The sequence below is a fragment of the Klebsiella michiganensis genome (assembly GCF_002925905.1).
In the GTDB taxonomy this organism is placed as follows: Bacteria; Pseudomonadota; Gammaproteobacteria; order Enterobacterales; family Enterobacteriaceae; genus Klebsiella; species Klebsiella michiganensis.
In genome coordinates this window covers 173,015-229,919 of the sequence record NZ_PRDB01000010.1, presented here as the reverse complement: position 1 = coordinate 229,919, position 56,905 = coordinate 173,015, and the positions used below count along the sequence as shown (strand labels likewise).

The following is a 56,905-nucleotide window of genomic DNA, read 5'->3' as shown; positions in this document are numbered from 1 at the left end:
AAGCTCCACCGTCCGCGCCATTACCGGGCTGGAACCCTTTCGCGGCGAAATTCTGTTTAACGGCAAGCCGATCCGCAAACGTCGGGCCGAATCCCTGTTGCGCGAAGGTCTCGTGATGGTGCCGGAAGGACGCGGCATCTTTGCGCGCATGACGGTGCTGGAAAACCTGCAAATGGGCGCCTGGCTCCGACGCGACGCGGCGGCGGTAAAGCAGGAGATGGGCGCCATCTTCGCTAATTTCCCGCGCCTCGCCGAACGCCAGCATCAGCTGGCGGGGCTGCTCTCCGGCGGTGAACAGCAGCTGCTGGCGCTCAACCGCGCCCTGCTCAGCCAGCCGCGCCTGCTGATCCTCGACGAGCCGTCAATGGGTCTGGCGCCGCTGATGGTCGAGAACATTTTTCGCGTTATCGCCACCCTGCGCCAGCGCGGCGTCGCGCTGCTGCTGATCGAGCAGAACGCACGTCTGGCGCTGGAGGCGACCGACAGCGCCTGGGTGATGGATAGCGGCAGCATCGTCGAGCGAGGTCCGTCGCAGACGCTGCTGGCCGACGATCGTATTGCACAGATTTATTTGGGCGAAATGCCCGTTTAACACACCAACCAGCATCAGGGAAAAACAATGAAAACCGTAAAAATCAGCGCGCTCAGCGCCGCTATTCTGCTCAGTGGTTTTGCCTCATCCGCCGCGTGGTCCGCGGCCAGCGAAACCGTTATTATCGGCCTGGCTGGCCCGCTCACCGGCCCTTCCGCGCGTATCGGCAAGGATCTGGAAAACGGCGCGCAGCTGGCGATTGACGATATCAACAAGCAGCACCCGACCATCGGCGGCAAGGCGGTAACCTTCAAGCTGCAATCGGAAGACGATCAGTCCGACCCACGCACCGCCGTTGCCGTCGCCCAGCGTCTGGTGGATAGCGGCGTCGCGGGCGTCGTCGGCCACTGGAACACCGGCACCAGCATTCCCGCTGCGCGGGTTTATCACGATGCGGGCATCGCCCAGGTCGCGCCGGTCGCCACCGGGCACGCCTACACCAAACAGGGCTTCGACACCAGCTTCCGCGTGATGGGCCACGACGATGACGGCGGGCAGTTTGCCGGACAGTACGCGGTACAAACCCTGAAGGCCAAACGCATCGCGGTTATCGATGACCGTACCGCCTTCGGCCAGGGGCTGGCGGATGAGTTTATTAAGTCGCTGGAAGCGCAGGGAATCAACATCGTCGACCGCCAGTACGTCGATGACAAAACCGTCGACTTCAGCGCCGTGCTGACCGCGATCCGCAGCAAAAACGCCGACCTGATTTTCTTTGGCGGCGTCGATAGCCAGGCCGCCCCGCTGGCGCGCCGCATCAAACAGCTGGGTATGAACGCCACCCTGATGGGCGCAGGCGGCTTCGTTAGCCAGACCTTCCTCCAGCTGGCGCAAAAAGAGGGCGACGGCGTGGTGGCGCTGGAGCCGGGGCTGCCGGTCGAGCAGATGCCGGGCGGTAAAGCCTTCGAGCAGGCCTACCAGTCGCGCTATCACACCCATATCGAACTGCACGCGCCGTTCGCCTATGACGCTACCCGCGTGCTGGTCGCGGCGATGGAAAAAGCCGACTCCGTCGACCCTGCCGACTATCTGCCCGCCCTGCGCGCCATTAACTACGCCGGCGTGACCGGACAAATCGCCTTTGATAAAGAGGGCAACCTGAAATCGCCAACCTTTACCGTTTATAAAGTCGTCGACGGAAAATGGCAGCCGCAAACCGTACTCGGCGGCGCAACAACGAAGTAACGCAGTGAGGCAATGTGATGAGTGATAATAACGAGCTGGGCATTCTCGCCCGCCGCAAAATTGAAGCAGAAATAATCAAGCCGATTTACGCCATCCTGGTGCGCGAGATAGGGAAAGCTCGCGCCCAGGCGGTCATCGGCGAAGCGATTGAAAACGCCGCCATTGAGGCGGGAAAAGCGTTTGCCCGCCAGGAGCCGAACGGTGCGGATATCCAGAGCTTTGTCGCGCTGCAGTATCTGTGGGAGAAAGATAACGCCCTGGAAGTCACGGTGCTGGACGCCGACGACCAGCAGTATAACTACAACGTGAACCGCTGCCGCTACGCCGAGATGTACCACGAAATGGGCCTCGGCGAGATTGGCCACCTGCTATCCTGCGCCCGCGACGATAAATTTATCGTCGGCTACGCCCCGGACGTGGAGCTGACCCGCACCACCACCATCATGCAGGGCGGTAAATGCTGCGACTTCCGCTATCGCGTGCAAAAGGACAAGTCATGATAACCGTCAACGGCGCACGTCTGTGGTCGATGCTCAACGAGATGGCGCTGCTCGGCGCCACGCCGGCGGGCGGCGTGACCAGGCTGGCGCTCAGCGAAGAGGATCGTCAGGCGCGCGACCTGCTGCGCCAGTGGGCTCAGGAGGCCGGCTTTCCCTGCGAAGTCGACAGCATGGGCAATATGTTTATTCGCCGCGCCGGTAAAAATTCGCAGTTAGCCCCGGTGCTGACCGGTTCCCACGTCGACTCCCAGCCGCTCGGCGGCCGCTATGACGGCATTTACGGCGTCCTCGCCGGGCTGGAGGCGCTGCGCACGCTGAACGATCGCGGCATTGAGACCGAACGCGATATTGTGCTGGTGAACTGGACCAACGAAGAAGGCGCGCGCTTTGCCCCGGCGATGCTGGCGTCCGGCGTGTGGGCCGGGCAGTTTAGCGAAGCTTTCGCCCTCGCCCGCGAAGATCGCGACGGCATCAGCGTTGGCGCGGCGCTGGAGGCTATCGGCTATCGCGGGGAGCGTCCTGCCGCCGCCTTCCCGCTCCACGCCTGCTACGAAGTGCATATCGAACAAGGGCCGATTCTGGAAGAAGAAGGCGTTGATATCGGCCTCGTTCACGCGGCAATGGGCCAGCGCTGGTTCAACGTCACTCTGGAGGGCTTTTCCGCCCACGCAGGAACCACGCCGATGGGCAGCCGCCGCGACGCGCTGACCGCCTTCGCCGAGCTGGCGCTGGCGGTGGAGCAAATCGGTATCGCCCATAATCCAGACGGGCGTGCGACTATCGGCATGGCGCAGGTCATTCCGGGATCGCGCAACGTGGTGCCGGGAGGCGTGGCGTGCAGCGTCGAGTTTCGTCATCCGCAATCCCCGGCGCTGGAAGCGATGGAACTCGCCCTGCATCGCGCCGCTGAAGCGTTGGCGGCGCGCGGCGTGACGGCAAACGTCGAGCGTATTTTTGATTACGCGCCCATTGCCTTTGATGCCGGATGTCTGGCGCGCAGCCAGCGGGCGGCGGACGAACTGGGCTATAGCGCGCGAACCATGGTTTCCGGCGCCGGGCACGATACCTGCTATATCAGCAAGGTCGCGCCCGCCAGCATGATTTTCATTCCCTGCGAGAAGGGAATTAGCCATAACGAAGCGGAGAACATTCTGCCGGAATGGGCGGAGAAAGGGGCGAACGTGCTGCTCAACAGTTTACGTCTTGCCGCGGATGAGCCCGCTTGCGGCGCGACGTAAAACGCGATACAGCCCACGCCAGCCAAGGCCGTGGGCTATTGCCGATCAATGCTTTTTGCGGTTGCGGCGCATATCGATAGTCACCGCCGCGACGATAATGATGCCTTTGATAATATCCTGCACGTAGGCGTCGACGCCGACAAAGGTAAACCCGCTTTTAATCAGGCCAAGGATCATCGCGCCGATTAAGGTCCCGGTGATGCGCCCCACCCCGCCCATCAGGCTGCTGCCGCCGATAACCGCCGCGGCGATAGCATCCAGTTCGTAGGACATGCCCATGCTCGACTGCCCGCTGCTGACGCGCGCCGCCAGCACCACGCCCGCGAGGCCGGAGAGCGCCCCGGCGATGGCATAGACGATCACCAGGTATTTATTCACGTTTATACCGGAGACCTTGGCCGACGTCATATTACCGCCGATAGCGTAAACGTATTTACCGTAGCGGGTATGCTTCAGGGCGATATGGAAGACCGCGGCGACGACGAAGAAAATAATCACCGGCATCGCCCCCTGGCCGATGGCGGTAAAGCTGTCGGATAAGAAGCTGATTGGGTTGCCCTGGGTGTAGTACTGCGCCAGACCGCGCGCCGACACCATCATTCCAAGCGTCGCGATAAACGGCGGGATGCCGGTGCGGGTCACCAGAAAGCCGTTGGTTAAGCCGCACAGAAGACCGACGCCGATGCCGGCGCCAATCGGGATAATCGCCGGCATATTGACCAGCGACGGGAACATCGGCGACAGGCTATCGGAGGTTTGCGCGAGGCTTGCCGCCACCACGGCGGCGAGAGCGATCACCGAGCCGGAGGAGAGGTCAATGCCGGTGGTAATAATGACCTGGGTGACCCCGACGGCGATAATACCGATAATCGCTACCTGCAAAACAATTAATATCAGGCGATTGGTGTTTAATAAAAAGGACTGGTCGCGGACGTACCAGCCGGCAATTTCAAACGTCAGGGCAATCACCAGCATGACGATAAATATCCCGGTATCTTTCGGCAGCCGGTGGCGTAATTGCCCAAAGAAAGAGGGTTTCTCAGTGATCGGGGTCGCCGTTATTTTCATATTGCTCATTCTCTGTGCCTCAATGGGATGCCAACGACAAAATGGTTTCCTGGTCGGCGTCCTCTTTATTGAGGATGCCGGTAATACGCCCTTCATGCATGACCATCACCCGATCGCTCATCCCGAGAATCTCAGGTAATTCTGAAGAGACCATAATCACCGCCACGCCGCGGTTGGCCAGCTCGCTGATCAGATGGTAAATTTCCGCTTTCGCCCCGACGTCGATTCCGCGCGTCGGCTCATCGAGAATCAGTATTTTCGGCTGGGCCAGCAGCCAGCGGGCAATCAGTACCTTCTGCTGATTACCGCCGCTGAGGTTATTAATAATCTGATCCATGGTGGGGGTTTTAATATTCAGGCGGCGGATCTGCTCCATGCAGTCTTCGGCCATTTTGAGGTGCTGAACAAAGCCGGTTTTACCGATATATTCCGGCATTTTGACGATGCTCATATTCTCCAGCACCGACAGCACGAGAAACAGTCCGGACTTTTTGCGGTCTTCCGTCAGCAGCGCCATCCCTTTTTCAATCGCCGTCGAAGGCGAGTCAATCGTGACCGGCACTCCCTCAATCAGCACTTCGCCGCTATCGGCTTTATCCATGCCGAACAGGCTCTCCATCACTTCGCTGCGCCCGGCCCCCACCAGCCCGGCCACGCCGAGGATTTCGCCGCGGCGTACGCTAAAGTTGATATCGTGAAAGACCCCCTTGCGCGACAGATTGCGAACGGTCAGCACCTCTTCGCCAATGGCGTTATTGAACTTGGGAAAGAGCTGGGTGAGCTCCCGGCCGACCATCTGGGTGATCAGCGACTGACGGGTAAACTCGGTGGTATGTTTACTGCCGACCCAGGTGCCATCGCGAAATACGCTGATCTCATCGGTAATCGCGAAAATCTCATCCATTTTATGGCTGATATAAATAATGGCTTTTCCCTGCTGGCGTAAATCGCGAATAATGGTAAACAGATGCGCCACTTCGCTTTCGGTTAACGCCGAGGTCGGCTCATCCATAATCACAATATCCGCGTTCCACGAAACCGCTTTGGCAATTTCCACCATCTGCTGGGAGGCGATACTTAACTCTCCCACCAGCCGGTCGGCGGATAGCCGGATATTGAGTTTATCCAGCAGATCCTGCGTCTGGCGGGCAAGCTGGCGATGATCGACAAAACCGTATTTCATCGGCTCGCGGCCGAGCCAGATATTTTCCGCCACCGTCATATGCGGCACCAGATTCAGCTCCTGGTGGATCATCGAGATCCCGGCGCGCAGCGCGTCCATCGTATCCTGAAACTGGACCGGCTCCCCTTTAACGCGAATCGCGCCCTTATCGGGACGGTAGATCCCGATCAGGCATTTCATCAGCGTGGATTTTCCGGCGCCGTTTTCGCCCATCAGCGCGTGCACCGTCCCCGGGCGCACGCGTAATGAGACGTTGTCGAGCGCCTTCACGCCGGGGAAGAATTTACTGATCCCTTCGGCTTCAAGTGCAAAAGCGTTCATACTTCACCTCCGTACCCTGAGCGACTATTTCTGGTTGCGATTAACGAACTCAGCCATGTTGTCTTTGGTGATCAGCTGGTAAGGGACGTCGATGATCTTTTCCACTTTCTCGCCGTTGGCCAGCTTAATGGCGGCATCCACCGCGCCTTCGCCCTGCCCTTTGGCATCCTGGAAAATCGTGGCGATCATCTTGCCGTTTTTGAGCATTTGCAGGGCATCGGGCGTCCCGTCCACCCCGGCTATCAGGATATGGTTCGGGTTTTTACCCAGCGCCTGCAGCGCGCCGATGGCCATTTCATCGTTGTTGGAGGCGATGGCCTGAATGTCTTCGCCGCTGGTCATCCAGTTGCTGACCACGTCAACGGCATCGTTGCGGGTAAATTTCGCGGTCTGCTTCTGCACGATTTTGATATCCGGGTACTTCGCCACCACCTCTTCGACGCCTTTGGTGCGGTCACGGGTCGATTCATTCGCCAGGTCGCCGAGCAGAATGGCGACGTTCCCTTTGCCGTTCATCGCTTTGGCTAACGCTTCCATCTGTAAGCGCCCCGCCAGCACCGAGTCGGAGCCAACGTAGGCCATTTTGTCGGTCAGCTGCGCCTGCGGGCGGCGGTTAACAAAGATCAGCGGAATGCCCGCTTTGGTCGCCTGGTCCATAATCGGTTTGACCGCGTTGGTGTCGACCGGGTTGACGATAATCGCGTCGACGCCCTGGCCAATAAAGTTCTGCACCTGCTGTAGCTGCTGGGAGACGTCGCCTTTGGCATCTTCCACCTGCGCCTTAACGCCATCTTTTTGCATCTCTTTTTGCATTGCGGTGCGCAGAATCGTCAGGAAGTTGTCATCGAATAGCGCCATGGAAACACCGACCGAAATATCTTTCGCCATCACGACCGCTGGCAGCATGCAGGCTATCAAAGAGGCAACAACCGTTTTCTTAATATTCATCGTTGATCCTTTATTTTCAGGTACATCGGTTAGGTAAGGTAAAATGAAAAAATAGTTTCATTAATTGTGCGTTAAGCGCCTGCTTTTCCAGCTTTTTGAAAAAACAGCCCGCGCGCTGATGCATTTTTTGTTGTTGATCGAAATCACAAAATTCAGTTGTTTTAAAATGGTTTTTTGAAACATTAGTCCATTTATAGCGGAAGAAAAATTCCAGACCATTTATTTCATTAACAACACATATGAAACTTTTATAAGTAAATAACTGAAATGAAAATTTTAAAACTGCGTGTTAACAGAACTTTGACACACATCTAACATTGACGCATAAATGCGCAAAAAATGAGAGGCAGGCGACGGTTTGCCGCGCGGCGCGGCGATAGCGGCAGCGGTTTAAAACGAGACAGGAGATAGGGTGTAAAAGGGGATGTCGCCCCGCGGGCCGCGGGCGCTCAGTCGACGTTTTCAGCGCTGTAAAGGATAAATTCGACCTTGCCGTCGCTGAACAGATACGGCTGATAGCCGGTTTCCAGATGGCGCAGGGCCAGCTCCACCGCCAGACGGGCATGCTGGCGCGGGTTTTGATCGATCGTCAGCGCCATTCCCCCCTGGGCCAGCTGTTCACGGGTGGTGCTGTAGCGTTCATGGGTCATCCAGCAGCACTCGCCGTAGCGGCGATGGCGAGCCAGCGCCTGCGCCACCTGCGTGTTGCCCAGCCCGGTATTGTAGATGCCCACCACGTCGCGGTTGCGGCGCAGGGCCTCTTCCAGCAGGCGGTCGATTCGCTGTCGGTTGTCCTCCCCCGCCAAAACCTCGCCCAGCAGCAGATGCGGAAAGCGCTGGCTAATCACCTCGCGAAATCCCTGAATACGTAAGCGATGAGCGCTGAAGTCCTGGCGCCCGCTGAGCATCAGCACTTCTCCAGGCCGGTGCGCCATTAACCCCATCATCATGCCCGCGGTGCGGCCGGCCTGCTGCTGATCGATCCCGACGTGGCAAAGTCTCTGCGCGCCAGGCAGGTCGGTGACCAGCGTAATCACCGGCACGTTCGCCTCGCGACACTGGCGCAAGGCGTCATAGACCCGCGGATGTTCATTGCCAAAGACAATTATCGCATGGCGCTTTTTGCTGCTGCGGATAAGGTTTTTCGCCAGCTTTTCCGGCGCGGACTCAGCCACCAGCGTGCGGTGCAGCGTCAGTCGGCGATAGCCAAGGCTATCCGCCACGTCGGCGAAATCCTGCGTCAGACGGGAGAAAAAGCGCGAATCGTTATCGCTGAGAAACACTTCTATTTGCCACGGGAGACGGCGCTCTTCCGGCAGAATGCGCTTCAGCCCGGCTTCCCGCGCGGCCTGCAGCACCCTGCGCGTGGTTTCCGGCGACACGCCGCCGCGTTCGTTAAGTACCCGGTCAACGGTCGCGACGCCCACGCCAATCCGTTTAGCCAGCGCCTCCAGCGAAATGCTTTTCATCGTCTCCCCCATGATGGAAATCCATCAAAACGCCCGTGTCGGTCAGTGTAGCAAACGGATTACTTTGGCAACGCTAAATCCCTCTTTCTGGAGAAAAAAATGACCTGCATTCGTTTTGCATTGTTGGGCAGCGGTTTTATTGGCCAGGTTCACGCCGCCAGCCTCGCTCGGCATGAGCGGACCGTTCTGGCCATGGTGGCCGACGCCGATCCCGAGCGGGCGAAAGCGCTGGCTTCCCGCTACGGCGCGCGGGCGGTAACCGTCGCCGAAGCCATCAATAGCGACGCCATTGACGCGGTACTGATAGCCAGCTCGACGCCTTCACACGCGGCGCTGCTGGAAGCCGCCGCGCGCGCGGGAAAAGCGGTCTACTGCGAAAAACCGATCGATCTTTCGCTGGCCCGCGCCCGCCAGGTCGTCGAGAAAGTGCTGCCGCTCGGGGTACCGGTGACCGTTGGCTTTAACCGCCGCTTCGACGCCAGCCACCAGCAGCTGCGCCGGGAGATCGAGGCGGGCGCGATTGGCCAAATCGAACTGGTTCAGATGGTGTGTCGGGCATCGGTTATGCCGCCGCTGGAATATCTGCGCAGCTCCGGCGGCCAGATGCGCGACCAGGCGATTCACTTCTTTGACCTGCTGCGCTTTCTTACCGGTGATGAAGTGACGACCGTCGCCGCGCTGGGGGCTGCGCTGGCGCTGGCGGAAATTGCCGAATTCGACGATGTCGATACCTCTATTGTCATGCTGCGGATGCGCGGCGGCGCGCTGGCGCAGCTGGACAACACCCGGCGCACCGGCCACGGCTACGATGAGCGCATTAGCCTGCTTGGCCCGCAGGGGGTGATAGAGTCCGGCAGTCAGGCAGCGCGCGGCGTCACGCTGTGGCAGGGAGCGCGCTGCATTCAGCCCGGACTCTATCCGGACTGGTTCAGTCGCGTCGAGGGGTCGTACTACGCGCATCTGGATGCTTTTGTCCGTTCGCTAGGCGGAGAAGCGGTGCCGGACCTGCCGGGGCTGCTGGACGGGCTGCGGGCGCAGGCTATCGCCGAAGCCGCCGTGCTTTCTCTGCGGCAAGGGCAGTTTGTCAGCGTCGAACCGCTGGCGTAAAAAAGCCCCGTATGCGGTCGGCATACGGGGCAACGGCGCGCCGTTAACGCTCCTCGTTAAATATCACGCCAATCTGCCGCCGCACTTCGTCCATCACGCTCAGGTTTTCCAGCACCCTGGCCAGCGGGCGGATCGGCGAGTCCGTAAGCCCTTGCCCCACGCACCAGGCAAAATGTTCGGCCTGATAAAACAGCTGGTCGTAGCGGTTGCGCGGCTCCTCCCAGCGCAGCACCTGCCCTCCCTGGCTGGCGGCGAGGGTAAAATTCCCCGGCGCGTAGAACTGCCCGTCGAGGGTAAGGGTCGCATCGCGCCCGGCCACCACCGCGCCGCCCGGCGTGTTGCTGAACAGGGTGGTATTGAGCAATCCCTGTAAGCCGTTTTCCCAGTTAAACAGCATCGAAATCTGCCCGTTGACGCCTCTTTGGGCGGGACGCCCGCGGGCGATAATGTCCTGCGGCACGCCGCCGACCATCACGCAGAATGAGGTCAGATAGCTGCCGAGATCCATCATCGGCCCGCCGGCGAGATCGGCATTAAAAATGCGATGATCCGGGGTAAAAAACTCGCCGTGATCGGCGAGCAGCGTGTGCAGATCGCCCAGCACGCCGTCCTCCAGCAGCTGGCGAATCACGTCATACTTCGGCGCGTAGTCGCACCACATCGCCTCCATCGCCAGCGTCCCCTGCTTCATGGCCTCCGCTTTCAGCGCCGCGCCTTCCCGCCGGTTCAGCGCAAACGGCTTTTCAATCAGCACATGTTTGCCCGCCTGCAGCACCCGCAGCCCGTCGGGAAAGTGGTGGTTATGCGGCGTGGCAACGTAAACCGCATCAATATCCGGTCGCGCCAGCATCTCATCCACCTGAGCGTAAGCCTGCGGGATCCCCCAGCGGGCGGCGAAATCGTCGGCTTTTTGCTGCGTGCGCGAGGAGACGGCAACCACCCGCTGGCGGCTGAGCTCTTTTAACGATTTCACAAAGCGCTCGGCAATCCAGCCGGGGCCAATAATGGCCCAGCGCAGCGAGGGGATCGCCGAGGCGGCGGGATGGCGCGGTTTTGGTAACTGTGACGGGAACATAGCGGCTCCTGATTTTATTTTGCCGGGGAGAGACACTATAAGCAGGCGCAGAGGAGGACGAATAACGAATTTATGATGGAATTCCATCATCGACATAGTGCTTGTCAAAAGCGCGGGAGTCGCGGATAGTCCGGGCAGCTCATCACTATCAAGGAGTCTGAGATGTTGAAAAGTTCGTGGCGTAAAACCGCCCTGATGGCCGCCGCCGCCGTTCCGCTGCTGCTGGCGAGCGGTTCATTATGGGCCAGTGCCGATGCTATCCAGCAAAAGCTGGCTGATTTAGAAAAACGTTCCGGCGGTCGGCTGGGCGTAGCGCTGATTAACACGGCAGATGATTCGCAAACCCTCTATCGCGGCGATGAACGTTTTGCCATGTGCAGCACCGGTAAAGTGATGGCCGCCGCCGCGGTGTTAAAACAGAGCGAAAGCAATCCAGAGGTGGTGAATAAAAGGCTGGAGATTAAAAAATCGGATTTAGTGGTCTGGAGCCCGATCACCGAAAAACATCTGCAAAGCGGAATGACCCTGGCGGAACTCAGCGCGGCGGCGCTGCAGTACAGCGACAATACCGCGATGAATAAGATGATTAGCTACCTTGGCGGACCGGAAAAGGTGACCGCATTCGCCCAGAGTATCGGGGATGTCACTTTTCGTCTCGATCGTACGGAGCCGGCGCTGAACAGCGCGATTCCCGGCGATAAGCGCGATACCACCACCCCGTTGGCGATGGCCGAAAGCCTGCGCAAGCTGACGCTGGGCAATGCGCTGGGCGAACAGCAGCGCGCCCAGTTAGTAACGTGGCTAAAAGGCAATACCACCGGCGGGCAAAGCATTCGCGCAGGCCTGCCCGCAAGCTGGGTGGTCGGGGATAAAACCGGCGCCGGAGATTACGGCACCACCAACGATATCGCGGTGATCTGGCCGGAAAATCATGCCCCGCTGGTGCTGGTGACCTATTTTACCCAGCCGCAGCAGGATGCGAAAAGCCGCAAAGAGGTGTTAGCCGCGGCGGCAAAAATCGTCACCGAAGGGCTTTAACCCGGGAACAGGCCCCTCTGCAACACTCTGCGCTTTGTTTCCCGGTGGCGCTGCGCTGACCGGGCTACGGGTCCACCGCCGTCTGCGGGCCGGTAGCCCGGACAGGCGCAGCGCGCCGCCTCCGGGACAGCCTGAATAGACAGCCGCCAAATATTAGTCGGTAATTTTAAACGTCAGCGCGTAAGCGCTGGTTTTCCTTTCATCGCGCGCTCCGCCCATCTGATAAACCCGCACCGTATATTTACCGCTGCTCATCAGACGTTGCTCAAAGGTATCACCGCTCAGAGAACCGTTAAAAATCGAATTATTATCAGGAGCGATAACATTAAAATAAGGATGCGGCCGCTGGCTGTTCATATTGATATGCATCATCTGGCCCGCTTTCGCCTCCAGCGTATAGTCGTTAACACCGTCACCGGTCACGGTGCTTTTTATTATCGTGCCGTTGCTGCCTTTATCAAAATGAACGGTATGGTTGTTGATATTATCACTTGCCATTGATAACACTGACGTAAATAAATAACTTGCACAGATCACGCCACCAACAATTAATTTTATTTTTTTCATTTAATTAACACCTTATGTTTTTTATGCGCGCTGTTATAGCACATAAGGTGTCCGGAGTAAGCTGATTCGCAATTATTACTCGTCGGAATTAAACACGTCGAAATAAAGGCCCCCCGGTTCAGGGAAACGAGGGGACCTGGTTTTAGCGGGATTTACTTCTGCGGACGCATTGCCGGGAACAGAATCACGTCGCGAATGGTATGGCTGTTGGTAAACAGCATCACCATGCGGTCGATACCGATGCCCAGACCGGCCGTCGGCGGCAGGCCATATTCCAGCGCGGTGACGTAGTCTTCGTCGTAGAACATCGCTTCATCATCCCCCGCCGCTTTGGCGTTGACCTGATCCTGGAAACGCTGGGCCTGGTCTTCCGCGTCGTTCAGCTCGCTAAAGCCGTTGCCGATTTCACGCCCGCCGATAAAGAACTCAAAGCGATCGGTGATTTCCGGGTTCACGTCGTTACGGCGCGCCAGCGGCGAAACCTCCGCCGGATACTCGGTGATAAAGGTTGGCTGGATCAGATGGGCTTCCGCTACTTCGTCGAAAATCTCGGTGACGATACGCCCCAGCCCCCAGCTCTTCTCAACGTGAATACCGATGGATTCCGCCAGCGCTTTTGCCGCCTCGAAGTTATCCAGATCCGCCATCTCGGTTTCCGGACGGTATTTCTTGATCGCTTCGCGCATGGTCAGTTTTTCAAACGGCTTGCCGAAGTCGAACACCTGGTCGCCGTATGGGACTTCGGTTTTCCCCAGCACGGTCTGCGCCAGCGTGCGGAACAGAGATTCGGTCAGTTCGATCAGATCTTTGTAATCCGCATACGCCATATAGAGTTCCATCATGGTGAACTCAGGGTTGTGGCGCACGGAGATCCCTTCGTTACGGAAGTTGCGGTTGATTTCGAACACCCGTTCGAAGCCGCCGACCACCAGCCGTTTCAGATACAGCTCCGGCGCGATGCGCAGATACATATCCAGATCGAGCGCGTTGTGATGGGTGATAAACGGACGCGCGGAGGCGCCGCCGGGGATCACCTGCATCATCGGAGTCTCGACTTCCATAAAGCCGCGCGCGACCATGAACTGACGCATGGTGGCGAGGATCTGCGAACGCACCTTGAAGGTGTGGCGCGACTCTTCGTTGGAGATCAGATCCAGATAGCGCTGACGATAGCGCGCCTCCTGATCCTGCAGGCCGTGAAACTTGTCCGGCAGCGGGCGCAATGCCTTGGTCAGCAGGCGCAGCTCGGTGCAGTGAATGGAGAGTTCGCCGGTCTGGGTTTTAAACAGCTTACCGCGGGCGGCGATGATGTCGCCAAGATCCCATTTCTTAAACTGTTCGTTGTAGACGCCTTCCGCCAGATCGTCGCGCGCGACGTACAGCTGAATGCGGCCGCCGACGTCCTGTAAGGTGACGAAAGAGGCTTTCCCCATAATCCGGCGGGTCATCATGCGGCCAGCCACGGCGACCTCGACGTTCAGAGAGGTGAGCTCGTCGTTTTCCTTACCATCAAATTCCGCATGGAGCTGGTCAGAAGTGTGGTCACGGCGAAAATCGTTCGGGAACGCCACGCCCTGCTCACGCAGCGCGGCCAGTTTTTCACGACGGGTTTTCAGTTCATTATTAAGGTCAATTGCCTCATCGGCACCTTGTGCTTGTTGTTCAGACATGTTGGTTCCTCATAACCCTGCTTGCAAACTTGCTTCGATAATTGAACCAGGTCACTCTCCAGCGCGGCCTGTTCCGGCGTCGACGCCAAAGAACAATCTTAAGGAGCCTGGCTTCAATTCCGGCTGATTTCGCTCAGCCATCGCTTCAGTAACAGTTTTTTATCTTCGGCTTCCGCGCCTGCCAGAATATCCTCCTCCTGTTCAGTAAACGGTGCAAGGAGCGGCTTGTCGCTCCACTGTTGGGGTTACCGATCCCCGGCTCGCGGCGTAAACGCCTTAGCCGGGCTACCAGGCAGCACGATTTTGTAGCCCCGGTAAGCCGGACCTGTCGCCAGACGGGGCTAGGCGCCGCCGCCGGGAAGTTCACCGGCGGCCGCGCGGCGTTTGCCGACGCTAAACGCGGCGGCGAAGGCGACGACGACAATCACCGCCACGCAGCCCAGCGTCCATTCGCCCATCTGGGCAAAGAAGTGTTGATACGCGGCAATCGCCGTATCGCTGATCTGCGACTCGGTGGTCTGCTGCGCCACCACTCCCGCCAGCCAGTTGGCTACCGCGCCGGTCGCCAGCATATAAATCCCGGTCAGCACCCCAGTGACGCCGGGCATATTGAGGCGGGTGATCTGCGCCATCGCTACCGGGTCGATAAACAGTTCGGCAAAGCCCATCAGCGCCAGGCCGGCCACCATCATGCCCATTGATGCCTGCCCTTCCGCCGCGCCGTGGCGCGCATTAAGCGCCAGCAGCATAAAGCCGCAGCCCATCAGCACCAGGCCAAAGGCGAACTTCAGCCACACGCGCAGCGCCGAGCGGGTCGCACCTTCCGGCCGCATCAGCCACGCCAGCACGACGCCAGCCGCCATCACCGCCACGGCGTTAACCGACTGGAACAGCGCGGTCGGCACCTCAATATTCAGCAGATGACGGTTAACAAAGTGGTCGATGAACAGGCTGATCGAACTCCCGCCCTGCTGCGCCAGAACCCAGAACAGAGTCCCGGTCAGCATCAGCAGAACGATTTGCCACAGCGCGCGGCGATGCTCCGGCGATTTGACCATAATGCGCGCTACCATCTGGGCGGCGAACACGCACACGATCGCCAGCAGGTAGCCGGACCAGTTATTCTCCAGCAGCAGCGTGAAAAACACCGGCGCAACGCAGAGCATCACCACCAGCCAGCCCCAGGTCGGCAGCACAAACTTTACCGCCCGCAGCGCCTGTTTATCGACGCCGCGCGCGTGGCGGAAGTAGCGGCTACCGCTGAGGAAAATCATCAGGCCGACAAACATGCCGATTCCCGCCAGCGCAAAGCCGATATGCCAGCCGTACCACTGCGCCGCCAGCCCACAGGCGATAGGCGCGGCGATGGAGCCGACGTTACCGGCGGCGTACAGCAGCGAAAAACCGCCGTCGCGGCGAGGGTCGTCAACGGCATAGAGCTCGCCCAGCAGGCAGCTGATGTTGGATTTGAACAGGCCGTAGCCGCAGATAATGATCGCCAGCGCGAGGTACAGGCTCCAGGTGGAATCGGATTCCACGCCCAGCACCACGTGGCCAAGCGTCATTAACAGCGCGCCGGCAATCACCGCCGTGCGGTTGCCGAGCAGGCGGTCGGCAAGCCAGCCGCCGAGAATAGGAGTGACGTACACGAGGGAAGCGTAAGCGCTGAACAGGCTGATAGCGTGGCTGTCATCAAAGCCGAGCTGATGGGTGAGGTAGAGGATGAGTAAGGCACGCATGCCGTAAAAGCTGAAATATTCCCAGATTTGGATCGCAACGATGTAATAAATCGCGCGCGGCTGTGAGGGTGTTTTCATGTGTTCTCCTTGCAGCGTGAAAAAGGGAAGTGGCAAGTCACTTCCCTGTTGTGCATCGATTATTTGTTATTTTCTTCTTTCAGCACTTTAACGGTGTAACGACCATCCGCCTGACGATAGGCGCCGTGGATATCGGTTTCGAAGCCCGGATAGTGGGCGCCGATTTCGCACAGCATCTGCAGGAATTCCAGCACCGGACGGCTCTCTTCGGTGATCATTTCACCCGGCATGACCAGCGGCACTCCCGGAGGATACGGCAGGATCATATTGGCGTTGACGCGGCCCACCATCTCTTCGAGATACACCTCTTCGGTCTGACCGTGCAGCTCTTTCTGGAACGCGGCGTACGGCGTGATCATCATGGTCGGCAGCACTTCGAACGCGCGGAACATCAGGTCCGGCAGGTTGTGGTGCTCAATCAGTTTGTGAATGTTCTGCGCCAGTTCCTGAACGCGCATGTTTTCGTAGAATTCCGGATCTTCACGATACAGCGACGGCAGCATGTTTTTCACCCGCAGGTTCAGGTCGAACGCGCGTTTGAAATCGGTCAGCGCACGCAGCAGGCTCAGCGCTTTGGTTTTGTCGATACCGATACTGAACAGGAACAGCAGGTTGTACGGACCGGTTTTTTCGACCACGATACCGTGCTCGTCGAGATACTTCGCCACGATGCTCGCCGGAATACCGAACTCATCCATGGTGCCGTCTTTCTTCATCCCCGGAGTCAGCAGCGTGACTTTAATCGGGTCGAGATACATGTGCTCGTTATCGATGTTTTTGAAACCGTGCCACGCGCTGTCGGAGCGCAGCGGCCAGCATTCAGGACCATCGATATGTTCCGGCTGCCAGACGTCGAAGAACCAGCCGTCGGACTCGCCTTTCAGACGTTTAATCTCTTTACGGAACTTGATTGAACGTTCGATAGAGCCGTCAATCAGGCGCTTACCGGCGTTGCCTTTCATCATCGCCGCCGCGGTTTCCGTCGAGGCCACCACGCCGTAATGCGGAGAAGTGGTGGTGTGCATCATGTAGGCTTCGTTAAAGGTTTCTTCGTTCACGTCGCCTTTAACGTGAATCATCGAGGCCTGAGAGAACGCCGCCAGCAGTTTGTGCGTGGACTGGGTTTCGTAAATCACTTTCCCTTCGACGCGGCCGCCGCTCATCCCGCATTTGCCTTCATAAATCGGCGAGAAGTTGGTGTAAGGCACCCACGCGGAGTCAAAGTGGATGGATTTCACATCCAGGGTTTTCTTGATGTAGTCCGTGTTGTACAGCAGACCGTCATAGGTGGAGTTGGTGATAACCGCGTGCACCGGCCAGGTCGCGTTCGGGGTTTCTTTCACGCGCTTCGCGATGGTCGCATGCTGGAATTCGCTCTGCGGGATACCGCCGAGGATACCGTAGGCGTTGCGGGTCGGGCGGAAGTAGATTGGCGTAATGTCGCTCATCATCATCAGATGGGTCAGCGATTTATGGCAGTTACGGTCAATCAGCACGGTGCTACCGGCCGGGGCGGAATACATGCCGACAATTTTGTTGGCGGTAGAGGTCCCGTTGGTCACCATGTAGCTGCGTTCCGCGTTGAAGACGCGGGCGATGTACTCTTCCGCTTCTTTGTGCGGGCCGCTGTGGTCCAGCAGAGAACCGAGTTCAGAAACCGAAATCGAGATATCGGATTTCATGGTATTGGAACCAAAGAAATCGTAGAAGATGCTGCCGACCGGGCTTTTCTGGAACGCGGTACCGCCCATATGGCCTGGGGTACAGAAGGTGTATTTGCCTTCACGCACGTATTTAAACAGCGCTTTGGTCAGCGGCGGCAGAATGGTGTCGATATACTCGTCGGTATTCTGTTTGATTTTGTTGGCAATATCTTCCGCTGCGCCCAGCGCATATTCGAAGAAGCGAACCTGCATCCGCAGATCGTTGAGGCTCACGTCCAGCGTTGAGTAAGTGTTCGCAAAGGCGTACAGCGGCATGTATTCGTTCATTTTGCTGATGTCTTCGCACAGTTCGAGATTGTATTTATCCCAGTCGAAGATCACGCCGCACAGACGCGCATTGTTTTCGATAAGTTTTAATAAGTCTTCACGGTCGTTCGGGTAGACAATACGGAAGTCCAGGCGTTCGAGGGCGCGATGCAGTTCACGGATGGGTTCTTCTTTGAAGTAGACACCCATGTGATTCATGATTGCGATAACGTTCATAGTCAAATCTCCAGATAAAGAAAGCCCCTCCCGCCACGTCGTGACAGGTGATGGAAGGAGCCTCAGGAATAGGGTTGCTGATTAATGCGCGCTGGCGGTGCTGCTATCAGCGGAGTTGTCGTTGTTCTGGCGCTGGTGCATTTTGCGACCGTAGAACATCAGGATAATCAGGCTGACGATAAAGGTACCGGCCAGTTCGAAGGAGCTTGCCCCCATCAGGGCGATGAAGCAGAACGCGCAGCCGAGTACGGAGCAAATCAGGCTGACGAAGTTGCGTACATTGATGCCTTCGAAGCGAATCAGGTCAACGCAGGAGTAGAAGTAAGGCAGCATGGTCAGCAGTACCGCGATACCGGTCAGCTCACCGAACAGGTCAGACGCTTTGCCGCCGGTAGAGTTCATCAGGGTAATCAGCACCATCAGCGCGGTCATTTTCACCGCGGCCAGCAGCAGGCCTTTTTTCGGAATACCGTTGCTGTCGAGTTCGCCATACACTTTCGGGAAGTTACCGTCATTGGCGGCACGTACGCCGGCCTGACCCACCAGCATCATCCACGAACCCAGCGAAGTCAGGCAGGCAAAGGCGGTGAAGGCGGAAACCATCGGCGCAGCCCAGCCGCCGAGAATGGTGGAGGCGCTCACTGCAAACGGCGCACCGGATGCGGCCATCTGAGAGGCAGGATACATACCCGCAATAACCTGGGTCGCGGCGATGTAGACGATACCGGCCATCGCGGTGCCCAGCATGGTGGCCAGCGGCACGGTGCGTTTCGGGTTTTTCACCATCCCGGTACTCACGGCGGCAGATTCTACCCCGACAAAGGCCCACAGGCAGAGCAGGATACTTTTGATTACCGCGTGGCTGTCAGTGGTGCTGGAGGTATTCCAGTTTGCCTGATAGGTTGCGGCATCAAACCAGTGCCAGCCGACCACCGCGGTCATGACCACCGGAATAAGTACCAGTACCAGGCCAATTGTTGTCAGGCGGCTCACCCAGGTCCCGCCGAGCATATTCACGAAGGTGAATATCCATACGATGGCGATACAGGCAATACCTGCCGGCACCGGGTTATTTAAAATTGTGAAGAATGTTGATAAATAAGAGACGGCGGTAATACCGATTGCCAGGTTACCGATCCAGTTGGCGTGATAATAAAGCACGCCGGTCTGGAAACCGAACGCTGGGGATATTTCACCGGCATAGGCAATTGGGCCACCCTGCTGCGGATTCTTGGTCGCCAGCCGGGCATAAACATAAGCCAGAGACATCGCGCCAATAATAGAAATCACCCAACCCCAGATGGCAATACCACCGATGCTAGCGAGGTTTGCAGGTAATAATGCAATACCGCTCCCCATCATATTACCGGCGACTACGCCGGTACAGGCAAATAGCCCGATCTTCTTGGCAGAACTCATGTTTGCTTTTCTCCTAAGTTTATTTGGGAGGTACAGATCATGATGATGAACCTTTTATTGACCCGACCAACTGCCAACAAGATTACGGATTAGTACGAGATAAGTCCTAAAGATAAAGTGAAATAACTGCAAACATCAGACAAATGATATTTTGACCTTTTTCGTGCAACATATCAGGATGACATGTTGATATCAGGAAAAGGTAAATTCAGATACTTTTCATTAGGTTATATGATCAATTTCGTGTTGAAAAAGTGTTGCGTGCGGGACCAGGGTGGTTATAAAAAATAACAACTCGGTGGCTCATGAGAAACATAATTTTAACCTCACCACGGCCAAAACCATGACCATGGTGAGGGTTTACTTATTCTGAAGCGAGGAAGTTATCAAGATACGGAACCACGCGGGTCACGGAGGTCTGGAATACGGCGTTTTCAATCCAGTAAAATGTATTCTCACCCGGGCGTAAATTAAACGCCGTCAGGTAGGCATCGGCAGCTTCCCGGTTCTGCCCTTTCATTTCGTAGACTTTGCCCAGCAGCACGTAATTCATCCACGACATTTCCAGATCAATCCCGGCATTAATCGCGTCATAGGCTTCATCCACTTTTCCTTTGCCCAGCATATCCACCGTTTTAATCTGATAAAATATTGCCATATCTTTAATCCCCGGCATATTACCCACCCGGGTTATTTCGCTGTACAGATCGGCGAGCTGTTTATCATCCAGCGGCTGCTGAGAATGGCGCAATACGTCAACCAGCGCTTTTTCCGCCCACGCATAGGTAAAGTCCGGCGACTGCTTATTCACGTCGGCAAGCAGGCTACTGGCTTTGCCCAGCGAATCAACGTCTCCGTTCATTAATAGCTGATGCGCCTGATAGAAATGGGTAAGCGCGATACTTTGCGACGGCTGATACTGCTTTAACATCTCCTGCATCCGCGCCGGCCACGGCTGCTTCAGCGCCTCAGAGAGGCTGCTCAGCAGGTCGTTCTGAATCGAAAGCTGGTTGTCGCTGGTGACAAAGTAACGCTTATCCATCATGGTCGAGCCGTCGGCGTTATCCACCACCTTCACCGACATGAAGCACTGCTGTGCGCGATAGTGCCGCTGGTTGACGAACTCAATGGTCAGGGTTTTACCGGAACTGCTCGGCTCATTGATGTTGTAGTTGGTTTTGTCGTGCACCATAAAGGTGGAGAAGGTGTTCAGCGAGGTGGTAATCAGGCTCCCCAGACCGATGGCATAGGAGTGCTGCGATGACCAGTTGTTGCAGGTGTTGCCGCTGAGCAGGTGAATATCGACATCACGCGGGTTAAGCAGCAGCCGGGTTTTCGTGACCGGCGGGCGCGACTGCAGGGTTGACAGGGCCACCAGCGCCACGCAGCTCGCGAGGGCCAGCAGGAACAGACCCCAGACGATAAACGTGCTCAGCCGCTTGCGTTTTTCCGGCTTCGCCACCGCTGTGCTGTCTGGCGCAGCCGCATCGGGCTGCGGGGAGGTCAACGGCGCGTCAAACCCGACCGTCGTCGTTTCTGCGGGGATAACCGGCGTCGGCTCCTCCCCCTCTTCGGTACACCAGATCACCGGCACCGTCAGCTTATAGCCGCGTTTGGGTACGGTAGCGATATATTCAAGGCTGCCATCGTCGCCATCTTTCAGCGACTTACGTAGCTCGGAAACGCTTTGCGTGACGACGTGACTGGTGACAACGTTGCGGGTCCAGACATTATCGATGAGCTCATCCCGACTGAGTACTTCGCCGGGATGACGGGCAAAGAAAACCAGAAGATCGATTAAGCGCGGTTCGAGAGTTAGCTGACGCCCCTTGCGGCTAATTTGGTTAACAGAGGGAGTAACCAGCCATTCTCCAACGCGAACAACAGGTTGTTGCATAAAAAAGAGCCCCAGGACGAAAAGGGAAAGGCGCGATGATACCACATTTACCCTACCTATTAATGATAGGGGTCATGACCATGAACGCAATATATTCCTCTTCGTTTTTGATGACTGGCAAACTTTCATTTGCTAAAGGCGTCTTTTGCCTGAGGGCGATGTTCCCTGGGGCGACAAAAGCGCGCCATTTTTAGCCCTATTTTCCCCGAATGTGTGACCTGAGCAAAGCTTAGGCGCGACAATCGTCGCCCATCCGTGGGGATATGCTATTTTTAGCTCGCCCGACAGAGATCGGACCGCCGAACAGATGGCCGAAAACAGTGCCTCACCCGCAGCGTAAGGAATGTCGACGATGAACTACAAATTAGATAAGCAAATTGTGCACAATGACGTGTTAAGAAATAGCTTCATTGATCTGGCGATTAAAACCTTCGATCTCTCCTTTAAAGAGTGGTATCGCAAAGGGTACTGGACCGACGCCTATATTCCCTACGCCCTGGTGAGCAACAATAAAGTGATTGCTAACGCCTCCGCCAATATTATCGATCTGATCTGGCAGGGCGAACCCCGCCGCTATATTCAAATCGGCACCGTGATGACCGATATCGATCATCGTGATAAGGGCCTGGCCGGGCAGCTCGTCAGGGAGATTCTGACGGACTGGCAGGATAAGGCCGACGCCTTTTTCCTGTTTGCTAACCCGACGACCGTTGATTTTTATCCGAAATTTGGCTTCGAGCGCACCGCCGAACATCAATATATTATGCCTGTAGTACCGGCAGCGGGCGACTTCCGCAAGCTCGATATGGACCAGCCGGAAGAGGTTGCGCGATTACAGCGGTACTATCAAAAATCGAATCCGTTTTCACAGCTGCGGGTACAGGATAACTTCGGTTTATTGATGTTCTACTGCTCCGCCTTTATGAAGCACTTCGTCTATTATTCCGACAAAAACCAGGCCATCGCGATTGCGATGCAAAACGGTCCGGCGCTGATCTGTTTTGATATTTTCTGCGACAGCGGACGCTCCCTGTCGGCCATTATTAACGAGCTCGCCGATGAAAATACGTACCAGGCTATCCTCGGCTTTACCCCCAAAGAGAATCGGACCGGCGAGTATGAAAAAATCGAAGGCGAAGATATTCTGTTTATCTACGGACAAAAAGAAAATATCTTCAAAGAGAATAAGCTGATGTTCCCGCTTTTATCCCACGCCTGAGGTTGCGCTTAACGCGTCTACGGCCCGCGACCGGGCCTTATTGCGCCAGTAACCACTGTTCAAACGCCTGTAGCGCCGATTCGTTGACGCCGTTTTCCAGCGGCCTCACCAGGCAAAAGCGCTTGCTCAGGCTGCGGGCCTGCGGCCAGGGCGCAGCCAGCGTCCCGTTTTCGAGCGCTTTTTCAACGTACACGTGCGGTACCAGCGCAACGCCCTGCCCGGCCAGCGCGGCGGCTATCGCCATCTCATGCAGATCGTAGCGCACCCCCTGCGCCGGATGATCCAGCGCAATCCCGCACTCTGCAGCATAGCGCTGCCAGGCGTCAGGATTCTGCCGTCGATGAATACGCGGCAGCGCGTTCAGCTGGCTGGCGAGATCTTCTCCCGTAAGTAGCCCGGCGTGGCATACCGGCACCAGTCTCTCTTCAAACAGAAACCGCAAGCGCATTCCTGCCCATGCGGGATGCTCGAAATGAACCGCCGCGTCAAAACCGCTGCCGGTGAGGATAAACGGGTCGGTTCTGACCGCGATATTCAGCGTGATATCCGGATTCCGGCGCTGAAAATCCCCCAGTCGGGGAATGAGCCAGCGGCTGGCAAAGGTCGGCGGCGCGGCGATTTCCAGGCTTCGGCTGCCGTCCGCAGCCCCCATCAGATACTGCGTATCTCGCTCAAGACGCTCCAGCGTCTCGCGGACATGGTGCGCATAGCGCGCGCCGTTGGGGTTCAGCCGCACCCGACTCCCCGTCCGCTCAAACAGCTTGCAGTTTAACAGCGATTCCAGGCGGGCGATTTGCCGACTGATCGCGCCTTCGGTAAGCGACAGCTCTTCCGCCGCGCGGGCAAAGTTACCGTGCCTGGCGGCAGCCTCAAAGGCCTGCAGCGAGGTACTGCTGGGGAGTTTTTTTCGCACGAACGCCGCCTCTGCTGAAGGTTTATCAATGACGAAATGTCATTGAGTGGTGAAATAATATCGTTTTATAGCGCTTAGTGCCCAACGTAGCATGATCAAACGTCAATAACATCATTCCATCATGCAGAGGGCAGCCCATGTTATATATCGTTGAGTGCAGCTACGCCGACCCGCAAAGCGAAGCCGGCTGGAACAGGTTTTACAGCGAGGACAAGCTGCCTGCGCTGGTGTCCGTCAGCGGATTCCGCGCCTCGCAGCGCTTCAGGGCGCTCTCCTCCGGCTGCCCGGTCTATCTTGCTATTCATACCATCGAGCATGGCGATACGCTCGCCAGTGAAGCGTATCGCCCGAAAGGCGGCGGCAGCTTTTCCCGCTGGCAGGCGCATATTCGCGACTGGCGGCGAAACCTGTATCGCTACGGCGGCGTCTTTCCTGCCGTCGCTGAGGGGGATGTATTGCTACTGAACCCCGAGCCGCTGGACGTCGTTGAGTCGGAACTGGGATATCCGCCGACAAACCTTTCGGCCGCCGGGCTGGATAACAACCCGCCGCAGCGCGTGGCGTACGTTCTGCCGCGCCGGGAGGCCATGCTGCTGGCGGGACGGGAAAACGTCTCGATGTATGAGCCCATGGCCGGTCAGTTGCAAAGCCCGACTGAAATACAGCCCCCATCACGCTAAGAGGTTGATATGCACAAACCCGCTTTTCTCTCCCGCCAGATTGGCGATTTTCAGGTGACGCCCCTCAGCGACGGCAGCATGGCCGCTGGCCTGGCGCTGCTGTCGGGTATTAATATCGACGATGCCGCAGACATTCAGCGCAGCGCGGGCGTCATTGACCCCGGCAATATCGACATTAGTGGCTATCTTATTCGCGGTCGGGGAAGAACGATTCTGGTCGACGCGGGTACGGGAGGCGGCGTGCTGGAAACCAGTCTGCGAGCGGCGGGGAGTGCGCCAGACGACGTGGATACTGTCCTGCTGACCCACGCTCACCCGGATCATATCGGCGGCCTGCTGGATGCCAACGGCGCGCCGCGCTATCGCCACGCCCGTCTTTATCTGCACCCTCTGGAAGCCGAATACTGGCAGGACGACGCCATGCTAAACCGGGCCAATGCGCGGGGGCAGCGCAACTTCACGCTCGCCCGCCGCACCCTGGACGCCTATTCCCGCAGCCTCGGTTTTCTGGATGAGCGCGAGGCCGTCGCGGGTATCCGCCCGCTATGGCTACCCGGGCACACGCCAGGCCATATTGGGTTTCGCATCGACGCCGCGGCGCAAAGCCTGCTGATTTGGGGCGACATCGTCCATTTTCCGCATATTCAGACCGCCCGACCCGCCGCCGCCGTTGCTTTTGATTGCGATCCCGCGCAGGCCAGAGCGACGCGGGAAGCGATCCTCGCCCAGGCCGTCAGCGAAAACCTGCTGATTGCCGGTATGCACCTTGGCGGGTCGGGATTTGCGCATATCGTACCGACCTCGCACGGCTATCGTATTCAATATTCCGCGCCGTAAAGAGAAAGCGGGCCGGAGGTTAACGCCCTGGCCGCCTTTTCTTATCCAACAACGCTTTATTTTTCACCTGCTGAAAGATTGAACTGACTCGCGTTTATTTTTTTCCATAAATATAAAATATCATTTTATTTTAAATGAATATGCATTTTGTTTTTTACAAGCGATATGACATTAAGGGAAATTTATGTGCAATACCTTTGGACCTTCACGCAGTATGCTGGCGCTGGCTATCGCGCTGGCTGGCCTCGCGGGCGGCTGTAATGACAGCGGCGCCCCACGCGACAATCAGCAGGATGCGCCCGCCTCCGCGCCGCAGAATGTCTTCGTTCCCGCGCTTTCTGCCGATGAAAATAGCCTGGTGCTGGTTTGGGAAAAGCCGGAATCAGAGACGCAGCAGGTGGTGGACTACGCGATTTACCGTCAGGGCGAGCGGCTGGGTCTGGCGCGCGAAAATCAAAACCATTTTTCACCGGCCAAACCCTATATTGATAACTTCTATCAGCGGGTCGCCAGCGACGGCTGGCAGCAGCCAATCGACTTGCGTACCTTTACGGTCACCCACCTGGAGCCGGATACGGAATACGCATTTACGGTACGTGCGGTCTACGCCAATGGCAAAGAGTCGCCGGATAGCGCGGTGATTAAAGCGCGGACCAGCAAAACGCCGCACATCATCGAAGCCAGAACCTTTGGCGCGAAGGGTGACGGCACAACGCTGAATACCCAGGCGCTGCAGCAGGCGATCGATAGCTGTACGGTCTCGTACTATCCTCAGGGCTGCAAGGTGGTGATTTCCGACGGCGAATTCAAAACCGGCGCGCTGTTTCTGCACAGCGATATGACCCTGGAGATTGCCGCTGGCGCCACCCTGCTGGGTTCGGACGATCCGGCCCAGTATCCGCTGGAAAAAGGCTATTACCTCTATCCCTACAGCGATCATCCGCAGCCCCGCCGCCCGCCGTCATTAATTAACGTGCTGGAAGCGGACGATAAGGGCGAGTCTCCGGCCGGAACGTTTCGCAATATTCGCATCGTCGGTCAAGGCACGATTGACGGCAACGGCTGGACCCGGGGCGTCAAAAGCGGCGGCGAGGCCACCATCATCGACGAAATGGGGAACGCGCTGCCGCAATACCGGGCCAGCAGTGCGGCAAAAGTCAGCGCGGACGGCATTCTGGCAAAGCATCAGACCGAAGCTGCTATTGCGGAAGGCATCGAAAGCAATAGCGCCTATAAAAATCGCCGCTCCAGCCTGATGACCCTGCGCGGTGTGCAGAACCTCTATCTTGCCGGGCTGACAATCCGCAACCCCGCGTTCCACGGGGTAATGGCGCTGGAGTCAAAAAATATCACCCTGAATGGGCTGGTCCACCAGACCTTTGACGGCAATAACGCCGACGGCGTCGAGTTCGGCAATAGCCAGAATGCGCTGGTCTTCAACAACTTCTTCGATACCGGAGATGATTGCGTCAATTTCGCCGCCGGGTTTGGTAAAGGCGCGGAAACTTTTCATCAACAGCCGCAAAGCGGGGCGTGGATCTTTAATAACTATTTCCGCAAAGGCCACGGCGCCGTGGTGACCGGTAGCCATACCGGCGCGTGGATCGAAAAAGTTCGCGCCGAGGATAACGTCATGTATATGACCGATGTCGGCCTGCGCATGAAAAGCCGCCCTTACTACGGCGGCGGCGTAAGGGATGTGCTGTTTCGCCATAATGCGATGAAAGATATCGCCAAAGAGCCGTTCGTTTTTACTATCAAATACAGCGCCGACGTGAATGATACGACCCCTGCCGACGAGCCCGCTCAGTTCCGCGACGTTCAGGTGCAGGACGTCACCGTCGATGGTACTTCGGCTAAGCACAGCATCCTGATTGACGGCATGACGGTAGCCGAAATGGCAGAATCATTTGGGCTGACCTATTCTCGCGATGCCTATCACCAGAATCTGCGTTTTTCCAACGTCAGCTTCCGTAACACCAAAGCGACCAGTATCTCCTTCCTGCACGACAGTCAGTTTGATGAGGTGACGTTCGCCAATACGCCGCAGGCCTGGGCTTTTTTCGCCGTTAATGACGTGACGCTCGCTGACAGCCTGCATCAGCAGAGCATCACCCGCGGAGAAAAGGACAAACTTATCCTTGAGGGGGCAATGAAGTAATGGCGTTCCCGGCGGCGTAAGGCGCCGGGTTTTATCAGCGCTTCTGGCCTCGACAGATATCTGTCGCTCAGTGGTCCAAAGTAAAGACGCAGGTCATAACCGGCGTATTCAGCGTTCCCCGGACGATATAATTCCATTACATCCCAAATGTGCTCGCCAGCTTAGTGTTCAAGAGCGAGCGCGCAGACATGATCAACATGAGACAGATCGTGGTATAAGTCAGGTAAGGTCATTTTCTGGCGAATAACCATTTTCAAATTAACCTCAATCTTTCCCTTTTTAAGATCTCTAATCGTAATATTCTCAATAATATTTTTTTGCTGATGAATACGGCTTATCAGCTTTTCAAGGGCCCCTCGTTCATCAAGAACCACCCGTACTTTCACTTTTCCGGGGAACTGATTTTTAGTTTGCAGGAATATAATGAACGGGCTTAATTTTATCGCCAATAAGAACAAACCCGTGGCGAAAAAAGCATGAAAATAAAAACCGGCGCCGCAGGTAATTCCAACCCCGGCAGATGCCCAGACAATGGCCGCCGTCGTCAGGCCTGAAATAGCATCGTCGTGTCGATGCAGAATCACTCCCGCCCCCAGAAAACCGACGCCGCTGATAATCTGGGCCGCCAGGCGCATCGGATCGCTACGAATGTTCATCGAAATTTCAGCATAGTATTCCGCCGACTGTATTGAAACGATGGTTAACACACAGCTGGCGACAGACAAAATGACGCAGGTTTTGAATCCGACAGGTTTCCCTTTCGATTCTCTTTCCAGACCAATGATGCCTCCCAGAATAAACGCAATGCTGATTTTGACGATGGTCAATAACGGAAACCATCCGTGATCGACGATCGTGGCGGCCAGATTATTCATATTATTACCTTAATGAAAGATCCGTTATCAATCAGGAATTCGCTTTCTTCAATGCGAGATCCGTTTTGCGTTTTGACAGATCGTCGCGGAAGAAAATCAGGAAGAAGACGCTCACTACCGCGGCCACACCGGCTGAAACTAACCAGAATGTTTCCCATTGCGGTAATGCTTCCGGCCCTTGCTCTGTCACGGTATTGTTAAAAATCTGCCCGCAAACGGTAGAAGCAAACAGCAGCCCGACGCCGTTGGAGACGATAAACCTCAAGCTTTGCGCCTGCGCTTTGATCTCTGGCGCGGCTTTGCGGTCGACATAAATATCGCCGACGGTAAAGAAAAAGTCCCAGCAGAATCCCTGTAACATCAGGCCAATCAGCACAAACATCATGTTGGCATCCAGCGAGGCATGAGCAAACAATAGCGTGCGGATGATCCAGCAAACGGCCCCCAGCATCAGCGTGATTTTAAAGCCGGCTTTTAGTAAGAAGAACGACAGCAGGAACATGAAAATCACTTCGCAGGCAATCCCGATCTGCATCATTGATGCGGCATTATCGAACCCCAGCGCTTTCAAAAAGACCGGAATATAGGCGGAATATGCGGTTTTGGGGATCATTAAGACAAAGATACTCAGCATCAGCACGCTGAAGCTACGATCTTTGAAGAGTGCCAGAGCATCGAGACATAACAGATCGCGCAGCGCAAAAGCGTTTCCTTTTGCTTTTGGCGGCGTATTCGGCAATGTGAAGCAATATAAGGGAAGGTGCGAACAAGTTCCTGATATGAGATCATCATATTCATCCGGAGCGCATCCCAGAGGGACATCATGAGCCATCAACTCACCTTCGCCGATAGTGAATTCAGCACTAAGCGCCGTCAGACCCGAAAAGAGATTTTCCTCTCCCGCATGGAGCAGATTCTGCCATGGCAGAATATGACCGCTGTCATCGAGCCGTTTTATCCCAAGGCGGGCAATGGCCGACGGCCCTATCCGCTGGAGACCATGCTGCGTATTCACTGCATGCAGCATTGGTACAACCTGAGCGACGGTGCCATGGAAGATGCCCTGTACGAAATCGCCTCCATGCGCCTGTTTGCCCGATTATCCCTGGATAGCGCCCTGCCGGATCGCACCACCATCATGAATTTCCGCCACCTGCTCGAGCAGCATCAACTGGCCCGTCAATTGTTCAAGACCATCAATCGCTGGCTGGCCGAAGCAGGCGTCATGATGACCCAAGGCACTTTGGTGGATGCCACCATCATTGAGGCACCCAGCTCTACCAAGAACAAAGAGCAGCAACGCGATCCGGAGATGCATCAGACCAAGAAAGGCAATCAGTGGCACTTTGGCATGAAGGCCCACATTGGTGTCGATGCCAAGAGTGGCCTGACCCACAGCCTAGTCACCACCGCGGCCAACGAGCATGACCTCAATCAGCTGGGTAATCTGCTTCATGGAGAGGAGCAATTTGTCTCAGCCGATGCCGGCTACCAAGGAGCGCCACAGCGCGAGGAGCTGGCCGAGGTGGATGTGGACTGGCTGATCGCCGAGCGTCCCGGCAAGGTAAAAACCTTGAAGCAGCATCCGCGCAAGAACAAAACGGCCATCAACATCGAATACATGAAAGCCAGCATCCGTGCCAAGGTGGAGCACCCGTTTCGCATCATCAAGCGGCAGTTCGGCTTCGTGAAAGCCAGATACAAGGGGCTGCTGAAAAACGATAACCAACTGGCGATGTTATTCACCCTGGCCAACCTGTTTCGGGTGGACCAAATGATACGTCAGTGGGAGAGATCTCAGTAAAAACCGGAAATAACGCCAGAAATGGTGGAAAAAATAGCCTAAATAGGCTGATTCGATGTGTTTGCGGGAAAAAAATCGGCCCAGATCCGCGAAATTTTAATCAGCGAGTCAGCTTGGGAAGAAATGACCTGCTTATTCGCACCTTCCCTAGCTCATCGTGCAGAAGACCGCCGCTGTGTGAAATATGCGAGACGACAAGCTGACTTGTTTTCTTCAGGCAGCCCAGTTCCGCCAGTCTGTCTCTGGCAGCGAACACCGTTTCCAGACTCATATGGTTATTGGTACGATTTTCTCCATTAAAGCCGTAGGTACACTCCAGAACGGCCAGATCGATTTTTTTTCCTTCCAGCCACTGCCAGGTGAGCTCAGGAAACCAGCCAGAGTCATGACCGTAAAATATTGACTGGCCCTCTTTTTCGATAAACCAGGTATAACAAAGCTCCCATTTAGCATGGTTAGCCAGCAGCGGAGTTATCCGATAACCACGGGTTTCTACGGTGACGAAGGGCACCAGGCAATGAAAGGCAAAGCGCTCTGCGCTATAGCCCGGCAAAACCTCTGCCGCACCGTTAATCGCACGATCGTTCCCAAAGATATTCAGCGGATGGGTAATCTCAAATCCGTAACCCTCCATTCGGCTGAAAAGATCGCCGACGTTGAAATGATCGGGATGAGTATGGGTAAACAGAAGCGACCTGATTTCAGTTGCGTCCATGCCGTCGCGCAGCAGCTGCTGGCTAAATTCCGGTGCGACGTCAATCAACAGTTCATCATCAATAATCGCGGAAGAGTGTGTACGAATGTCTTTTCCCTTACGTATACGGGCTTGCTGACAGTGCTCGCAGCGGCAAAACGGGTTAGGTATTCCTTCAGACGCTGCCGTTCCCAGAAAATGGATCTTCATGATTTCCTCTTATCACTAACAGGTTGCTGTTTTTATCATCAGAAATGTAATCAAAAGTAATTGGAACGTGTCAATTATGGTTCTGCCGTTTAACAGGAACAATGATCTTTTATCCCAGAAGTGATCACCTTCAAAAACTTATTTTATTTATGTTAAATTTCAACAAATTGCAATCTTTACTACATGGTTACTCGTCTCAAGCCGGAAAAGATTAATATTTTTAATGTCTATAAATCACACAAATTTATTTTGTAACGTTCAAATAACACCGGCAACGATAGTTTTCAGAGGTAGGCCGTGCTAGCATCAACGCATGAGGGTAAGGATTAAAATATGCCGACAATCAAAGACATAGCAAAGCTAGCCGGTGTGTCACACGGCACTGTCTCGAACGTACTTAATGGCAGAGGTAATGTCAGCGTTGAGAAGATTGAAGCGGTTCAACGAGCGGCTAAGGAAGTGGGCTATCAGTTAAATGCGCAGGCGCAATCGTTAAGAGCCAGTAAAAGCCAGGGGGTGGCGCTACTGCTGCCAGACATTAATGCGGAGCAGTATTACCAGCTTTACCGGGGCTTACATCAGGTCTGTCAGCCATCATTAAGCGAACCGCTGGATCTTTACCTGACCAACGATCTGCCCAGCCTGGAACTGGAGATTCTGCAAATGCTGGCGGCAAAATCTTACCAGACCATTGTTACCGTCAGCTGCCTGAGCAATAGCCAACCTTATTATGAAATGCTTAAGCTGCCCGCGGAACAGATCCTTTTTGCGTACCGGCAACCTGCCGGAGCTGACAACTATTTCAGCCTCGATTACGTCACTGCGGGTGAACACCTTGCGAGAAGAGCGCTCGCGCAGCGGCCGGGCCATATCGGTATCTTCTGCGAACCACTTGAATATGCTCATAGCGCATGTTTTATGCAGGCGATACAGGAGACCTGCCGGACAGTAAGTCCGCAGACTAAGCTCACCGTTTTATCCTCGCAGGCGGGCGAGTCTAACACCGTAGCGTTTGATTTTTTCCGCGGCGTTCCCCCCGATATTTTCATCACTCAGGATAGTGATAAAACGCGAGCCGTGACGCAGGCAGCCTGGTTTGGTAGCGTGCAGTCCTGTCCGCAGATACTGCAGTTGAGTGATAATCTTCCGGCAGCCTTCGACGGCGTCACAAACTACCAGATGGACTATGGTCGCCTGGGTACCGCCATCGCTTCCCATATTCGCCAGCCTAAAAAACAGGTAACGCATCGAATTCTGACAAATAGCGGATTTTCATTAGATGGCCAATCCGTCCAGCCGCCTGAGACTGAGGCGACGTTGAATATGTTAATTTTACCCAGCCCCTCAACCGATGCGCTGAAAAAGCTGTTACCTCACTTTTATCGTCAGACCGGTATCAAGGTAAATCTTGCGGTTTATCCTTATGATGAAGTGTTTGAAATTCTTTCCCATCTTCATCTGCATCCCTATTACGATCTCCTGCGCATCGATATGGCCTGTTTTCCCTGGTTTGCAGAAAAAGCGTTATTGCCGCTGGAGTCGATTTCCCCTGCGCTGCCGCAGCTGCTGACTCATTTTTCTGACCAGATTCAACAGCACTTCAGCATGGTGAATGGCACCGCGTGGGCCATCCCCTTTGATGCCAGTATGCAGCTCCTGTTTTACCGACGCGATCTCTTTGAAGATGCGACGATAAAACGGAAGTTCTACGAAACAACGGGCAAAGAGTTAACCCTACCCGAAAACTTTGCGCAATTTGATGAGTTAGCGGCTTTCTTCAGTCGCCAGCATCAGCCGGATAACAGGCTGCGCCCGATGGGCACGGCGGTGACCTTAGGCAGCTCAGGGCTTATCGCCACGGAATATCTGCTGCGTTACTACGCGCTCGGCGGACGTCTGGTTCGCGAAGGCGAACCAGTTCAACTGGAGACTTCGCTTGCCGCTACGGCGCTTGAACAATACCTGCAACAGCTCTCCGTCGCCGTGAATCTCTCAGGAGAATGGTGGAGTGACGCCGTTAAGCAGTTTGAGCGCGGCAACCTCGCCATGTTGATCATGTATCTCAATTTGTTCAACGACGTCGCGCATAGCCCTATCGCTCCCACTATCGGCTATGCTTCAGTCCCGGGACAGCTTCCACAGTTGGGAGGGGGATCCATTGGGATGTCCCGCTACAGCAAAAAGAAAAAGCAGGTTGAACAGTTCTTCAACTGGCTTTATTCCGATGAAATTGCGCGTCATCTGGTTCTGCTCGGAGGAAACTGCGCCTGGTCAGGGGTTTGTCACGATCAGAACGTCCTGAACCTCTATCCATGGTTTAATTTATTGAATGAAAAGGGCATGGTCGGGATAAGAGAGTCGCAGGGTACGCAGGGTAAGCCCTTCAACCTGCGCCAGGCAGAAATTATTATCGGCCAGGGCGTGACGAACGCGATAAATGGGATTATGGATGTCTCTCAGGCCGTGGAATACATTAACAGGCGAATAAAAAATGAAACCGGCGCCTGAGGCCAGGAAAACGAGCGTGCCTCTGCCCTTTTTCCAGAGAGTCTGCGTGTTGCTGGACTCTCTGAAACCAGGTTCCAGCGCAAACTATCGTTGAGTTTCCAGCGGAGATAAATATTTATATTTGTTGAGATTGACGCCAGCGTTTAATCATCTCTTGAGTGACTTCTTTCTTATAACAAACTGGCGCATAGCCTCCTGCTTTACTCCAGGCACTGCGCCTGCCGCAGGCACTGCCGTTTCTCGCCCGATTAAACGGACAAGCGCAAACGCCGGGGTAAGAAGCGATAGAAGCCTCAATAATTTGCTGCTTAACTTGATCATCAGTTAATTGCGGTGTTTTAGCAGCAGCAGCGCCGACGATAAAAGTGCACAGCAACACTAACACGGCGGTAACGGGTCGTTTAACGGCCATAATGATTGCTCTTGTGAGAGAGGACAACTCAAATTACGCGGCAGCAAGAAACAGCATATTGATCTTTCTCAATAGTGCCGAATATCTCTGAAAATATTTTTTGGTAACGTCACAAGAAATCGTTATACAGTCGATCTGCCTGCAGCTTGCACGCAGATCCTGTACTAAAAAGTGCCTCAAAGCCATGTGGGCTCGAATCTTATTCCGCGCCTATTCATGGCCTTTAGCTTGAATATATTCGCTAATCGTCATTTTCGAATCGCGAATCCGATCGGAAATTTTACGGAAGCTATCTTTCCATTCTGCAGGTAATTTTTTTATCTGAGCTATCTTACAAGCTACGCTATAAGGAGTGCGCCCAAGCTTTTCAGCCAGCCAGAAGAGATGCTCTCCTATCTCCTCCTCCGGAATAGGCTCTAATACTTCCCGTAGCATGGACTCATCATTATCATTCCAGGGTATGCCAGCGTTTGGAAACCGTGGATCGATAACCTTTTCTTTCTTTTCTCCACTCTTTTTTACCGACGAAGATTTTTGTGAAGACAGTATAGCAACACGTGCTTTCATCGCCCCGATGGCGGCAACAGCCCGGACCAAATCAAGGCGTTCCGTGCGTGTTAACAAATTTTCATCGCAAATTAAATCATTCAGCAAATCAATTGTTTCATTGAGATTATCTTCAGTTATATTCATATACTGTCCTTAGCGGCATGTTCCATGATTGAATGCTATAGCATCCTCATAGTTTCATATATTTCATCCGACCCGGAATATTATGTGATTCAATGGCGAATATACTAACTCAAATATTTTAGACTGTATCTGCCTATATTACTACGCATCCCTCAATCAACGAAAGACCTACTGCTGTAACCAACCGATGCAATTCGCCACCATTAATGAGTTGGTATTATCTCTCATTTGGCTCTGCCGTTCCTTTTATTGGTGGATTGAGGACGCCCCTATTCGCCTGAATGAAATAAGCCCGTAAAAGTCTTCTGCGCCGCCCTGATTCGTTTACACCTGCGTAGGCTTCGATAAAGCCAGTCATAGAAAAAGACTCATTCCAGGGAGTAAAAGGTAAGGGAAGAGGATTTGGCAGAGGATTCTTAACAAAAAAATGGTACGCCCTACAGGGTTCGAACCTGTGACCTACGGCTTAGAAGGCCGTTGCTCTATCCAGCTGAGCTAAGGGCGCATTGAGAAGCGAGCTTCATGATGTGCAATCGCCGGAATTATACGGTCCACGCCTGATGAGTCAATGTATTTTGCCGCGAAACTGCGCTTGCCTGTGCAGGCTGGCGGCTTATGCCGCAAAAGCAGTATAAAGTTTATCCAACCTTATGTTTCTGCACGTTAACCTTTCTTCGGCTCCCGGGCTCCTTTTTGCGCCATTCGCAGCGCGGTCAGGCCCGTTTTTCAGCCTCTGCAACGCCTAAGAAAGATAAAATCTTAAACGAAGACTGACAGCGGGGCTGGCTTCTGACAAAATATCGCCATCCCCCTTTCGTAAAGATACAGATGGAATCCTCTCTCTGATGGCAGCAAAAATTATTGACGGTAAAACGATTGCGCAGCAGGTACGCTCTGAGGTTGCGGAAAAAGTGAAGGCGCGCGTTGCGGCCGGATTTCGTGCTCCAGGGTTAGCCGTCGTGCTGGTCGGCAGCAACCCGGCATCGCAGATTTATGTCGGCAGCAAGCGCAAAGCGTGTGAAGAGGTAGGCTTCGTCTCCCGCTCGTACGATCTCCCGGAAACCACCAGCGAAGCGGATCTGCTGGAACTCATCGACACCCTGAATGCGGATAGCGCCATCGACGGCATTCTGGTCCAGCTGCCGCTGCCCGCCGGCATTGATAATGTCAAAGTGCTGGAGCGCATTTCGCCGGACAAAGACGTTGACGGTTTCCACCCGTATAACGTGGGCCGTCTGTGCCAGCGCGCGCCGCGTCTGCGTCCGTGCACGCCGCGTGGGATCGTCACGCTGCTTGAGCGTTACAACATTGATACCTACGGCCTGAACGCGGTGGTCATTGGCGCCTCCAATATTGTCGGACGCCCGATGAGCATGGAGCTGCTGCTGGCAGGCTGCACCACCACCGTCACCCACCGTTTTACCAAAAACCTGCGTCATCACGTCGAAAATGCCGACCTGCTGATCGTGGCTGTCGGTAAACCGGGCTTTATTCCGGGCGAATGGATTAAAGAAGGCGCGATCGTGATCGATGTCGGGATTAACCGCCTGGAAAGCGGCAAAGTGGTTGGCGATGTGGTCTATGAAGATGCCGCCGCGCGCGCGTCGTACATCACGCCGGTTCCCGGCGGCGTCGGCCCGATGACCGTAGCCACCCTCATTCAGAACACGCTGCAGGCGTGCGAAGAGTATCACGACATTCAGGAGGCCTGAGATGGCGAATTTTTCTTTAGGCAAACACCCGCACGTTGAACTGTGCGACCTGCTGAAGCTGGAAGGCTGGAGCGAAAGCGGCGCGCAGGCGAAAATCGCTATTGCCGACGGCCTGGTCAACGTTGACGGCGTGGTGGAAACCCGCAAGCGCTGCAAAATCGTCGCCGGTCAAACGGTGAGCTTTGAAGGTCAGAGCGTTACCGTTACCGAGTAAAACGTTCAGGCGCCGCAACCGGCGCCTGTCCCCCCACCCCGACAGATGATCTCTCGTTTTTCTGCACTTCAGTCAGCGCCGCCATCTTCCGATATCACGTCCTGTGTAGCACAGCCGCTCCCCTGGCTGCCTCCGGCAACCTGCACTTCCGCCTGATACCTCTTCTTCCCAACGAACGCTGCAGCCGCTGGCCGGGAACGTACGAAGGCGAAATCAGGACCGCGCTTCGTTTCTTAGCCTGAGTCGGGGCAAAAAAATGCCGGGGATGGCCCCGGCTAAAAAGAGAGAATGAGACTACTTACGGCGCCAGGTGGTGCCCTGCGGGCCATCTTCCAGCACGATGCCCATCTCGTTGAGACGGTCACGCGCGGCATCCGCCGCCGCCCAGTCTTTCGCTTTACGCGCGTCCAGACGCTGCTGGATCAACGACTCAATTTCCGCCACTTCCCCGTCGTCCGCCTGCGCGCCGCTCTGCAGGAAAGCATCCGGCTCCTGTTCCAGCAGCCCCAGCACCGAAGAGAGCTTGCGCATATGCGCCGCCATCGCGTTGGCCGCGGCGGCATCTTCGGTTTTCAGGCGGTTAACCTCACGCGCCATATCGAACAGCACGGAATAGGCTTCCGGAGTATTAAAATCGTCGTCCATCGCTTCGATAAAGCGCGCCTCAAACGCCTCGCCGCCGGCCGGCTCTGCGGTTTTGTCGGTTCCGCGCAGCGCGGTATACAGACGCTCCAGCGCGGAACGCGCCTGCTTTAAGTTCTCTTCGCTGTAGTTCAGCTGGCTGCGATAGTGGCCGGACATCAGGAAGTAGCGAATAGTTTCCGCGTCGTAGAACTTCAGCACGTCGCGCACGGTAAAGAAGTTGCCCAGCGATTTTGACATCTTCTCGCGGTCAACCATCACCATCCCGGAGTGCATCCAGTAATTGACGTACTCGCCGTCGTGGGCGCAGGTGGACTGGGCGATTTCGTTTTCATGGTGCGGGAACATCAGATCCGAACCACCGCCGTGAATATCAAAATGGTTGCCCAGCTGTTTGCAGTTCATCGCTGAACACTCAATGTGCCAGCCTGGACGGCCCGCGCCCCACGGCGACGGCCAGCTTGGCTCGCCCTCTTTCGACATTTTCCACAGCACAAAGTCCATTGGATTATGCTTGACGTCAACGACATCAACGCGCGCGCCGGCCTGCAGCTGGTCGAGATCCTGACGCGACAGCTGGCCATAGTTCGGATCGGTCGGCACATCGAACATGACGTCGCCGTTGTCGGCAACATACGCGTGGCCTTTAGCGATCAGCTGCTCGGTAATCTCAATAATTTCCGCAATGTGATGAGTCGCTCGCGGCTCCATATCCGGGCGCAGGATATTCAGCGCGTCGAAGTCTTTGTGCATCTCGGCAATCATGCGATCCACCAGCGCAACAAAGCTTTCGCCGTTTTCATTAGCACGCTTAATGATTTTGTCGTCGATATCGGTGATATTGCGCACGTACTTTAGCTTGTAGCCCAGGAAACGCAGGTAGCGCGCGACCACATCGAATGAGACGAAGGTACGGCCATGGCCGATGTGACAGAGGTCATAAACGGTAATACCACACACGTACATGCCAACTTCCCCGGCATGGATAGGTTTAAATTCTTCTTTTTGGCGCGTCAGTGTATTAAAAATTTTTAACATCGAAGATTCCGTGTAGACGTGTGTGGATATAAGTCGCGTATTCTAACCTTAATTCAACCCCGAAGCAGCACACATTGCAAGGTGATCCAACCCCGCGGTTATGCTATAACAGCCCCCTATATCTCACCCGACTCCGGGTGCAGGCACCACAATCATCGGAACAGGATGCAAAAATGGTTACTTTCCACACCAATCATGGCGATATCGTAATCAAGACGTTTGACGACAAAGCGCCGGAAACAGTTAAAAACTTCCTGGACTACTGTCGTGAAGGTTTCTACGACAACACTATTTTCCACCGTGTAATCAACGGCTTTATGATTCAGGGCGGCGGTTTTGAGCCGGGCATGAATCAGAAAACCACCAAATCTCCTATTCAGAACGAAGCGAACAACGGTCTGAAAAACACCCGCGGTACGCTGGCGATGGCCCGTACTCAGGCGCCCCACTCCGCCACCGCGCAGTTCTTCATCAACGTCGCCGATAACGACTTCCTGAACTTCTCCGGCGAAAGCCTGCAGGGTTGGGGCTACTGCGTATTCGCAGAAGTCGTTGAAGGGATGGACGTGGTCGACAAAATCAAAGCGGTCGCCACCGGCCGCAGCGGCATGCACCAGGATGTGCCGAAAGAAGATGTTGTGATCAAAAGCGTCACCGTTAGCGAATAATTCGTGGCGACACTTTTTATTGCGGATTTGCATCTGCAAACGGAAGAACCGGCGATTACCGCCGGTTTTCTGCGCTTTTTACAGGGGGAAGCCCGCAGGGCGGACGCCCTGTATATCCTCGGCGATCTCTTTGAAGCCTGGATCGGCGATGACGATCCTAACCCGCTGCATCGGCAAATCGCCGCAGCGCTCAAAGCGCTGGCCGATTCCGGCGTCCCCTGCTACTTCCTTCACGGCAACCGCGACTTTCTCGTCGGCAAGCGCTTTGCCCGCGAAAGCGCGATGACCCTGCTGCCGGAAGAGAAGCTTCTCGACCTCTACGGGCGCAAGGTGCTGATTATGCACGGCGACACCCTCTGCACCGACGATGCAGGCTATCTGGCGTTTCGCGCGAAAGTTCACAATCCCTGGATCCAGCGCCTGTTTCTGGCCCTGCCGCTGTTTATCCGCCGCCGTATCGCCGCCAGAATGCGCGCCGACAGCAAAGCGGCCAACAGCAGCAAGTCGATGGAAATTATGGATGTGAATCCCCAGGCGGTGGTTGACGTCATGGAGAAACATCGCGTTCAGTGGCTGATTCACGGGCATACGCACCGCCCCGCCGTCCACCCGCTAGAAGCCAACGGCCAGACCGCGTACCGCGTGGTGCTCGGCGCCTGGCATAGCCAGGGCTCTATGGTCAAAGTGACGCCAGAAGACGTTGAGCTGATTCATTTTCCTTTCTAGCCCCGGCAAGGGCTGATTCTTTCTTTTTCCGCGATTTATCCGGGCCGCACGATGAGCGCGTTGTGCAAATCTACCTGCTGGTGATGGGCATTCTTATGCTGACCCGGGGACGGGGGCTGGTTTTACTTTTTGCCCGCTCATAACCGGCGCGTTTCATCGAATACCGACAACACAAAGGCGGCTGGCCATGCACACGCAACCGTTTTCCTTGCCGGGAGTTCATGCTATTCTCTGTGGCCTCTAAAGCAGTGTGAAACACACCCACAGGAGTTTTAAGACGCATGTCTTCCCGCAATAATTCGGCGCGTATCGCCATCGTGATGGGGTCCAAAAGCGACTGGGCTACCATGCAGTTTACCGCAGAAATCCTTGATGCCCTGAACGTTCCGTACCATGTCGAAGTGGTCTCCGCCCACCGCACGCCCGATAAACTGTTCAGCTTCGCCGAAGGCGCGGAAGAAAACGGTTTTCAGGTGATTATTGCCGGTGCCGGCGGCGCGGCGCACCTGCCGGGCATGATTGCGGCGAAAACGCTGGTGCCGGTGTTAGGCGTGCCGGTTCAGAGCGCGGCGCTGAGCGGCGTAGACAGCCTCTACTCCATCGTCCAGATGCCGCGCGGCATCCCGGTGGGTACGCTGGCCATCGGCAAAGCCGGGGCCGCCAACGCCGCCCTGCTGGCGGCGCAGATCCTCGCCCAGCACGATGCGGAACTGCACCAGCGCCTCAGCGCCTGGCGTCAGGCGCAAACCGATGAAGTGCTGGATAACCCGGATCCGCGGGGTGCGGCATGAAGCAGGTTTGCGTTCTCGGCAACGGTCAGCTAGGCCGGATGCTGCGCCAGGCCGGCGAGCCGCTGGGTATTGCGGTCTGGCCGGTCGGTCTGGAAGCCGACCCGGAAGCGGTGCCGGTACAGCAAAGCGTGATTACCGCAGAGATTGAACGCTGGCCGGAAACGGCGCTGACCCGCGAGCTGGCGCGTCATTCCGCCTTCGTTAACCGCGACGTTTTCCCGATAATCGCCGACCGCCTGACGCAAAAGCAGCTGTTCGATAAGCTAGCGCTCGCCACCGCGCCGTGGCAGCTTCTGGCGGATAAAAGCGAATGGCCTGCGGTATTCGCCCGCCTCGGGGAGCTGGCTATCGTTAAGCGCCGCGTCGGCGGCTACGATGGCCGCGGCCAGTGGCGTTTGCGGGAAAATGAAACCGCGCAGCTGCCGGAGGATAACTACGGCGAGTGTATCGTTGAGCAGGGGATTAACTTCTCCGGCGAGGTGTCGCTGGTCGGCGCTCGCGCCCGGGACGGCAGCACGGTCTTCTATCCACTGACCCGCAACCTGCATCAGGACGGTATTTTACGCGCCAGCGTCGCCTTTCCGCAGGCCAATGCCCGCCAGCAGGCGCAGGCGGAGCAGATGCTGTCGGCGATCATGCATGAGCTGGGCTACGTTGGCGTGATGGCGATGGAATGTTTCGTCACCGCTGATGGCCTGCTGATTAACGAACTGGCGCCGCGCGTGCACAACAGCGGCCACTGGACGCAAAACGGCGCCTCCATTAGCCAGTTCGAGCTGCATCTGCGGGCGATTACCGATCTGCCGCTGCCGCCGCCGGTGGTGAACAGCCCGTCGGTGATGATCAACCTGATCGGTACCGATCTGAACTATGACTGGCTGAAGCTGCCGCTGGTGCATCTGCACTGGTACGACAAAGAGGTACGTCCGGGTCGTAAAGTCGGCCACCTGAACCTGACCGACAGCGATACCGACCGCCTGAGCGCGACGCTGGAAGCGCTGAAGCCGCTGCTGCCGCCGGAATATGCCAGCGGTATCTTCTGGGCGCAGGCGCAGCTGGCGTAATCCTCTCTCCTTTATCCCGGCTTGCGGCGCGCTGCGCCTTAGCCGGGCTACCCAACTTGCCAGCCCCACGGATGCTTAAATCCAGCCATTCCTGACGCTATTCAGCGATACACCGTGAAAAATCAATTCAGCAGGGCGCTCACCGCGTACAATAGAGGAATTATCGCGTCGAGCGACGCGTCTGAATGACTTAACGGTTTAAATGATGGAATTAGTACCACAGAATATTCGGCAGATTCTCGCCAGCGATACGCCGCTGATTGACGTACGCGCCCCGGTTGAATTCAGGCAAAGCGCCATGCCCGCGGCGATCAACCTGCCGCTGATGAACGATGACGAGCGTGCCGCCGTCGGCACCTGCTATAAGCGTCAGGGGCCGGACGCCGCCCTCGCGCTGGGCCATCAGCTGGTCAACGGCGAGATTCGCGCCCGCCGCCTCGCCGCCTGGAAAGAGGCCTGCGCGCGCTATCCCGAGGGCTACCTGTGCTGCGCTCGCGGCGGCCAGCGTTCGCATATCGTCCAGCAGTGGCTGAAGGAAGCGGGCGTGGATTACCCGCTGATCGTCGGCGGCTATAAGGCGCTGCGCCAGGCGGCGATACAGCTTACCGAAGAGCTGGTGCAGCGCCCTATCGTGCTGATCGGCGGCTGTACCGGTAACGGTAAAACCCAGTTGGTCGGCGCTCAACCGGACGGTATCGATCTCGAAGGGCTCGCCCATCATCGCGGCTCTTCATTTGGCCGAACCCTACAGGAGCAGCATCAGCAGGCAACCTTTGAAAATCACCTGGCCGTGGCAATGCTCAAAAAGTCAGGGCAGCAGACGCGCTGGGTGCTGGAGGATGAGGGGCATATGATTGGCGCCAATCACCTGCCGGAGTGCATGCGTCTTCGCATGGCGCAGTCGCCGCTGGCGGTAGTGGAAGATCCGTTCGCTGTCCGTCTTGAACGGCTGCGGGAAGAGTATTTTGCGCGCATGCATCATGATTTCCTGGCGGCCTACGGCGAAGAGCAAGGCTGGCAGGCGTATAGCGAATATCTGCATCATGGTCTGTTCGCAATCCGCCGCCGCCTCGGGTTACAGCGTTTTGCCCAGCTCACCGCCCGGCTTGATGAAGCCCTGCTTGAGCAGCAGCGAACCGCCAGCACCGAAGCCCACTTCAGCTGGCTGGTTCCCCTGCTGAACGAGTATTACGATCCGATGTACCGCTACCAGCTCGGCAAAAAAGCGGAGAAGATTATTTTTCGCGGCAGCTGGCAGGACGTCGCCGCCTGGCTGGCGGAGTAATCACATCCTCTCTTGTCCCGGCTTGCGGCGTAAATGCCTTAGCCGGGCTACGGGTCCGCAGACTGCGGTGAACCTGTAGCCCCGCTAAGCGCAGCGTCACCGGGGAAGTGTCAGCGCTTAGAAGTCGTAGCGCAGACGCACCAGGTTCATATCGCCCAGGTTGTCGGTGCTCGACGTGAAGACGTGTTCATAGTCAACGCGGAAACCATAATCCAGCTGGAAGCTCACGCCGACGCCGTTATCAATCCGCTGATAGTTGCGGCCGTTCACGTACTGCAGGCGGTCGCCCATAAAGTACGGCTGAATGGATTTCACCGCATACTGACCAATCGGGAATTTATAACCGGCAAAGTACTCAATACCCCAGGCATCGCCCGCGAAGTAGTTATGAACATCGGTTTTTTTGGTGGTCAGGAAGTTCTGATACCAGCCGCCGCCGAAGGAGAAGGTCCAGTTATCCGGCGTCCAGCTTAGCGCGGTACCGACGATATTCTGATCGTATGATTTGCTGTCTGAACTGGAGGGGTTACGCATATCGGCGCGGGTATAGTTCCACGCTGCGCCCCAGGTCAAATCCTTCATGATGTGGTAATCGGCGCCGATGGAGCCGCCGCCTTTACGCTTGTAGCGCAGGCCGTTTCCCGGCAGATATTCGCTGTCCTCAAACAGATAAGAGGCGTAAAGATCGACATCGCCAACGGTTTTCTTATATTTCAGCATATTGCGTGAGCGATAGGAGCCATCGTAGTCGCCGTTGATGCCGTTACCCGGCGCCTGGCCTATCATGTCGTAATCCCAGATATCGGTTTTTACCCCAACCACGTCGTAATAAACGCTGTTCTGCTGACCGTAGGTTAACGTCCCCCAGGTATCGCTTTTCAGGCCGGTATAGAGCATACGGCGGCTGGTGTTATTCGCGCCTTCGGCGTAGTGGTTATCCCAGTCGAAAAGCGCCGGAATATTGACGCCCAGCTCGTAGTAGCTGATCCAGCTAATATCATCGAACAGATAGTAGTCGGCGGCGAAGCGGAAACGGGTACCGCCATCGAAACCGTTACGTTTATAAGAGCCTTTGTCTCCGTCGCCGGACATCATGTTGAACTGGGGACGGATGCTCCCGCCGACGGTGAAATTAAGCCGGCTTAACGGATCGCCCGCCTGCGGATCTTGTTTTAAAAGCGTAATTTCCGCCTGGGATGCAAAAGAGGTTAACGCCAGGGCTGCGCCGATCGTTATCGCCAGCGCTTTTATTTTATGTGCCATACTTTTTCCTTGATTAATAAGCAACCTTATATTTGCCAGTTGAATATTAACTGCGATCGAGTATGGCGTGTTGTTGAGTTTTTAATGTTTCGTGCGGTTAAAAATCAGTGACTTACCATTTTGTGCCGTTAAAAAAACTGTGGTTATCTTTTCATCGCCATGTCATTAAAATGGTCTATTACCGCGCAAACATCATCCATGGAGGAAGTATGTCGAAAAAACTACTGCAGCTGCACTTTGCCTTTAACGGTCCCTTCGGCAGCGAGATGTCCCGTCAGCTCGTGGAGCTGGCCGAGTCCATCAATCAGGAGCCGGGGTTTATCTGGAAGGTCTGGACGGAAAGCGAAAAAAATCAGGAGGCGGGCGGGATCTATCTTTTTGCGAATGAAGAAACCGCGCTCGCTTATCTCAACAAGCACACCGCGCGCCTGAAATCTCTCGGCGTAAACGAGGTTATCTGCAAAATTTTCGATGTTAATGAGCCGCTCACCGCGCTAAACCACGGTCATCTGCAATAGCAACGCGCATCCGTACCGGGTAACCCCCCGGGTTGCGGCTGACGCCTTACCCGGGCTACTTTCCCGCATACAGTGAAACCCCCGGGTGGCGGATAACGCCTTACCCGGGCTACATAGCTAACCCTATCCCTGACTAAACTGGCGGAACAGCGCCTTACCTTTCAGCAGACGCAGCCCCAGCCAGCCGCCGCACAGCGACAGCAGTATCGCCCCGCACAGCGGCAGCATCACCCACAGCCGCCAGTCCGGAGACCACGGGAAGTCAAAGATTTTGCTTTGCAGCAGCGCCAGCGCCACCTCAGCGCCAATCGCCGCCACGACGCCGGACACCACGCCCAGCAGCGCGAACTCCGCCCACAGCGTGGTGCGCAGCAGAGACTTCCCGGCCCCCAGCGTGCGCCAGACCACCAGCTCCTGATAACGCTGACGCATCCCGACCTGTACCTGCGCCAGCAGCAGCAAAACGCCGCAGGCGGTGACCAGAATCACCATTACCTCAAGCGCGCGGCTTACCTGGGTCAGCACCTGGCCAATCTGCTGCAAAATCGCGCCGATATCCAGCAGGCTGACGGTGGGGAATTCGCGGTTGAGCTGCGTCAGCATCCCGTTGCCGTTATCCCAGCGGAAGCTGGTCAGCCAGCTTTGCGGCTGGCCGTCGAGCGCCCCCTGCGGGAAGATAAAGAAGAAGTTCGGCCGCAGGCTCTCCCAGTCGACTTTACGCACGCTGGACACCTTCGCGCTAAAGTCCTGAGTATCCCCGGTAAAGGTCACGCTATCGCCGAGCTTGACGCCCAGACGCTGCGCCAGCCCCTCTTCAATCGACACCTCGCCCGACTTCGGCGGCCAGCTACCGGCAACCAGCGGATTATGATCCGGACGCTCGCGGCTCCAGGTGAGGTTAAGCTCCCGGTTCAGGGCTTCATCTTTATTGCCCTCCGTCACCTGACCGTTAATTTGCGTCAGGCGGGCGCGCACGATGGGGTAGAACTCGGTGGCGCGGGTCTGATGTTCGGCGAGGAAGGTTTTCACCGGCACCACCTGCTCCGGCGCAATGTTAATCAGGAAATAGTTAGGACTTTCCGGCGGCAGCTGCTGCTGCCAGCGGTCAAGCAGATCGCCGCGCAGCACCAGCAGCAGCGCCAGCAGCATAAACGACAGCGAAAAGGCCGCCAGCTGGCTCAGGGTCGACCACGGCTGACGCAGCAGACGGTTCACCGCCAGGCGCAGCGGCAGCGCTTTTAACGTCAAACGCTTCAGTAGCCACAGAACGCCCCATCCCGCCAGGCCGCACAGCAGCGCCAGCACCACGGCGCCCGCCAGCACCGCCCATAGCAGGGGGCTGCCGCCCATCAGCAGCGCCAGCAGGGCTACCACCACCGCGCACACCACTGGAATATAGATCGTCAGCGGCCAGACGTTGGCGACGACATCCTGGCGCAGCACCCGCAGCGGCAGCGTCGCCAGCAGCAGTCTATAAGGACGCAGCCCGACCAGCAGGGAAATCACCACCATCGCGCCGATCGCCCACAGCCACGGCCAGCCGCTCGCCGCCGGCAGCGCCGCCGGGAGCACCGGCTTAAGCATCAGCAGCAGAATATGCTCCAGCCCGACGCCCATCGCCCCGCCGGCAACCACCGCCAGCGCCAGCAGCATCAGCCACTGGCCGACAATCAGCTTGCGCAGATGCGCCCGCCCGGCGCCGAGGGTTTTAAGGATCGCCACCAGATCGTAACGACTACGGCAGTAATGACTCATCGCCACCGCCACCGCGGCGACCGCCAGCAGCAGCGTTAACAGCGCCGACAGCAGCAAAAACTGCTGCGAGCGCTCCAGCGATTTACCCAGCGCGCTGTCATCCTGCTCCAGGCCGATCCAGCGATGTTCAGGCCCCAGCTTCGGCAGCAGCCACTTTTCGTAGTCCGCCAGCTGCTGCGGGGTTCCGGCATACTTATAGCGCCAGGAGACGCGGCTCCCGGGCTGCACCGCGCCGGTTTTCGCCACGTCTGCGGTATTCATCATCAGCCGCGGCGCCATCTGGAAGGGGTTAAATCCGGCATCCGGCTCCTGTATCACCTCGCCGGCAATGCGCAGCGTGGCGTCGCCCACGTCGATGGTGTCGCCGGTTTTCAGATTCAGCAGCGCCATTAATCGCGGCGCCAGCAGCACGGTGCCGGCGTGCGGCTTCAGCCCCGGCGGCTGGGTCTGCAGCTGACCATATAGCGGATAGGTGTCGTCAACCGCTTTGACGTCCGCCAGCTGCGGCGTATCGCCGGAAAACGTCATAGTGGCGAAGCTCAGCTGTTCGCCGACGGTTAAACCAAGGCGACGCGCTTCGTCAATCCATGCGCCTGGGACTTCGCGCGAGCTGCGCAGCGTGCGGTCGCCGGCCATAAATTCCCGGCTCTGCTGGCTGAGTCCTTTCTCCATGCGGTCGCTTATCGAGCCCAGCGCCAGCACGCAGGCCACCGCCAGGCTCAGCGCCAGCCAGACGATCAGCAGCGACGGCGAGCGCCATTCGCGCCAGAACCAGCGGGCGATCATGCTTCCTCCCGCAGCTGGCCATCCACCAGCCTCAGCCGTCGGTCGCAGCGCGCCGCCAGCAGCGGGTCGTGGGTGACGAGGATCAGCGTGGTGCCGTGCTCGCGGTTCAGCGAGAACAGCAGGTCGGCGATTTTATCCCCGGTGTGACGGTCGAGGTTGCCGGTGGGTTCATCGGCGAACAGCAGCTCCGGGCGGCCGTTAAACGCGCGCGCCAGCGCGACCCGCTGCTGCTCGCCGCCGGAAAGCTGTACCGGCAGATGGTGCAGGCGCTTACCCAGCCCCAGTTGCTCCAGCAGTGCCCGGGCGCTGCCGCGGCTCTGGCTATCGCTTTCGCCGCGCAGCAGCGCCGGAAGCTCGACGTTTTCCAGCGCATTGAGGGTGGGTATCAGCATAAAGGATTGAAACACAAAGCCGACGTGCTTTGCGCGCAGCTTCGCCCGCGCCTCTTCGTCCATCTGATGCAGCGGTTGTCCGAGCAGCGAGACCTCCCCGCTGCTGCCGTCGTCCAGCCCGGCGAGGATCGCCAGCAGCGTCGATTTACCGGACCCCGACTCGCCAATCAGGGCGATGGTCTGCCCCTGTTTGACAACCAGCTCAACTCCGGTAAGGATGGAAAGCTGATGCTCACCCTGACCGACGGATTTCTTAAGATGATGAACTTCAAGTATGTTTTCCGCTGGCATTTGCCTTTCCTGTTTCTGGTCCTGTTTACCTGCCGCGCGATGGCGGCCGACACGCTGTTGGTTCTCGGCGACAGTCTGAGCGCCGGTTATCGCATGGCGGGCAATACCGCCTGGCCTGCGCTGCTTAACGATAAGTGGCAGACCAAAACGCCGGTGGTTAACGCCAGCATCAGCGGCGATACCTCGCAGCAGGGGCTGGCAAGGCTGCCGGCTCTGCTTAAGCAGCATCAGCCGCGCTGGGTGCTGGTAGAGCTGGGCGGTAACGACGGGCTGCGCGGTTTCCCGCCGCAGCAGACGGAGCAGGCGCTGCGTACCATTATTGAGCATATCAAAGCGGCGAACGCCCAGCCGCTGCTGATGCAAATTCGCCTGCCCGCCAACTATGGCCGCCGTTATAATGAAGCCTTTAGCGCAATTTATCCGGCACTGGCCAAAGAGTTTGATATTCCTCTGCTGCCCTTTTTTATGGAAGAGGTTTATCTGAAACCGCAGTGGATGCAGGACGATGGAATTCACCCTAATCGCGACGCCCAGCCGTTTATCGCCGACTGGATGGCGACGCGTTTGGCTCCCTTAGTTAATCATGACTCCTGATAACAGCGAGTCATTTGCAGGTAAAGTTATGCAAAAATCGGTTTTAGTTACAGGATGTTCCAGCGGAATTGGTCTTGAAAGCGCCCTTGATTTAAAGCGCCAGGACTTTAACGTGCTGGCCGCCTGCCGCAAAGCGGAAGATGTCGCACGGATGCAGGAGCTGGGGCTGACCGGTGTGTTGCTGGATCTTGACGATCCGCAGAGCGTTGAACGCGCCGCCGCCGAGGTGATTGCCCTGACCGACAACCGCCTGTACGGCCTGTTTAACAACGCGGGCTACGGCGTCTACGGCCCGCTGCCGACCATCAGCCGCCAGCAGATGGAGCAGCAGTTTTCCGCCAACTTTTTCGGCGTCCATCAGCTAACGATGCTGCTGCTTCCGGCAATGGAGCCGCACGGCGAAGGGCGTATTGTGATGACCTCATCGGTGATGGGAATTATCTCCAGCCCCGGCCGCGGCGCCTATGCCGCCAGCAAATTCGCGCTGGAAGCCTGGTCAGACGCGCTGCGCATGGAGCTGCGCCACAGCGGAATTAAGGTCATCCTGATTGAGCCGGGCCCGATCCACACCCGCTTCACCAACAACGTCAACCAGACCCAGACCGATAAGCCGGTGGAAAACCCCGGCATCGCCGCCCGCTTTACTCTCGGGCCGGAAGCGGTGGTGGAAAAAGTGCGCCATGCTTTTGTCAGCGATAAACCGAAGCTGCGCTACCGGGTCACTCTGGTGGCGCATGCGGTCGCCCTGCTGAAACGCCTGCTGCCGACCCGCGCGATGGACAAAATTATCCAGGGCTAAGTTGAAGCGCCTGCCGTCGCCCCCATATATCTATACAAATATCGATTAAAGAGACTTGCTCATGTCCGCACAGAATATTGTCAATATTACCGAAGCTAACCTACACCAGACGCTACAGCAGTCCGCGACAACGCCGGTGCTGTTCTATTTCTGGTCCGCGCGCAGCCAACATTGCGAGCAGCTGACGCCGGTGCTGGAGAGCCTCGCCGCCCAGTACAACGGCCTGTTTACCCTCGCTAAAGTTGACTGCGATGCCGAACAAATGCTGGCTTCGCAGTTTGGCCTGCGCGCAATCCCTACGGTTTACCTGTTCCAGAACGGTCAGCCGGTCGACGGCTTCGAAGGCCCGCAGCCGGAAGAAGCGGTGCGCGCGCTGCTGGATAAGTTCCTGCCGCGCGAAGAGGAGCTCAAAGCGCAGCAGGCGCTGGCGCTGATGGAGGAAGAGAACTACGCCGAAGCGCTGCCGCTGCTGAAAGACGCCTGGCAGCTGTCGAACCAGGAGAGCCAGATTGGCCTGCTGCTGGCGGAAACGCTGATTGCCCTGCACCGTTCCGATGAAGCGGAAACGGTGCTGAAAACCGTGCCGCTGCAGGATCAGGATACCCGCTATCAGGGACTGGTGGCGCAGATCGAACTGCTGAAAAAAGCCGCCGACACGCCGGAAATTCAGCAACTGCAGCAGCAGGTAGAGCAGAACCCGGAAGACGCGGCGCTGGCCTCCCAGCTGGCATTACAGCTGCATCAGGTTGGGCGTAACGAAGAGGCGCTGGCGCTGCTGTTCAGCCATCTGCAAAAAGATTTAGGCGCCGGAAACGGCGAGGTTCGCAAGCTGCTGCAGGAGATCCTCTCCGCCCTCGGCACCGGCGACGCGCTGGCCGCGAAGTACCGCCGCCAGCTCTACTCTCTGCTTTATTAATCGTAAAAAACCCGGCTCGCGCTGCGCTTAGCCGGGCTACAGATTCCCCGCCGTCTGCGGGACGGTAGCCCGGACAGGCGCGTTCAGCGCCGCCTCCGAGGAAAAAACTTACGCGCGTTTTTTCAGCTGCGTCACCACCAGCTGATGGCGAGCATTAAAGAACTTCAGGTAGGTCAGATACCCGGCGATAATCGTTGACAGGCTGGCGGTCGACAGCAGCATAAACGTCACCATAATCTGGTACTTAATCGCTTTTACCGGATCAATCCCGGCGAAAATCAGCCCCGACATCATCCCCGGCAGGCTCACCAGCCCCACCGTTTTCGCCGAATCTACCGTCGGGATCAGCGCGGCGCGAATGCTATCGCGGATAAGCCTTGCGGAAGCCATCTTCGGCGTCGCGCCCAGGCTCAGCTTCTCCTGGATCTGCTGCTGCTCGCTGCTGAAACGCTGCCCCATGTTGTTGTAGCACAGCCCGACCGCCACCATCGCGTTACCGGCCACCATCCCGGCAATCGGAATCACCTGCATCGGCACAAACGCAATCGATCCGGAAAAAACCAGCACCGCCAGGGTTAATCCGGCGCCGGTGGTTATCGCGATAAACGAAGAAACAAAGGCTTTATCGATATATTTGCTGCGCTTTTTCGCATTCCACGCCGCGTTAAAGCAGATAAACAGCACCATCAGCAGCGTCAGCACGGCGTGATTAACGTTAAAGATATATTTCAGCACATAGCCGACGATAATCAGTTGCACAATCGCCCGGCAGATACTCCAGATAATATCTTTTTCCAGCGCCAGCTTTTCCCGGTAGCTGACCACGATCGCCACCAGCACCAGAACCATGGAGAGCGCCAGCGATTCGTTAGTAATATTATGCCCGTTCATTTTTTTTCTCCTCCTGCGCTTTTCCGCCGGCAGGCTTTAGGGTAATCACTTCATCCGCATGGGCAATTTCATTGCTATCGTGAGTGACCCACAGAACGGCGATATTTTTTTCGGTCGTGTAGCGATGGATAATCTCATTCACGTTTTTTTTATTGCTCTCGTCCAGCGCGCTGGTAATTTCATCGAGCAGCAGCACCTGCGGTAAAAACTGCAGATTGCGAATCAACGAAACGCGCTGCTTTTCCCCGCCCGAAAGTTCATTGATTGACTTTTCCAGCGTATTCTCCGCCAGCCCGAAGCGCAGCAGATCGGCGACCAGCGCGTTGGGATCCGGCTGTTGATGACGGATCTGCCACGGGAAGACCAGGTTGTCATACACTGAATCGCCGAACAGCGCCGGGGTTTGCGCGCAGTAGGAAACCTGCTGACGATAGGTTTCCGGCGTTAAGTCATTAATGTTTTTACCGGCGAAGAAAATGCTTCCCGCGGTGGGGCTCAGCAGCGAAGCGATTATTTTTAATAACGTGCTTTTTCCGCAGCCGGAAGGGCCGGTAATCAGCTTAAATTCCCCTGCCCTGAGCTGAAAACTCATCTCATTAAGGATGGTCACTCCATCGGCCTGAAAACCCACATTGTCCAGGCGCAAAATAGCGTTACTTTCGGTCATTATTATTCCCAGTTTTTCGACAACGCCTCTAGTTTACTCCACTTTTCTTTCACCCGGATGCGCGGAAAGATATACTCTGGTTAAACGCGCGCCACTCTCCCGGCGCATCAACAGGCAACAAGACAGGAGGTTTTTGATGCTGATTTTTATCCCCATTCTTATTTTCGTCGCGCTGGTTATCGTCGGAGCGGCGGTAAAAATCGTTCCTCAGGGCTACCAGTGGACGGTAGAGCGCTTTGGCCGCTATACGCAAACGCTGCAGCCGGGGATGAGCCTGGTGGTGCCCTTTATGGATCGTATCGGGCGCAAAATTAATATGATGGAGCAGGTGCTCGATATCCCTTCGCAGGAGGTGATTTCGCGCGATAACGCCAACGTCACCATTGATGCGGTGTGCTTTATTCAGGTCATCGACGCGCCGAAAGCCGCCTATGAAGTCAGCAACCTCGAGCTGGCGATTATCAACCTGACTATGACCAACATTCGTACCGTGCTGGGCTCCATGGAGCTGGACGAAATGCTCTCCCAGCGCGACAGCATCAACACCCGCCTGCTGCATATTGTCGATGAAGCGACCAACCCGTGGGGCATCAAAATCACCCGCGTTGAGATCCGCGACGTACGCCCGCCGGCGGAGCTTATCGCCTCAATGAACGCCCAGATGAAAGCCGAGCGCACCAAGCGCGCCTATATTCTTGAGGCCGAAGGGATACGTCAGGCGGAAATTTTAAAAGCCGAGGGCGAGAAGCAGTCGCAGATCCTCAAAGCCGAAGGCGAGCGTCAGTCGGCGTTTTTACAGGCAGAGGCGCGCGAACGTTCCGCGGAAGCCGAAGCGCGCGCTACGCAGATGGTCTCATCCGCTATCGCCTCCGGCGACATTCAGGCCATCAACTACTTTGTCGCGCAGAAATATACCGATGCGCTGCAGCAAATTGGCGCGGCCAACAACAGTAAAGTGGTGCTGATGCCGCTCGACGCCAGCAGCCTGATGGGCTCCATCGCCGGGATCGGCGAGCTGCTTAAAGAAGGCGCTGGCGCGCAGAAAAAATCATGATCGCGCTGATTCTCGCCCACCCGCATATTTTCTGGCTCAGCCTCGGCGGGCTGCTGCTGGCGGCGGAAATGCTCGGCGGCAACGGTTATCTGCTGTGGAGCGGCATTGCCGGCGTCGTAACCGGGCTGCTGGTCTGGATGCTGCCGTTGAGCTGGGAGTGGCAGGGTACGCTGTTTGCCGTCCTGACTCTGCTGGCGGCCTGGCTGTGGTCGCGCTGGCTACGTAACCGCGTTAAGCGCCAGAAGCCGGCGGACGCTCAGCTTAATCAGCGCGGGCAGCAGCTGCTTGGCCGCCGCTTTACGCTGGAAACGGCGCTGGTTAACGGCCGCGGACACGTCCGCGTGGGCGACAGTTCATGGCCTGTTATTGCCGATGACGACCTCGCGGCGGGCAGCAAGGTTGAAGTGGTCTCCGTCGAGGGGATTACGCTGCGGATCAGGGAGCTCCCTAACGGCCGCTAGGCCTGCACCTTGCGGTGACAGCAGCCTGAGAGATTATCGATGATCGGGCAGTCCGCGCTGTCATCGCCGGGGCAGGAGTCCGCCAGCGCCAGCAGCTGCGTACGCATGCCCTGCAGCTCGCTGATATGCCGCTCAATTTCCGCGACTTTCTCCAGCGTCCGGCGTTTCACGTCGGCGCTGTGCCGCGAGGGATCGTTGAACAGGAATATCAGCTCGCGACACTCTTCCAGATTAAACCCCACCTGGCGCGCCTGGCGCAGCAGGGTCAGTTCATCCAGATGCTGCTGGTTGTAGCTGCGGTAGCCGTTTTCGCTACGCAGCGGCGGCGTCACCAGCCCCTTCTCCTCGTAAAAACGGATCGCTTTGCTGGTTAAGCCGGTCTTTTTCGCCACATCGCTAATATTCATCTTTCCCCCTTGACCTTCCCCTTGCTGGAAGGTTTAACCTTGTTAATACTCGATGAAAGAGTGTGTTCGGTCAATCATTAACCGGAAATTTATTCAGGAGTTATGTATGTCTACCACTATCGACCTCGCGCTTGATGGCCTCTCCTGCGGCCACTGCGTTAAACGGGTGAAAGAGAGTCTGGAGCAGCGTCCCGACGTTGAGCAGGCGGAAGTCACCGTTACCGAAGCCCACGTCACGGGCAGCGCCAGCGCGGAAGCGCTGATTGAGACCATTAAACAGGCCGGATACGGCGCGGAGCTCAGCCACCCAAAGGCTAAACCGCTGGCAGAATCATCAATCCCGCCGGAAGCGCTGACAGCGGCCACCTCTGAGCTTCCGGCAGCCCGTGACGAAGATGACAGCCAGCAGCTGTTAATCAACGGCATGAGCTGCGCCAGCTGCGTATCCCGGGTACAACACGCGCTCGCCGCGGTGCCGGGCGTCTCGCAGGCGCGGGTCAACCTGGCGGAACGCACTGCGCTGGTGATGGGCAGCGCGTCCGCCGCAGAATTAGTCCAGGCCGTAGAGAAAGCGGGCTACGGCGCGGAAGCTATCGAAGACGACCTCGAACGCCGCGAGCGCCAGCAGGAAACCGCCGTCGCCACAATGAAGCGCTTCCGCTGGCAGGCTATCGTCGCCCTGCTGGTCGGTATCCCGGTCATGGGCTGGGGAATGATCGGCGACAATATGATGGTCAGCGATGATAACCGCTCCCTGTGGCTGGCTATCGGTGTTGTCACCCTGGCGGTGATGGTCTTTGCCGGCGGCCATTTCTACCGCAGCGCGTGGAAAAGCCTGAAAAACGGCACCGCGACCATGGATACGCTGGTGGCGCTGGGTACCGGCGTCGCCTGGCTCTATTCAATGAGCGTCAACCTGTGGCCGCAGTGGTTTCCGATGGAAGCCCGCCACCTTTATTATGAAGCCAGCGCGATGATTATCGGTCTGATTAACCTGGGCCATATGCTGGAAGCCCGCGCGCGCCAGCGCTCTTCGAAAGCGCTGGAAAAACTGCTCGATTTAACCCCGCCGTCAGCGAGGGTGGTCACCGACGAAGGCGAAAAAGATCTGCCGCTGGCTGAGGTTCAGGCGGGAATGATCCTGCGTCTGACCACCGGCGATCGCGTACCGGTCGACGGCGTCATTAGCCAGGGCGAAGCCTGGTTCGATGAAGCGATGCTCACCGGCGAGCCGGTGCCGCAGCAAAAAGGCGACGGTGACGCCGTTCATGCCGGGACCGTAGTGCAGGACGGCAGCGTACTGTTTACCGCCAGCGCCGTCGGCAGTCAAACCACCCTGGCGCGCATTATCCGCATGGTGCGCCAGGCGCAGAGCAGTAAACCTGAAATCGGCCAGCTGGCGGACAAAATCTCCGCCGTGTTCGTCCCGGCGGTTGTGGCGATAGCCCTGTTCAGCGCCGCGATCTGGTACTTTTTTGGCCCGGCGCCGCAAATTGTCTATACCCTGGTGATCGCCACTACGGTGCTGATTATCGCCTGTCCGTGCGCCCTGGGGCTGGCAACGCCGATGTCGATTATCTCCGGCGTGGGCCGCGCGGCGGAGTACGGCGTACTGGTGCGCGACGCCGATGCGCTGCAGCGCGCCAGCACTCTCGATACGCTGGTCTTTGATAAAACCGGTACCCTGACCGAGGGTAAACCGCAGGTGGTGGCGATAAAAACCTTTACCGCCATGGATGAGTCCACCGCTCTGCGTCTGGCGGCGTCTCTGGAGCAAGGTTCCAGCCACCCGCTGGCGCGCGCCATTCTCGACAAAGCCGCGGACCAACGCCTGCCTGCGGTAGAAAACTTCCGCACGCTGCGCGGGCTGGGGGTCAGCGGCGAAGCCGAAGGCCGCCGTCTGCTGCTCGGCAACCAGGCGCTGCTTAATGAGCACAAGATTGCAACGGCTGAAATAGAAGACGACATGACCGCCCAGGCGTCACAGGGTGCCACGCCGGTGCTGCTGGCGGTAGATGGTCAGGCGGCGGCGCTGTTCGCCATCCGCGATCCGCTGCGCGAAGATAGCGTGGCGGCATTAGCCAGGCTGCACCGCCAGGGCTATCGTCTGGTGATGCTGACCGGAGATAACCCCACCACCGCCAAAGCTATCGCCAAAGAGGCGGGCATTGATGAGGTGATTGCCGGGGTGCTGCCGGACGGGAAAGCCGATGCGATTAAGCGCCTGCAAAGCGAAGGGCATCAGGTGGCGATGATCGGCGACGGTATCAACGATGCGCCCGCGCTGGCGCAGGCCGATGTGGGGATCGCCATGGGCGGCGGCAGCGATGTCGCCATTGAGACGGCGGCGATTACCCTGATGCGCCATAGCCTGAACGGCGTTGCCGATGCGCTGGACATCGCCAAAGCCACGCTGCGTAATATGAAGCAGAACCTGCTGGGGGCATTTGTTTATAACTCGCTGGGCATTCCGATTGCCGCCGGGATCCTGTGGCCGCTGACCGGCACGCTGCTCAACCCGGTGGTGGCGGGCGCGGCCATGGCGCTCTCTTCGATTACCGTTGTGAGCAACGCCAACCGCCTGCTGCGCTATAAGCCCAAAGCATAAGGCAGCCTCTGGCGAGGGCGAAAACAGGCTTCCCCTCGCCCCCTTCGGGAGAGGGGAAGCCTCAGCCGATTTATCTATTCGAACTCGCGGCCAGGATGCGGAACCGGATAATCAAAATCAACCTTGATCGGCGCCGCATAGCGGCTATTCCACAGCTGGCTGTAAAGCGCGTCCACGCGCGCGGCCATCGACGCATTATTCAGCACCAGCTCAAGGTTGCGTGAGTTATCGAAATAGCCTCCGCTCCAGTTGCTGGTTCCGACCCACGCCGTCGTACCATCGATGGTCATCAGCTTACTGTGTACCACCCTGGCAAAGGGGATAAACCCTCGGCTGGCGGGAGGTATGGTCACCACTTTTAGCTGAACGTTTGGCACCAGAGAGAGACTCTTCAGCCAGAATACCTCCGGCTTTTTCAGGTTCCAGTTCGCCACCATCAGCTCCACCTGTACGCCGCGGGCCGCCGCGCTGCGCAGGGCGTTATCAATGGGCGCATAAAAGGGCCGGCTCCCCTTTTCTCCCCACGCCAGCGGCGCATAGTCCATCACCTGCACCCGGATCCGCGATTTGGCGCTCGCCAGCAGCCGCGGCAGCGCCACCTGCGAATCAATCACCCCGCCCGGGTTATAATCGCGCGGGCTGGCAACCAGATAATTGCCCTGCGGGGCCGACGCTACCGCCTGCCTCGCCGGCTTCGGTACCGGCTTACTCTCCGCCAGCAGAGCTTGCGCCTGCCAGTCCTGATCGAAAATAGCCTGAATCTGCTGCACCGTTTGCGGATCGCTGATGCGCAGACCGGTCTCCTGGATCTGTTCCAGCGCGCGCCAGTCAAAATTCTGGCTACCGACAAAAGCCTCTTTGCCATCCACCAGCAGATACTTGGCGTGAACAATACCGCCGGTCAGCCGATGGAACGGAATCACCCGCAGCTCCAGGTTGGGGATAGCTTTCAGGGCCGTCAGCGTTTCCGGCGTTGAAAGGCCCACGCCCTTCTCCTCCATCAGAAAACGAATTTTTACTCCACGCTCCCCGGCGGCCCGCAGACGTGCCAGAACC

At 56.9% G+C, this 56,905-nt stretch carries 51 protein-coding genes, 1 tRNA gene and 1 pseudogene (2 of these 53 cut by a window edge); 27 read left to right on the top strand and 26 right to left on the bottom strand.

Annotated elements, in window-relative coordinates; translation table 11 throughout:
- The 4 genes in view from CDA56_RS20770 to CDA56_RS20755 are tightly spaced (at most 27 nt apart) and all read left to right on the top strand, a layout consistent with a single transcriptional unit that may run on beyond the window.
- Window positions 1–592, top strand: the 3' portion of a protein-coding gene (locus CDA56_RS20770) for an ABC transporter ATP-binding protein (protein ID WP_046876916.1). 128 nt of this gene lie to the left of the window's left edge; only the last 592 of its 720 coding nucleotides appear in the window; its start codon lies beyond the left edge, outside the window; it ends in the stop codon at window positions 590–592.
- Between the two features lie 27 nt (window positions 593–619).
- Window positions 620–1,777 carry a branched-chain amino acid ABC transporter substrate-binding protein gene (locus tag CDA56_RS20765; RefSeq protein WP_023320490.1) on the top strand — a complete coding sequence of 386 codons (1,158 nt, stop codon included), beginning with the start codon at window positions 620–622 and terminating at the stop codon, window positions 1,775–1,777.
- Window positions 1,778–1,794: 17 nt separating this feature from the next.
- On the top strand, window positions 1,795–2,277 hold the full coding sequence (locus CDA56_RS20760; RefSeq protein WP_025107105.1) for an L-2-amino-thiazoline-4-carboxylic acid hydrolase: 483 nt from the start codon (window positions 1,795–1,797) through the stop codon (window positions 2,275–2,277).
- Complete coding sequence (locus tag CDA56_RS20755) at window positions 2,274–3,515, top strand: Zn-dependent hydrolase (RefSeq protein ID WP_103814651.1); 1,242 nt, start codon at window positions 2,274–2,276, stop codon at window positions 3,513–3,515. The genes CDA56_RS20760 and CDA56_RS20755 overlap by 4 nt, the downstream gene beginning before the upstream one ends.
- A 45-nt stretch (window positions 3,516–3,560) precedes the next feature.
- On the opposite strand, the gene CDA56_RS20750 is transcribed toward CDA56_RS20755, so the two are convergent.
- The 4 genes from CDA56_RS20750 to CDA56_RS20735 form a co-directional block, all read right to left on the bottom strand.
- Window positions 3,561–4,583 (bottom strand): ABC transporter permease, encoded by a 1,023-nt coding sequence (locus tag CDA56_RS20750; protein ID WP_170873311.1) that lies wholly within the window; start codon window positions 4,581–4,583, stop codon window positions 3,561–3,563.
- 19 nt (window positions 4,584–4,602) lie between these two features.
- A complete protein-coding gene (locus tag CDA56_RS20745; RefSeq protein WP_004848509.1) occupies window positions 4,603–6,087 on the bottom strand; it encodes a sugar ABC transporter ATP-binding protein in 1,485 nt (494 codons plus the stop codon).
- A gap of 24 nt (window positions 6,088–6,111) precedes the next feature.
- A complete protein-coding gene (locus CDA56_RS20740) occupies window positions 6,112–7,035 on the bottom strand; it encodes a sugar ABC transporter substrate-binding protein (RefSeq protein ID WP_004848507.1) in 924 nt (307 codons plus the stop codon).
- Between the two features lie 449 nt (window positions 7,036–7,484).
- On the bottom strand, window positions 7,485–8,504 hold the full coding sequence (locus tag CDA56_RS20735) for a LacI family DNA-binding transcriptional regulator (RefSeq protein WP_103814665.1): 1,020 nt from the start codon (window positions 8,502–8,504) through the stop codon (window positions 7,485–7,487).
- A gap of 99 nt (window positions 8,505–8,603) precedes the next feature.
- On the opposite strand from CDA56_RS20735, the gene CDA56_RS20730 reads away from it, so the two are divergent.
- Window positions 8,604–9,611 (top strand): Gfo/Idh/MocA family oxidoreductase, encoded by a 1,008-nt coding sequence (locus tag CDA56_RS20730; RefSeq protein ID WP_064381297.1) that lies wholly within the window; start codon window positions 8,604–8,606, stop codon window positions 9,609–9,611.
- A gap of 43 nt (window positions 9,612–9,654) precedes the next feature.
- On the opposite strand, the gene CDA56_RS20725 is transcribed toward CDA56_RS20730, so the two are convergent.
- Window positions 9,655–10,686, bottom strand: coding sequence for a Gfo/Idh/MocA family protein (locus CDA56_RS20725; protein WP_038424180.1), 1,032 nt, complete (start codon window positions 10,684–10,686; stop codon window positions 9,655–9,657).
- A gap of 162 nt (window positions 10,687–10,848) precedes the next feature.
- Here CDA56_RS20725 and CDA56_RS20720 point away from each other — a divergent pair, with 162 nt between their 5' ends.
- Window positions 10,849–11,724, top strand: coding sequence for an extended-spectrum class A beta-lactamase OXY-1-7 (locus CDA56_RS20720; protein ID WP_102803085.1), 876 nt, complete (start codon window positions 10,849–10,851; stop codon window positions 11,722–11,724).
- A 153-nt stretch (window positions 11,725–11,877) separates the two neighbouring features.
- Here CDA56_RS20720 and CDA56_RS20715 read toward each other — a convergent pair whose 3' ends face one another.
- From CDA56_RS20715 to cadC, 6 genes are all read right to left on the bottom strand, one after another.
- On the bottom strand, window positions 11,878–12,291 hold the full coding sequence (locus tag CDA56_RS20715; RefSeq protein ID WP_014228246.1) for a hypothetical protein: 414 nt from the start codon (window positions 12,289–12,291) through the stop codon (window positions 11,878–11,880).
- A 152-nt stretch (window positions 12,292–12,443) separates the two neighbouring features.
- Window positions 12,444–13,961 carry a lysine--tRNA ligase gene (lysS, locus tag CDA56_RS20710; RefSeq protein WP_004848495.1) on the bottom strand — a complete coding sequence of 506 codons (1,518 nt, stop codon included), beginning with the start codon at window positions 13,959–13,961 and terminating at the stop codon, window positions 12,444–12,446.
- A gap of 341 nt (window positions 13,962–14,302) precedes the next feature.
- Complete coding sequence (dtpD, locus tag CDA56_RS20700) at window positions 14,303–15,778, bottom strand: dipeptide permease DtpD (protein WP_025107112.1); 1,476 nt, start codon at window positions 15,776–15,778, stop codon at window positions 14,303–14,305.
- A gap of 59 nt (window positions 15,779–15,837) precedes the next feature.
- Window positions 15,838–17,985 (bottom strand): lysine decarboxylase CadA, encoded by a 2,148-nt coding sequence (cadA, locus tag CDA56_RS20695; RefSeq protein WP_009652676.1) that lies wholly within the window; start codon window positions 17,983–17,985, stop codon window positions 15,838–15,840.
- Window positions 17,986–18,066: 81 nt separating this feature from the next.
- On the bottom strand, window positions 18,067–19,404 hold the full coding sequence (gene cadB, locus CDA56_RS20690) for a cadaverine/lysine antiporter (RefSeq protein WP_103814653.1): 1,338 nt from the start codon (window positions 19,402–19,404) through the stop codon (window positions 18,067–18,069).
- Window positions 19,405–19,768: 364 nt separating this feature from the next.
- A complete protein-coding gene (gene cadC / locus CDA56_RS20680; RefSeq protein WP_103814655.1) occupies window positions 19,769–21,301 on the bottom strand; it encodes a lysine decarboxylation/transport transcriptional activator CadC in 1,533 nt (510 codons plus the stop codon).
- 352 nt (window positions 21,302–21,653) lie between these two features.
- Here cadC and CDA56_RS20675 point away from each other — a divergent pair, with 352 nt between their 5' ends.
- Window positions 21,654–22,520 carry a GNAT family N-acetyltransferase gene (locus CDA56_RS20675; protein ID WP_025107114.1) on the top strand — a complete coding sequence of 289 codons (867 nt, stop codon included), beginning with the start codon at window positions 21,654–21,656 and terminating at the stop codon, window positions 22,518–22,520.
- Between the two features lie 37 nt (window positions 22,521–22,557).
- Here CDA56_RS20675 and CDA56_RS20670 read toward each other — a convergent pair whose 3' ends face one another.
- Complete coding sequence (locus CDA56_RS20670; protein WP_103814657.1) at window positions 22,558–23,433, bottom strand: LysR substrate-binding domain-containing protein; 876 nt, start codon at window positions 23,431–23,433, stop codon at window positions 22,558–22,560.
- 137 nt (window positions 23,434–23,570) lie between these two features.
- Here CDA56_RS20670 and CDA56_RS20665 point away from each other — a divergent pair, with 137 nt between their 5' ends.
- From CDA56_RS20665 to CDA56_RS20655, 3 genes are all read left to right on the top strand, one after another.
- The gene (locus CDA56_RS20665) at window positions 23,571–24,113 is read left to right on the top strand and encodes a sugar ABC transporter (RefSeq protein WP_103814659.1); all 543 of its coding nucleotides are present in this window, start codon (window positions 23,571–23,573) and stop codon (window positions 24,111–24,113) included.
- 9 nt (window positions 24,114–24,122) lie between these two features.
- The gene (locus CDA56_RS20660; RefSeq protein ID WP_103814661.1) at window positions 24,123–24,950 is read left to right on the top strand and encodes an MBL fold metallo-hydrolase; all 828 of its coding nucleotides are present in this window, start codon (window positions 24,123–24,125) and stop codon (window positions 24,948–24,950) included.
- Between the two features lie 184 nt (window positions 24,951–25,134).
- Window positions 25,135–27,111, top strand: a complete 1,977-nt coding sequence (locus CDA56_RS20655; RefSeq protein ID WP_048261493.1) for a glycosyl hydrolase family 28 protein — start codon at window positions 25,135–25,137, stop codon at window positions 27,109–27,111.
- A 161-nt stretch (window positions 27,112–27,272) separates the two neighbouring features.
- Here the strand turns inward: CDA56_RS20655 and CDA56_RS20650 are convergent, their stop codons facing one another.
- Together CDA56_RS20650 and CDA56_RS20645 are read right to left on the bottom strand one after the other, a co-directional pair.
- Window positions 27,273–27,986 (bottom strand): MgtC/SapB family protein, encoded by a 714-nt coding sequence (locus CDA56_RS20650; RefSeq protein WP_025107119.1) that lies wholly within the window; start codon window positions 27,984–27,986, stop codon window positions 27,273–27,275.
- A gap of 31 nt (window positions 27,987–28,017) precedes the next feature.
- A pseudogene (locus CDA56_RS20645) lies at window positions 28,018–28,746 on the bottom strand (MFS transporter); the annotation flags it as partial.
- A 63-nt stretch (window positions 28,747–28,809) separates the two neighbouring features.
- Between CDA56_RS20645 and CDA56_RS20640 the strand changes: the two are divergent.
- Complete coding sequence (locus tag CDA56_RS20640) at window positions 28,810–29,790, top strand: IS5-like element ISKpn26 family transposase (RefSeq protein WP_000019441.1); 981 nt, start codon at window positions 28,810–28,812, stop codon at window positions 29,788–29,790.
- Window positions 29,772–29,993, top strand: coding sequence for a hypothetical protein (locus CDA56_RS31560; RefSeq protein WP_133163268.1), 222 nt, complete (start codon window positions 29,772–29,774; stop codon window positions 29,991–29,993). The genes CDA56_RS20640 and CDA56_RS31560 overlap by 19 nt, the downstream gene beginning before the upstream one ends.
- On the opposite strand, the gene CDA56_RS20630 is transcribed toward CDA56_RS31560, so the two are convergent.
- The gene (locus CDA56_RS20630) at window positions 29,891–30,694 is read right to left on the bottom strand and encodes an MBL fold metallo-hydrolase (RefSeq protein ID WP_103815096.1); all 804 of its coding nucleotides are present in this window, start codon (window positions 30,692–30,694) and stop codon (window positions 29,891–29,893) included. The genes CDA56_RS31560 and CDA56_RS20630 overlap by 103 nt on opposite strands.
- A 333-nt stretch (window positions 30,695–31,027) precedes the next feature.
- Between CDA56_RS20630 and CDA56_RS20625 the strand changes: the two genes are divergently transcribed.
- Window positions 31,028–33,202 (top strand): extracellular solute-binding protein, encoded by a 2,175-nt coding sequence (locus CDA56_RS20625; protein WP_104011395.1) that lies wholly within the window; start codon window positions 31,028–31,030, stop codon window positions 33,200–33,202.
- A 115-nt stretch (window positions 33,203–33,317) separates the two neighbouring features.
- Here the strand turns inward: CDA56_RS20625 and CDA56_RS20620 are convergent, their stop codons facing one another.
- From CDA56_RS20620 to CDA56_RS20610, 3 genes are all read right to left on the bottom strand, one after another.
- Window positions 33,318–33,614, bottom strand: coding sequence for a hypothetical protein (locus tag CDA56_RS20620; protein ID WP_071846135.1), 297 nt, complete (start codon window positions 33,612–33,614; stop codon window positions 33,318–33,320).
- A gap of 210 nt (window positions 33,615–33,824) precedes the next feature.
- Window positions 33,825–34,307 (bottom strand): hypothetical protein, encoded by a 483-nt coding sequence (locus tag CDA56_RS20615; protein ID WP_025107123.1) that lies wholly within the window; start codon window positions 34,305–34,307, stop codon window positions 33,825–33,827.
- 428 nt (window positions 34,308–34,735) lie between these two features.
- Window positions 34,736–34,812, bottom strand: a tRNA-Arg gene (locus CDA56_RS20610).
- Between the two features lie 340 nt (window positions 34,813–35,152).
- Between CDA56_RS20610 and folD the strand changes: the two genes are divergently transcribed.
- Together folD and ybcJ are read left to right on the top strand one after the other, a co-directional pair.
- Window positions 35,153–36,019, top strand: a complete 867-nt coding sequence (gene folD, locus CDA56_RS20605; RefSeq protein ID WP_025107124.1) for a bifunctional methylenetetrahydrofolate dehydrogenase/methenyltetrahydrofolate cyclohydrolase FolD — start codon at window positions 35,153–35,155, stop codon at window positions 36,017–36,019.
- A 1-nt stretch (window position 36,020) separates the two neighbouring features.
- Window positions 36,021–36,233, top strand: coding sequence for a ribosome-associated protein YbcJ (ybcJ, locus tag CDA56_RS20600; protein WP_025107125.1), 213 nt, complete (start codon window positions 36,021–36,023; stop codon window positions 36,231–36,233).
- 294 nt (window positions 36,234–36,527) lie between these two features.
- Here the strand turns inward: ybcJ and cysS are convergent, their stop codons facing one another.
- Window positions 36,528–37,913 (bottom strand): cysteine--tRNA ligase, encoded by a 1,386-nt coding sequence (gene cysS, locus CDA56_RS20595; protein WP_004848430.1) that lies wholly within the window; start codon window positions 37,911–37,913, stop codon window positions 36,528–36,530.
- A gap of 173 nt (window positions 37,914–38,086) precedes the next feature.
- Here cysS and ppiB point away from each other — a divergent pair, with 173 nt between their 5' ends.
- The 5 genes from ppiB to mnmH all read left to right on the top strand — a co-directional run bounded on the left by ppiB (window position 38,087) and on the right by mnmH (window position 42,447).
- A complete protein-coding gene (gene ppiB, locus CDA56_RS20590) occupies window positions 38,087–38,581 on the top strand; it encodes a peptidylprolyl isomerase B (RefSeq protein WP_004099775.1) in 495 nt (164 codons plus the stop codon).
- Between the two features lie 3 nt (window positions 38,582–38,584).
- A complete protein-coding gene (gene lpxH / locus CDA56_RS20585) occupies window positions 38,585–39,307 on the top strand; it encodes a UDP-2,3-diacylglucosamine diphosphatase (protein ID WP_014837623.1) in 723 nt (240 codons plus the stop codon).
- A 281-nt stretch (window positions 39,308–39,588) separates the two neighbouring features.
- Window positions 39,589–40,098, top strand: a complete 510-nt coding sequence (purE, locus tag CDA56_RS20575) for a 5-(carboxyamino)imidazole ribonucleotide mutase (RefSeq protein WP_004848424.1) — start codon at window positions 39,589–39,591, stop codon at window positions 40,096–40,098.
- Window positions 40,095–41,162: a 5-(carboxyamino)imidazole ribonucleotide synthase gene (gene purK, locus CDA56_RS20570; protein ID WP_014228235.1), complete on the top strand. Its 1,068-nt coding sequence runs from the start codon at window positions 40,095–40,097 to the stop codon at window positions 41,160–41,162. The genes purE and purK overlap by 4 nt, the downstream gene beginning before the upstream one ends.
- Window positions 41,163–41,367: 205 nt before the next feature.
- The gene (gene mnmH / locus CDA56_RS20565; protein WP_032719617.1) at window positions 41,368–42,447 is read left to right on the top strand and encodes a tRNA 2-selenouridine(34) synthase MnmH; all 1,080 of its coding nucleotides are present in this window, start codon (window positions 41,368–41,370) and stop codon (window positions 42,445–42,447) included.
- Between the two features lie 117 nt (window positions 42,448–42,564).
- Here mnmH and CDA56_RS20560 read toward each other — a convergent pair whose 3' ends face one another.
- Window positions 42,565–43,710, bottom strand: coding sequence for a porin (locus CDA56_RS20560; RefSeq protein ID WP_004130005.1), 1,146 nt, complete (start codon window positions 43,708–43,710; stop codon window positions 42,565–42,567).
- A gap of 209 nt (window positions 43,711–43,919) precedes the next feature.
- Between CDA56_RS20560 and CDA56_RS20555 the strand changes: the two genes are divergently transcribed.
- On the top strand, window positions 43,920–44,228 hold the full coding sequence (locus tag CDA56_RS20555) for a monooxygenase (protein WP_014228233.1): 309 nt from the start codon (window positions 43,920–43,922) through the stop codon (window positions 44,226–44,228).
- Window positions 44,229–44,351: 123 nt separating this feature from the next.
- Here the strand turns inward: CDA56_RS20555 and ybbP are convergent, their stop codons facing one another.
- Both ybbP and ybbA read right to left on the bottom strand, forming a co-directional pair.
- Complete coding sequence (gene ybbP / locus CDA56_RS20550) at window positions 44,352–46,769, bottom strand: putative ABC transporter permease subunit YbbP (RefSeq protein WP_103815099.1); 2,418 nt, start codon at window positions 46,767–46,769, stop codon at window positions 44,352–44,354.
- Window positions 46,766–47,452, bottom strand: coding sequence for a putative ABC transporter ATP-binding protein YbbA (gene ybbA / locus CDA56_RS20545; RefSeq protein ID WP_004099723.1), 687 nt, complete (start codon window positions 47,450–47,452; stop codon window positions 46,766–46,768). Before ybbA ends, ybbP begins: the two co-directional genes overlap by 4 nt.
- Here ybbA and tesA point away from each other — a divergent pair.
- The 3 genes from tesA to CDA56_RS20530 all read left to right on the top strand — a co-directional run bounded on the left by tesA (window position 47,423) and on the right by CDA56_RS20530 (window position 49,761).
- The gene (gene tesA / locus CDA56_RS20540) at window positions 47,423–48,046 is read left to right on the top strand and encodes a multifunctional acyl-CoA thioesterase I/protease I/lysophospholipase L1 (protein WP_049079717.1); all 624 of its coding nucleotides are present in this window, start codon (window positions 47,423–47,425) and stop codon (window positions 48,044–48,046) included. The genes ybbA and tesA overlap by 30 nt on opposite strands.
- Complete coding sequence (locus tag CDA56_RS20535) at window positions 48,036–48,845, top strand: SDR family oxidoreductase (protein ID WP_165795137.1); 810 nt, start codon at window positions 48,036–48,038, stop codon at window positions 48,843–48,845. Before tesA ends, CDA56_RS20535 begins: the two co-directional genes overlap by 11 nt.
- A gap of 61 nt (window positions 48,846–48,906) precedes the next feature.
- Entirely contained in the window at window positions 48,907–49,761 is an 855-nt protein-coding gene (locus CDA56_RS20530) for a co-chaperone YbbN (RefSeq protein WP_014228228.1), read from the top strand.
- Window positions 49,762–49,869: 108 nt separating this feature from the next.
- Here the strand turns inward: CDA56_RS20530 and fetB are convergent, their stop codons facing one another.
- Complete coding sequence (fetB, locus tag CDA56_RS20525) at window positions 49,870–50,652, bottom strand: iron efflux ABC transporter permease subunit FetB (protein ID WP_004129987.1); 783 nt, start codon at window positions 50,650–50,652, stop codon at window positions 49,870–49,872.
- Entirely contained in the window at window positions 50,639–51,319 is a 681-nt protein-coding gene (gene fetA / locus CDA56_RS20520) for an iron efflux ABC transporter ATP-binding subunit FetA (protein WP_004848402.1), read from the bottom strand. Before fetA ends, fetB begins: the two co-directional genes overlap by 14 nt.
- Window positions 51,320–51,455: 136 nt before the next feature.
- Here fetA and CDA56_RS20515 point away from each other — a divergent pair, with 136 nt between their 5' ends.
- Both CDA56_RS20515 and CDA56_RS20510 read left to right on the top strand, forming a co-directional pair.
- Entirely contained in the window at window positions 51,456–52,373 is a 918-nt protein-coding gene (locus tag CDA56_RS20515) for an SPFH domain-containing protein (protein WP_004129981.1), read from the top strand.
- Complete coding sequence (locus tag CDA56_RS20510; RefSeq protein WP_064358005.1) at window positions 52,370–52,834, top strand: NfeD family protein; 465 nt, start codon at window positions 52,370–52,372, stop codon at window positions 52,832–52,834. Before CDA56_RS20515 ends, CDA56_RS20510 begins: the two co-directional genes overlap by 4 nt.
- Here the strand turns inward: CDA56_RS20510 and cueR are convergent.
- Entirely contained in the window at window positions 52,831–53,241 is a 411-nt protein-coding gene (gene cueR, locus CDA56_RS20505; RefSeq protein ID WP_048261479.1) for a Cu(I)-responsive transcriptional regulator, read from the bottom strand. The two genes, CDA56_RS20510 and cueR, sit on opposite strands and share 4 nt — an antisense overlap.
- A gap of 106 nt (window positions 53,242–53,347) precedes the next feature.
- On the opposite strand from cueR, the gene copA reads away from it, so the two are divergent.
- Window positions 53,348–55,849: a copper-exporting P-type ATPase CopA gene (gene copA / locus CDA56_RS20500; RefSeq protein ID WP_103815101.1), complete on the top strand. Its 2,502-nt coding sequence runs from the start codon at window positions 53,348–53,350 to the stop codon at window positions 55,847–55,849.
- 74 nt (window positions 55,850–55,923) lie between these two features.
- On the opposite strand, the gene CDA56_RS20495 is transcribed toward copA, so the two are convergent.
- Window positions 55,924–56,905 carry the 3' portion of a phospholipase D-like domain-containing protein gene (locus CDA56_RS20495; protein WP_025107135.1) on the bottom strand. 269 nt of this gene lie beyond the right edge of the window, so only the last 982 of its 1,251 coding nucleotides appear in the window; its start codon lies off the right edge, out of view; it ends in the stop codon at window positions 55,924–55,926.

Excerpts from the sequence above, each read along its gene's own strand:
- CDA56_RS20765 (WP_023320490.1), top strand. The coding sequence starts at position 620 with ATGAAAACCGTAAAAATCAGCGCGCTCAGCGCCGCTATTCTGCTCAGT.
- CDA56_RS20760 (WP_025107105.1), top strand. The coding sequence starts at position 1,795 with ATGAGTGATAATAACGAGCTGGGCATTCTCGCCCGCCGCAAAATTGAA.
- CDA56_RS20755 (WP_103814651.1), top strand. The coding sequence starts at position 2,274 with ATGATAACCGTCAACGGCGCACGTCTGTGGTCGATGCTCAACGAGATG.
- CDA56_RS20750 (WP_170873311.1), bottom strand. The coding sequence starts at position 4,583 with ATGAAAATAACGGCGACCCCGATCACTGAGAAACCCTCTTTCTTTGGG.
- CDA56_RS20745 (WP_004848509.1), bottom strand. The coding sequence starts at position 6,087 with ATGAACGCTTTTGCACTTGAAGCCGAAGGGATCAGTAAATTCTTCCCC.
- CDA56_RS20740 (WP_004848507.1), bottom strand. The coding sequence starts at position 7,035 with ATGAATATTAAGAAAACGGTTGTTGCCTCTTTGATAGCCTGCATGCTG.
- CDA56_RS20735 (WP_103814665.1), bottom strand. The coding sequence starts at position 8,504 with ATGAAAAGCATTTCGCTGGAGGCGCTGGCTAAACGGATTGGCGTGGGC.
- CDA56_RS20730 (WP_064381297.1), top strand. The coding sequence starts at position 8,604 with ATGACCTGCATTCGTTTTGCATTGTTGGGCAGCGGTTTTATTGGCCAG.
- CDA56_RS20725 (WP_038424180.1), bottom strand. The coding sequence starts at position 10,686 with ATGTTCCCGTCACAGTTACCAAAACCGCGCCATCCCGCCGCCTCGGCG.
- CDA56_RS20720 (WP_102803085.1), top strand. The coding sequence starts at position 10,849 with ATGTTGAAAAGTTCGTGGCGTAAAACCGCCCTGATGGCCGCCGCCGCC.
- CDA56_RS20715 (WP_014228246.1), bottom strand. The coding sequence starts at position 12,291 with ATGAAAAAAATAAAATTAATTGTTGGTGGCGTGATCTGTGCAAGTTAT.
- lysS (WP_004848495.1), bottom strand. The coding sequence starts at position 13,961 with ATGTCTGAACAACAAGCACAAGGTGCCGATGAGGCAATTGACCTTAAT.
- dtpD (WP_025107112.1), bottom strand. The coding sequence starts at position 15,778 with ATGAAAACACCCTCACAGCCGCGCGCGATTTATTACATCGTTGCGATC.
- cadA (WP_009652676.1), bottom strand. The coding sequence starts at position 17,985 with ATGAACGTTATCGCAATCATGAATCACATGGGTGTCTACTTCAAAGAA.
- cadB (WP_103814653.1), bottom strand. The coding sequence starts at position 19,404 with ATGAGTTCTGCCAAGAAGATCGGGCTATTTGCCTGTACCGGCGTAGTC.
- cadC (WP_103814655.1), bottom strand. The coding sequence starts at position 21,301 with ATGCAACAACCTGTTGTTCGCGTTGGAGAATGGCTGGTTACTCCCTCT.
- CDA56_RS20675 (WP_025107114.1), top strand. The coding sequence starts at position 21,654 with ATGAACTACAAATTAGATAAGCAAATTGTGCACAATGACGTGTTAAGA.
- CDA56_RS20665 (WP_103814659.1), top strand. The coding sequence starts at position 23,571 with ATGTTATATATCGTTGAGTGCAGCTACGCCGACCCGCAAAGCGAAGCC.
- CDA56_RS20660 (WP_103814661.1), top strand. The coding sequence starts at position 24,123 with ATGCACAAACCCGCTTTTCTCTCCCGCCAGATTGGCGATTTTCAGGTG.
- CDA56_RS20655 (WP_048261493.1), top strand. The coding sequence starts at position 25,135 with ATGTGCAATACCTTTGGACCTTCACGCAGTATGCTGGCGCTGGCTATC.
- CDA56_RS20650 (WP_025107119.1), bottom strand. The coding sequence starts at position 27,986 with ATGAATAATCTGGCCGCCACGATCGTCGATCACGGATGGTTTCCGTTA.
- CDA56_RS20640 (WP_000019441.1), top strand. The coding sequence starts at position 28,810 with ATGAGCCATCAACTCACCTTCGCCGATAGTGAATTCAGCACTAAGCGC.
- CDA56_RS20630 (WP_103815096.1), bottom strand. The coding sequence starts at position 30,694 with ATGAAGATCCATTTTCTGGGAACGGCAGCGTCTGAAGGAATACCTAAC.
- CDA56_RS20625 (WP_104011395.1), top strand. The coding sequence starts at position 31,028 with ATGCCGACAATCAAAGACATAGCAAAGCTAGCCGGTGTGTCACACGGC.
- CDA56_RS20620 (WP_071846135.1), bottom strand. The coding sequence starts at position 33,614 with ATGGCCGTTAAACGACCCGTTACCGCCGTGTTAGTGTTGCTGTGCACT.
- CDA56_RS20615 (WP_025107123.1), bottom strand. The coding sequence starts at position 34,307 with ATGAATATAACTGAAGATAATCTCAATGAAACAATTGATTTGCTGAAT.
- folD (WP_025107124.1), top strand. The coding sequence starts at position 35,153 with ATGGCAGCAAAAATTATTGACGGTAAAACGATTGCGCAGCAGGTACGC.
- ybcJ (WP_025107125.1), top strand. The coding sequence starts at position 36,021 with ATGGCGAATTTTTCTTTAGGCAAACACCCGCACGTTGAACTGTGCGAC.
- cysS (WP_004848430.1), bottom strand. The coding sequence starts at position 37,913 with ATGTTAAAAATTTTTAATACACTGACGCGCCAAAAAGAAGAATTTAAA.
- ppiB (WP_004099775.1), top strand. The coding sequence starts at position 38,087 with ATGGTTACTTTCCACACCAATCATGGCGATATCGTAATCAAGACGTTT.
- purE (WP_004848424.1), top strand. The coding sequence starts at position 39,589 with ATGTCTTCCCGCAATAATTCGGCGCGTATCGCCATCGTGATGGGGTCC.
- purK (WP_014228235.1), top strand. The coding sequence starts at position 40,095 with ATGAAGCAGGTTTGCGTTCTCGGCAACGGTCAGCTAGGCCGGATGCTG.
- mnmH (WP_032719617.1), top strand. The coding sequence starts at position 41,368 with ATGGAATTAGTACCACAGAATATTCGGCAGATTCTCGCCAGCGATACG.
- CDA56_RS20560 (WP_004130005.1), bottom strand. The coding sequence starts at position 43,710 with ATGGCACATAAAATAAAAGCGCTGGCGATAACGATCGGCGCAGCCCTG.
- CDA56_RS20555 (WP_014228233.1), top strand. The coding sequence starts at position 43,920 with ATGTCGAAAAAACTACTGCAGCTGCACTTTGCCTTTAACGGTCCCTTC.
- ybbP (WP_103815099.1), bottom strand. The coding sequence starts at position 46,769 with ATGATCGCCCGCTGGTTCTGGCGCGAATGGCGCTCGCCGTCGCTGCTG.
- tesA (WP_049079717.1), top strand. The coding sequence starts at position 47,423 with ATGAACTTCAAGTATGTTTTCCGCTGGCATTTGCCTTTCCTGTTTCTG.
- ybbA (WP_004099723.1), bottom strand. The coding sequence starts at position 47,452 with ATGCCAGCGGAAAACATACTTGAAGTTCATCATCTTAAGAAATCCGTC.
- CDA56_RS20535 (WP_165795137.1), top strand. The coding sequence starts at position 48,036 with ATGACTCCTGATAACAGCGAGTCATTTGCAGGTAAAGTTATGCAAAAA.
- CDA56_RS20530 (WP_014228228.1), top strand. The coding sequence starts at position 48,907 with ATGTCCGCACAGAATATTGTCAATATTACCGAAGCTAACCTACACCAG.
- fetB (WP_004129987.1), bottom strand. The coding sequence starts at position 50,652 with ATGAACGGGCATAATATTACTAACGAATCGCTGGCGCTCTCCATGGTT.
- fetA (WP_004848402.1), bottom strand. The coding sequence starts at position 51,319 with ATGACCGAAAGTAACGCTATTTTGCGCCTGGACAATGTGGGTTTTCAG.
- CDA56_RS20515 (WP_004129981.1), top strand. The coding sequence starts at position 51,456 with ATGCTGATTTTTATCCCCATTCTTATTTTCGTCGCGCTGGTTATCGTC.
- CDA56_RS20510 (WP_064358005.1), top strand. The coding sequence starts at position 52,370 with ATGATCGCGCTGATTCTCGCCCACCCGCATATTTTCTGGCTCAGCCTC.
- cueR (WP_048261479.1), bottom strand. The coding sequence starts at position 53,241 with ATGAATATTAGCGATGTGGCGAAAAAGACCGGCTTAACCAGCAAAGCG.
- copA (WP_103815101.1), top strand. The coding sequence starts at position 53,348 with ATGTCTACCACTATCGACCTCGCGCTTGATGGCCTCTCCTGCGGCCAC.